We start from the raw sequence: 57,671 nt of genomic DNA, 5'->3' as shown, positions 1-57,671 counted from the left end.
GCGCTTGGCTCCGCTCTGGCTAGCGCCGGAACAGCTCGCGGGCTCGGTCGCGGAGGTCGGTAGCTCGGATGACGCCCTCGTAACGATTGATGCGCAGACGCGGGAAGGCGTTAAAGAAGCGTAGGTCGCGGCGGCTGAGTGACACGCTCGGCACCGGACGGCTCATGCGCTTGCCGGTACGGAGACGGGTGAGCGACGGACGGGGCACGCTCGGCGCGGCATCGGCCACGCGGCGGGCAGCGAGCGCCAGGCCGCGAGCACCATCCGAGATAAACGTCGGCATCGAAGCCTTCTCGCGCAGGGCATCGAGCGCCGCGTCGCCCAGCTCGGCCAGCCAAGCGTTAACGGCGCGACCGCGGATATGCGTCTGCGCCACTGAGTCGATCGCCGAATCGGGAATACGTTCGAGCATAGAGTCGGAGGCGTCGGCAAGCGACTCATTGATGCGGTCGGCAAGGTCGGCACGCACACGCTCAAGCTGATCGGACAGGCGGCGCCAGCTGGCCAACGAGCACACCACATCGACCATCATCGCGACCGCGACGATAAAGGCGGACAGCCGCACAATCAGCACCGGCAGATGGCCAAGCAGCCCCAGCAATGCCGGCTCCACTAAACGGCAAATACACAACGCACCCAAGCCAAACGCGCAGGCCCAGTACAGGCAGATGCGTCCGTGCAGGTTAAACGGCAGGTGCGAATAGTCCCAAAAGCGAGCGCCCTTTGTTTTTTCCAACAGCACGCCCACACTGTACTCGATTGCGCTGCATACAAGCGCCGCGGCGACAAACTGGCTCGAGGCATCCGGAATCCCGCGCAACAGCAGCCAGCAGGCAATGCCGCCCGCGCCATAGATTGGGCAGCACGGCCCCAGCAAAAAGCCACTGTTGGCAAATCGTCCGTGGTTGAGCATGGCGCAGACTGTCGATTCCCATGCCCAACCGCAAAAACCGTAGAAGGCAAACGAGAGTACCAGCGCCGAGGGCGGACAGGCGGCAAGCGTCGCGCCGTCAAATGCCATGTCGATCGCGGTCCCCACCGTCTACCCTCTCCTCTTCTCGCTCGAATCTTTGCTCGAGCCGTCGCTCGAGCCCTCGCTCAAATCGTTCGCGCCGTCTTTGCGCGGCAGGCGGCCTGCGACCGTCTCACGCAGAGCACACCATTTATCCGCCAGGCAAACAATCCACGCCTCGCGACACGTCGGCGGCACGGGCACCAGCGGAAACATATGCCGCACGATGATATTCCGCTCGCGCAACGTCAGCTCAAAATCTTCCTCGGCACGCGCCAGGGCAAAAAACGGATGCCGAAATCCGTGCAGGCGATGGCTCGGATCGGGATCGTGCCAGTCATAGAGAAAGTAATCGTGTAACAAGGCTCCGCGCAGCAGCGAGGCACGGTCGATCGAAATGCCAGCACGGCCCAAGTGCTCGGCAAAGGACAGACTTGCCCGTGCCACCGAGGTCACATGTGCATAGACCGTCACGTCGCCATGCTGGATAAACTCGCGCGTCAGGTCCAAGCGGCCCGCCTGGGCGAGCTGGCGGGCGGCATCGTCGACCTCGTGCGCGATTTTCTCGGCACGAACGGCATCGGACATGCTGCCTCCTTCCAGCGGCTCACGGCGGCAAGCCACGGCCTGTGCACAATCGATAAAAACATCATGGAACACATCAGTATGGCATCGGACAAAACGTTTTGCCCCACCAGTTGGCGAATTACCGCGCCGCCGTCACATATCAAACGCCAAAATGTGCGAGACTGTCTTGTGCAATTGTGTCGGCCGAGGGAGCGCCGACGCTCGATTCGCATGGAGTAACCCACAACGATGCTGCTTACGCAAACGACAACGCCCGAGGACGTCAAGGCTCTTAATCGTGCCGAGCTCCCGCAGCTCTGCGACGAGATTCGCCACGCCATCCTCGAAAGCTCCGCCGCCGTCGGCGGGCACGTTGCCCCCAACCTGGGCGTCGTTGAGCTTACGGTCGCGCTCCATCGCGTGTTTAACTCCCCTATCGACAAGATTGTCTTTGACGTTTCGCACCAGACCTACGCCCACAAGGCGCTGACTGGGCGCGCGTACACTTATATCGATCCTGAGCGCTTTGGCGAGGCCTCTGGCTTTGCCAATCCCGACGAGTCCGAGCATGACCTGTTCGCCATGGGCCACACCTCCACATCGGTGAGCCTGGGCTGCGGCCTGGCGCACGCTCGTGACCTGGCGGGCGATGCGTACAACGTCATTACCGTTATTGGCGACGGCTCGCTTTCGGGCGGCCTGGCGTTTGAGGGCTTTAACAATGCCGCCGAACTCGATAGCAACCTGATCATCATCGTCAACGATAACGACCAGTCCATTGCCGAGAACCATGGCGGCCTGTATCGCAATCTGGCCGAGCTGCGCGCCAGCAACGGCACCTGTGAGCGCAACATTTTCCGCGCGATGGGGCTCGATTACCGCTATCTGGACGCCGGTAACGATGTGTTGGCCCTCGTCGACGCGCTGCAGGAGCTGCGCGATATCGATCACCCCATCGTGCTGCACGTCTCGACCGCCAAGGGCAAGGGCTTTGAGCCAGCCCAGAGCGACCCCGAGCGCTGGCACCACGTGGGTCCGTTTGACATGGCGACCGGGCGCAAGCTTTGCCCGGGCCATCCGAGCGAGCCTGCGCCGCGCACCTATGCCGACATTACGGGCGAGGCGCTCAGCGCCGCCATCAAGCGCGATCCGCAGGTCGTGGGCATCACGGCCGCCACGCCCTACATCATGGGCTTTACACCCGAGCTTCGCGCTGCCGCCGGCAAACAGTTCGTCGATGTGGGCATTGCCGAGGAGCACGCCGTGACCTTTGCCACCGCGCTTGCACGCTCGGGCGCCAAGCCAGTCTTTGGTGTGTACGGCACGTTTTTGCAGCGCGCCTACGACGAACTGTGGCACGACCTGTGCCTCAACGACGCCCCGGCAACCATTTTGGTGTTTGGTGCGTCAATCTTTGGCACCACATCCGAGACGCACCTCTCGTTCTTTGATATTTCCATGCTGGGCGGTCTTCCCAACATGCACTACTTGGCGCCGGCCTGCATGGAGGAATATCTGTCCATGCTGAGCTGGTCGCTCGACCACCGCGAGCATCCCGTGGCAATCCGCGTACCGGGCATCGGCCTGGTAAGCCGCCCCGACCTTGCGCCCGCCGAAGACACCGACTACAGCGCCGTTCGCTATAACGTGGTGCGTCAGGGCCGCGACGTTGCCGTGCTCGCGCTCGGCGATTTCTTTGAGCTGGGTGAGCGCGTGGCAAACCGTTTGGCCGCCGAGTACGGTATCGAGGCCACGCTCGTCAACCCGCGCTTTGCAACCGAGCTCGACCGCGAGTTCCTCGACAGCCTTGCCGCCGAGCATCGCGTTGTCGTCACCCTCGAGGACGGCGTCTTGGACGGTGGCTGGGGCGAGCGCGTCGCGTGCTATCTGGCCTGCACGCCTGTGCGCACGCGCACCTTCGGCATCGCCAAGGGCTTCCCCGACCGCTACGACCCTAACGAGCTGCTCGCTCAGAACGGCATGACGGTCGAGAACATGGCCGCCGAAGCCGTAAGGCTACTCAACGAGTAAGAAAACCTCCGCAAGGGAAGCATCCCTGCGGAGGTTTTTGTTTTCACGACGCGATTATCTTAACCTGTAACATCTATGGCCCGAATTTCCGTCTAACTGTTACAGATTGAGACAAAACAGCAAGGCAGGCCGCCACATCTGCAAGAACCACCACAAAGGTGCCTGTCCCCTTTGTGGTGGATTTCAAAGCACTATCTCAGCTGCAATAATCGACGTTTGCCCAGATAAAACCTGCCAAAATAAACCTGTCCCTTTTTGGTAGGTAGAATTACCCATAAGGTAAGTATGTTTCTGAGTTATTTCGTGTTGACCCATTTGAGCGCGATAGGGTATAACTCTACTCAACCGCTAGGGATTTTATTAAGAAAGGTGTTCTACCATGAGCAAGAACCTCTCCCAGCAGGTCGTTCTCGACCGCCGCGGCTTCGTTGCCGCCACCTTCGCAACCGTCGCCGGCCTTGGTCTTGCCGGCTGCTCTGACACCAGCGCCGAGGCCGACAAGGGTTCCGCCGCCGGCTCCTCCAAGGGCTCCGAGGATACCGAGGTTTCCGCCACGCTCGATGCCAAGGCGTTCGACAAGCTCGTTAACGACGGCCCCAAGGCCGATGACGACGCCATCGCCGCCAGCACCTGGGCGACGGCCGTCAAGGACGCCGGCGTCTTTAAGATCGGTGGCGTTCAGACCTCCACGCTCTTCTCCCTCCTCAACGAGAAAGACGGTCAGACCCGCGGCTTCGATGCCGGTATCGCACAGCTCCTGTCCAACTACATTCTGGGCGAGAACAAGGTCGAGATCACCCAGGTGACCTCGGACACGCGCGAGTCCGTCCTGCAGAACGGCCAGGTCGACGCCGTCTTTGCCACCTACACCATCACCGACGAGCGCAAGAAGCTCGTCTCCTTTGCCGGTCCCTACTACTACACCCAGCAGGCTATCCTGGTGCTCGCCGATAACGACGACATCAAGAGCGTCGACGACCTGGCCGACAAGAACGTCGCCGTCCAGTCTGGCTCCAACGGCCCCGCCATCCTGGAGGAGTTCGCTCCCAAGGCCAGCCAGCAGGAGTTCAAGACCGACGAGGAGGCCCGCCAGGCACTCCAGCAGGGCCGCGTTGACGCCTATGTCATCGATAACAACATGCAGCAGAGCGCCCTGGTCCGCGAGCCCGGTAAGTACAAGATCGCCGGCAAGCCCTTCGGCAGCAAGGAGCCCTATGGCATCGGTCTGCCGCTCGATTCCGACGGCGTCGCCTTTGTCAACGACTTCCTTAAGAAGATCGAGGACGACGGCACCTGGACTGAGCTGTGGCAGATCTGCATCGGTGACCGTACAGGTGACACCAATGTTCCCGAGCTGCCCGAGATCGGCGCCTAGGCAGCGAGCCTGGTAACGGCCGCAACGAAACCATACGGAAACGCATGATGCGCTTTATTGCGGTAAACTGTTTCCTCACTGAGTTGTCGGGGCTTCCGTACACACGGGAGCCCCTTTCCTTACCGGCGGGAGGTCCGCATGAGTCTCTCCGAACTCTGGTCGCTCTATGGCCAGAACTATATCGACGCGCTTCTAGCGACCTGGGGCATGACGCTTGAGTCGTTTGCCATCGCCATGGTGCTGGCCGTCGCCGTCACCGTGATACGCGTGTCGCCACTCAAGCCACTGCGCGTCTTTGGCGACCTGTATGTCCAGGTCTTTCGTAACATCCCCGGCATCGCGCTGCTCATTATCGTCGTCTACGCGCTGCCGCCGCTCAAGGTCGTCCTGCCCTACCGCACCTGCGTTATCGTCGCTACGGTGCTCTTGGGTTCTGCCTTTGGTTCCGAGAACTTTATGAGCGGCATCAACACCGTCGGCGTCGGCCAGGTGGAAGCAGCACGTTCTCTCGGCATGAGCTTTAACCGTATCCTCGCCAAAATCGTGATTCCGCAGGCGCTGCGCTCGAGCGTGCTGCCCATGACCAACCTCTTTATCGCCGTCATGCTCACCACTGCGCTCGGCAGCCAGGTGCCGCTTAAGCCGCAGGAGCTCACCGGCGTGGTGAGCTATATCAACACGCGCTCACTTGGCGGCGTCGCCGCGTTCTTTATCTCGGCGCTCGGCTACCTGGGCACGGCCTTTGTGGTGAGCCACATTGGCAACTACATCGATAAGAAGGTGAGGATCCTCCGATGAGCAAGCACTCCTCCCCTGCGCTTACCATGCGCGATGCGCTCTACGAGGCTCCCGGCCCCAAGATGCGCACCAAGATTCGCATCGGCACCGCCATCTCGCTTGTTGCCGTCGCCGCGCTCGCCGTACTGGTACTGCAGCGCTTTTATGTGACCGGTCAGCTTTCGGTCCACTATTGGTATTTCTTTACGCACCTCACCACCTGGAAGTTCTTGCTTGCCGGCTTTGAGGGCACCGTTAAAGTCGCACTCACCGCCGGTGTCATTGCGCTGGTGCTGGGCCTGGCCCTTATGCTCGGCCGCACGAGCGACATTAAGCCGCTGCAGCTGGTCTGCCGCGTGCTCACCGATTTCTTCCGTGGCGTACCGAGCCTGCTGTTCATCTACTTCTTCTTTTTGGTGCTGCCCCAGTACAAGATCGCGCTGCCGTCGTTTTGGATGCTCACGCTTCCCGTCGCGCTCGCCGCAGCCGGCGTACTTGCCGAGATCTTCCGTGCCGGCGTTAACGCCGTGCCGCGCGGCCAGGTCGAAGCCGCCCAGGCGCTCGGTCTCTCCAAGGCTAAAATCACCTTTAAAATCGTGTTGCCGCAGGCCATTCGGTTTATCATTCCGTCGTTGATTTCGCAGCTTGTGGTCGTAGTCAAAGACACCACCGTCGCCTATGTGGTGAGCTACCCCGACCTCATGCAAAACGCCCGCGTGCTCATTACCAACTACGACGCCCTCGTGTCGGTCTACCTGGTTATCGCGGTCATCTACATCCTCATCAACGTCGCGATCAACAAGGCCGCTGTCTACGTTTCGCACAAGACCGGCGCGACCATCATCCGCTAACGCTTTACCATTTCGAGTCACAAGGAGCCGAGCACCATGGCACAGAGCACTTCTTCTACCGGCAATCAGCCGCTGATCGAGCTCAGGCACGTCGATAAGCACTATGGCGACCTGCACGTCCTCAACGACATCAATCTCTCGGTCGACCGCGGCGAGGTCGTCGTTGTGATCGGTCCCTCGGGCTCGGGCAAGTCGACCATGTGCCGCACCATCAACCGCCTGGAAACCATCGACTCGGGCGAGATCCTCATCGAGGGTGAGCCCCTGCCGCAGGAAGGCAAGGATCTTGCCCGCATGCGCGCCGAACTGGGCATGGTGTTTCAGCAGTTCAACCTGTTCGCACATATGACCGTACTGCAGAACGTCATGCTGGGGCCGGTCGATGTGCTGGGCGTCTCCAAGGACGAGGCCCGTGAGCGCGCCATGGACCTGCTGGGCCGCGTGGGCGTGGCCGAGCAGGCCGATAAGGTGCCCGCACAGCTCTCGGGCGGCCAGCAGCAGCGCGTGGCCATCGCCCGCTCGCTTGCCATGCAACCCAAGGCCATGCTCTTTGACGAGCCCACAAGCGCCCTCGATCCCGAAATGATCAACGAGGTGCTCGAGGTCATGGTGCGCTTGGCGCAGCAGGGCATGACGATGATCGTCATCACGCACGAGATGAACTTCGCCCGCCGCGTTGCCGATCGCGTCGTGTTTATGGCCGACGGCCAGATCGTGGAAACCGGCACACCCGACGAGTTCTTCGACCATCCCCAGACCAAGCGCGCCCAGGACTTCCTCAACTCCATCAAGGGCCACTAACCCAATTGCCACGCGGGCAAATTCATCAGTAACGTTTGTCCCGCGCCACCCCTGTGCCATGTCCACCCGGATTCGAAAGCCGCAACCATGATCGGAACCCGCACCTCATCGTCCTACAACCCGCATGTCGACGTCGACCCCGCCGACCGCCCACTCATCCTCGTCGCACCACGTTGGGAAGAGGCAAAGCCGTTTTTGAGCGAGACGCTCTCCCCCAACGAGGAAATCGCAAGTGTCTTTGTCGATGCCATTCTTGCCGCCGGCGGCCTGCCGCTGCAGATGTCCATCACCGAGGACATTGAGGTTATCCGTCATTACGTCGATATCGCCGACGGCATCGCTATTCCCGGCGGCCCGGACGTCAACCCCAAGCGCTGGGGCGACGAGCGCCCCTACGACCCCACACTGTGCTGCGAGATTCGCGACCGTTTTGAGTTTAAGCTGGTTAACGAGGTGCTCCGCGCCAAAAAGCCACTCTTTACCACCTGCCGCGGCACGCAGCTGCTCAACGTCGCCACCGGCGGCACCCTGTGCATGGACGTGCCGAGCCTGGGTGCGCGCGAGGGTCGCACGCAGTGGCGTCACACCCACGTGCTCAACGATCCCGTGCACCCCGTCGAGGTCGTGCCGGGCTCGCTGCTGGAACGCGCGGTTGGCGGGCACAGACTAATCCAGACCAACTCCGCACACCACTGCTGCGTCGACCGTCTGGGTAAAAGCACGCGCTTGGTCGCCAAAGCAACCGACGGCGTTCCCGAGTGCATCGAGGTCGAAGGCCAGCCATTCTGCCTGGGCGTGCAATGGCACCCTGAGTACACGTGGAAGACGCTCGAGACCGACTTTAACCTCTGGAAGTCGTTTGTCGAGGCAGCGGCCAAGGTTAAACAGGCCCGCTAGCCCGCGAACCACAAAACAGATAAGGGCGCCCCGCCGGCCACATGGTCCGGCGGGGCGCCCTTTCACCTATATGTGGCCGGCAAGCAGCCCAAGGCTCGCAAGCTCTTATTCAGCCGCCTCGCGCAAGGCCGACAACGTGGCCGCATATTGCTGCTGCAGCGCATGCATTCCCTCGCGAGCGCCGTCAACGGTATCGGCGCCGCGCAGCGCCTCGGTCACCACGACCGCCGGCTCGTACAGATTATCGAATCCCAGGTTCTGGCTCACGCCCTTGAGCGTGTGCGCTGCCATAAAGGCACCTTCGGCGTCGCCTGCCGCCATGGCGGCCTCCAGCTTGTCCATGCTCTCGTCATCCAAAAACTTGAGGGCAAAGCGGGCAAGCATTTCCTCTCCCATCAGCCGAGCGCACGCGTCATCATAATTAGCGCCGATCTTCTCATACGCCTCACGCATGGAAATCATGGATTAAAACTCCTTAGGTCAAACTAAATCGTGGGAAACGCGACAACGTCGGCGGGGCGTGCCAACGTCTCGGCAATACGGTCTTGCACCTCGAGCAGACAGTCGAGCAACAGCGGGTTAAAGGTGCCGCACTTACCGTCCAGGATCATCTGGATCGCCTCCTTGTGCGGAATAGCGTCCTTGTACACACGCACGCTCGTCAGGGCATCGTACACGTCGGCCACCGAGACCACCTGCGCGGCAATGGGAATATCGTCGCCCTTAAGGCCATCGGGATAGCCCTTGCCGTCCCAACGCTCGTGGTGCCAACGCGCAATCTGGTACGCATATTCCATAAGCGCATTGCCGACGTGATGGCGACCCAGCTCAAACAGCATGTTGGCGCCGATCGTGGTATGCGTCTTCATAATCTCGAACTCCTCGGACGTAAGGCGTCCGGGTTTGTTGAGAATTGCATCGTCAATCGCCATCTTGCCGATATCGTGCAGCGCCGAAGCCAGGGCAATCGTAGAGCGTTCCTCATTGTCGAGGGAGATGGTGTCGCTACGCTGGACCAGACAGCCAAGCAGCAGCTCGGTCAGCTTCTCGATGTTCGTAACGTGTCTGCCGCTCTCGCCGTTGCGAAGCTCCATGACGCCGGCCATGATGTCGATGAGCATGCGACTGTTCTTGACGCGCTCGTTGTACTGCTGGGACAGCAGGCTCGTCAGGCGGCGCTGTTTGGCGTATAGGCGGATGGTGTTGCTTACACGGCGGCACACGACACGGGAGTCAAACGGGCGGTTGATATAGTCCGAGGCGCCCAGCTCGTACGCGCGCAGAACCATATCATCGGAATCTTCGCTCGAAATCATGATAAAAGGCGATTGTCGATACCCGATCGGCGCGACAGATCAGCCAGCACCTCAAAGCCGCTTATGCCCGGCATGACAATATCCAGCAGCACGAGCGACAACTCATCGCCATAGCGGTCGACCATGTCGAGCGCCGTACGACCGTTGTCGGCCTCCAGGATGCAATACTCGTCCTTGAGCATCTCGTTGAGAATGGCTCGGTTCATCTCGGAGTCATCAACAATAAGCACCAAAGGCTTTTCGCTTTGGAAGGCCTCGATGGAATCGGCATCGGTCACGACCGTACCGGCTTTTGCCTTAGCGCGGCTCAATAACTGGACAGCGCGGCCAACGCCCTCATCGACCGTCTCGCCATGAATGCGAACGCCACCAACACATGCCGTCAAGCTCACGTACTCATGGCCCGGAACAATCGTGGAACGAACGGCATCGGACACCTGATGCAGGCGACGGGTGAAGTCATCGGAGGGAATATTGGGCATGACGACCACAAACTTGTCGCAGCCATAGCGTACGAGCTCGTCAGTCGAACGAATTCCGCTGCGTATGGCCGTCGCCACAGCACCGAGCGCAAGGTCGCCGGCATGACGGCCACACGTATCGTTGAAGACCCTAAAATCATCAAGGTCGATCACCGCAACGCCGGCATTCATGCGGGCGCTACGGAGCTTTTCCTCGTAATATCGGCGATTGCGCACGCTCGTCAGCACGTCGGTGTAGACAAGGTCCTCTTCTGCAGCCTCTTGCTCATCGATCGGACGCACCATCAGTAAGACATGAGGCTCGCCCTCGACCTTCAGAGGGCGCAGGCGGGCGCGGTACTCAACACCATCGTTGAGCAGTTGCTCCGACACCTCATCGGAATCTGCCAAGGCCTCAAGACTCGACTGACGCAAACAAGGGCACCGATTGCCGGCGAGCAGGCAGTTAGGCTCGCTCTTAATCTGATCGGCCGACAGCAAACGCACCACGGGGTAGGTCTTCGCGACGCGGGCGACCTCGGCGGCAGCCTCCTCGTCGGTTAGATTGACCTCGTGATTATTGAGCATATGGGGCCCTTTCTATCGTTACGCACGGCAACAGTGCATATCAATTGGTACAAGGGTAACATCTAACAGCTGAAGGCAAACGCGCGATTATCGTTACATTTTTATGACCTGGCAAGCGGCGATAATGGAGCCGCGGGCGCGCGCTTATGGGCGCATTCGTTAACAATGACGAAACGCTAACAGCCCCTCTCCCCGCAGGTCATCGAGCGTGCTAACGCTCCAAGACATCGCGAACGGCGTTTGCCGCCGTAACGGGGCGATCGCGCAGACCGTTATGCGCGCCCGGGATCGTCACAAGGGGGCAATCGAGATATTCGGCAGCCGCTCGCGTGCCAGCCTCGCGGGGCGTGCCAACCGAGAGCTCGCCCAAGAACACGGCCGACACCGCCTTTGACGCGCGGGCGCGCTCCCAGTCGGGAGCATATGTCATATTTGTTCCGTATTCATTGGCCATAAAGCAACGACCATTGCGCAGGGCATGTTTGACTTCCGCTTCGGTCGTCCCAGGAGCCTCGGGATCCAAGTCGCCGAGGGCTCCCAAGAAAAGCCGGAGCGCCCTTGAAACCTTTCCAGCCGCAATCATATCGAGCAAAACCGGAGCTGCGCCCATGCCGACGCCTTCGGCCGACACAGCCGGCTCATGCAGAATCGCACGGGCGACGAGATGGGGTTCGGTGCGAAGAAGCTCCAGCGCCACCAACGTACCGGCGCTGTGCGCAAGCACATTTGTCGGAGCGCCAACGTGTTCGATCACGGCCTGCAGGTCGGCGGCCTGAGTGGCAAGATCATAGCTGCCGTCTGCCGCTTCGCTGCTGCCACCACAGCCGCGGCGATCGTAGGCAATTACGCGGTAGTTGCGGCTGAGCTCACAAGCGATGCCGTCGAAAAATGTGCCGTCGACACAAGCACCGTGCACGCACACCAAGGCAGGAGTATCAGGCAACACATCCGGGCCGGCATATTCGCGACAGGCAATCGTGGTGCCCGCATTCTCGACCGTAAAATCCATGTTGTGCCCCCATCATCAACGCCCATCCAGTTGCACGTCAGTACGGCTGGATAGACCCGCGTTGCCATACGCCTTGTTAACAGATTAACTGTACCCGACCCGAGGCTTTTCATGACACGGCATCATGAGCGACGTGAAAAAACGAAACTTGTAAAGCAAGAGCCCGTGCCTTGCTTTGGAGCCGATGCTATGCTTAGGCACAATTGTCTTGAGGAGCATATGCCTATGTCTACGTTTTTGAATGCCAGCCCCATCTTTGGGCCCGTTCGCAGCCGTCGCCTTGGTCTCTCGCTCGGCGTCAACATGATGCCGGCCAGCGGCAAAATCTGCACGTTCGACTGCATTTACTGCGAAAACGGCCTCAACGCCGAGCGCCCCTGCCATGAGCCGTACAACACGGCCGCCGTGGTACTCGACGCGCTCGAGGCAAAGCTGCGCGAGATGGCAGCCGAGGGCGAGCTCCCCGATGTGATCACCTTCGCAGGCAACGGCGAGCCCACCGCCGCACCGGAGTTTCCGCAGGCCATCGCCGGCGCCGTCGCGCTGCGCGACGAGCTTGCCCCAAACTCTAAGATCGCCGTACTCTCCAACGGCACGCGCGCCGACCGCCCCGAGGTGCACGACGCGCTCATGATGGTCGACGACAACATCCTCAAGCTCGATACCGTCGACCCGGCGTTTATCCAGCTGCTTGACCAGCCTGTTGGCCCCTACGACGTCGAGCACCAGATCGAGACGTTCGCAAGCTTTGACGGTCACGTTATTATCCAGACGATCTTTTTGACCGGCGAGTACCGGGGCAAGTCTATCGATAACACCGGCGAGGAGTACGTCGGCCCCTGGCTCGCGGCGCTTGAGCGCATTCGCCCACAAGAAGCGACCATCTACACGGTGGCGCGCGAGACACCGATCGCCGGCCTTACCAAAGCAGCGCCCGAGGTGCTCGACGCCATTGCCGCGCGCGTCCAAGCCCTCGGCATCCCCTGCCAGGTGAGCTACTAGCAAAACCACGCAGCAGCTAGTGCCCGCCATCCCGCCCCATCAGTTGCGGTGATATAGTTCCTATTTAAGCGTTTTAACAGCACAAATAGGAACTATATCACCGCAACTTTTATGGATGCGTGGGTGGGCTATACTAGCTGCGAATGAAAGGAAGTTAGCCATGTTTGACAATGGACCCGTGCCCGGCCGCAACGACGCCTGCTGGTGCGGCAGCGGCAAAAAATATAAGAAATGCCATAGCGCCTTTGATGAGCGCCTTGAGCGCCTGTGGGAAGAGGGCTGGGAGGTCCTGCCCCGCACGCTCTACAAGACGCCCGCCGATATCGAGGGCATCAAGCGCTCGGCAGCCATCAACGTGGGCGTGCTCGATTATGTGGGCGAGCATATCGCCGCAGGCATGACCACCAACCAGATCGACCAGATGATCTATGACTACACCGTCGAGCACGGCGGCACACCGGCAGACCTCAACTACGAGGGCTACCCCAAAAGCGTGTGCACCTCGATCAACGACGTCGTCTGCCACGGTATCCCCTGCGATACGGACGTGCTGCACGAGGGCGACATCATCAACGTGGACTGTTCCACGATCCTGGACGGTTACTTTAGTGATTCGAGCCGCATGTTCTGCATCGGCGAGGTCTCTGCCGAGCGCCAGCGCCTGGTCGACGTCACCCGCGCCAGCGTGGAGGCGGGCTTGGCAGCCGTCAAGCCATGGCTGCCGCTGTCCGTTATGGCCGAGGCCGTGCAAAAGACGGTCGAGGACGCCGGCTTTAGCGTGGTGCGCGAGTACGGCGGACACGGCATCGGTAAGGAGTTCCACGAGGACCCGTTTGTGGGCTTTACCACCGAGGCACCCGATGTGGACACCATCATGGCCCCGGGTATGGTCTTTACCATCGAGCCCATGGTCAACGCCGGAGCGCCCGACATCAAGATCAGCAAGGGCGATGGCTGGTGCGTGCGCACCAAGGACGGCAGCGATTCGGCCCAGTGCGAGGTACAGCTCGTGGTGACCGAGGACGGTTACGAGCTGCTCAGCTGGTAGCCCGGCGTTTTATTTGAACGTTTTGCCTGATACAGCCTGCCAATAATAAACCTGTCCCTTTTTGGCAGGCTGAGCGGAGAGGACTGCTTGTGAACATTCTGGTTTTGCTGCCCGTCAACGACCGCCATCGCGCAATTCTTGAGTCGAGCGCTCCGGGCGAGGACTTTATCTACACGAGCGCCGACGCCGCCACACGTGAACAGGTCGCCGATGCCGACGTGATCTTGGGCAACATCGACCCTGACATGCTCACGGCATGCGAGCATCTCCAGCTGTTGCAATTGCAGACCGCCGGCTATGACGACTACCTTGCCGCCGGCACCGTGCCGGCCAACGCCAAACTGTCTTGCTCGGTGGGCGCCTACGGCCAGGCCGTGAGCGAGCACATGTTTGCCATGGTGTTGTCTATGATGAAGCGCCTGCCCGGCTACCAGGATCTGCAGCGCGAACATCGCTGGGAGGACTTGGGCCCGGTCACCTCGCTCAGAAACGCCAACGTGCTGGTGCTGGGCGCAGGCGATATCGGCGGCCACTTTGCCACGCTCTGCCGCAGCATGGGCGCGCACGTCCGCGGCATCAAGCGCCATCCGCTCGTCTACCCTATTGTGTTTGAGGACATGGACGGTATGGACGCCCTCCCCGAGCGCCTGGCGGAGGCAGACGTCGTCGCATCCTTTATGCCGAGCACACCCGAGACCCGCGGCCTGGCAAACGCCGAGTTCTTCGCCGCGATGAGGCCGGGCGCTTTCTTTGCCAACGGCGGCCGCGGTGACCTTGTTGTTGCCGACGACTTGGTTGCTGCCTTGGAGTCGGGACATCTCGCCGGCGCGGCGGTCGACGTCACCGATCCCGAGCCGCTGCCTGCGACAAGCCCCCTGTGGGATGCGCCCAACATGCTCATCACGCCGCATATCTCGGGCTGGTTCCACTTGGAGGCTACGCTCAACAATGTGGTCGACATTGCCGCAGAGAATCTGCGTCACCTGCAGGCCGGCGAAACTTTACGTTGTTGGATCGAACACTAGAAGGACGTCAGGTAGTTTCTTGCGTCTACTACACTCATTGCTGCGACGGGTGCGTGTGAACAGAGTTTGGCATCGTTGGTGACCAGAAGGTCTGCCTTTGCGCGCATTGCTGCCGCAATGATTAAATCGTCTTCGTAATCGCTATGGAGCTTACGCTGCTTGCTCGCCATCCATATGTCACTCAGGTCGCAGGGTACCGGCGTGGCAAGTTGCGACAACACGTCGAGGCAATCCCATGCAAGTGATGTCGCCGCCACGGCGGCATCTTGGGATAGCGAGCCATGCTCGCGCCGATACCACGCCTTATGTTCGCTCGAAATCAAATAGAACAGATCTTTGGACGATGTCGCCGCATACAGCAAATCCACCTGCGCCGTGCATGCATCGCGTAAAAACTCAATCGCCACCGAACGACCACGTCGTGAGGGAATGAAGTAATCGAGCCACACGTTGGTGTCAACCAAGATGCGCCTTGGAGCCTCACTCATAGAGCCAGCTCATCTCCTCGCCGTAGCGATCCGCGTAGGCGTTCCGTTTGAGTTCTTCATCGCCCGAGGGCTGAGCCTTGACCATATCGATTCCCGACTCACGGCAAGCGGCAGCGAACAGCTTCGACCCCTGATCCATGAGCTCGAGCTTACGTTTAGCGGCCTTTTCGCGCTCGCGCTGTTCCGCCCGGACACGACTGGGCAGCAGGATATCCTCGAGCGCACCGGGGCGATCGGTCAGCGACGCTGCAAGCTGCCAGAGCGCTCGCACCGCTTGGCTCGGCGTCATACCGGCCCTGGAGAGAGCGGCGTCCCCACTCCTTTTAAGATCGGCATCGAGACGTACGTTGATCTGAGCGGCTGTTGTGGTCATGACCCCTCCTTAATACTTTAAAATCATCATAAAACTCTATGGTAGATACGTAAAGCACGTATAGCATTTATTAGCATTAGCCGCACTCTGTGCACAAAAAGCCGCCGAGGTGCACTGCACCTCGGCGGCCACGTACCACCGATCTAGCTCGGTTTCACCCTTTGCATTTGCCCAGATAAAACCTGCAAAATAAACCTGTCCCTTTTAGCAGGTTTTAGAGCTCCACGCTTTCGGCGCCGTTGATGGTTAGGTTTCGCTCGTAGAAAGCCGTGAGGGCGCGGATGGCGTACATCACGTCGCGCACGCCGCCGGTCTCGTAACTCGAGTGCATGGCAAGCTGCGGCAGGCCCACGTCCACGGCATGCATGCTCGCCTGCATATTGGACAGATTGCCAAGCGTGGAGCCGCCGGCCATGTCGCTCTTGTTGGCGAAGGCCTGCGTGGGCACGTCGGCGTCATCGCAAATAGCCTGGAACACTGCACGGCTAAAGGCATCGGTGCAGTAGTGCTGGTTGGCGGCTTCCTTGATGACGATGCCGCCGTTGAGCACAACCTGGTTGCGCGCATCGCACTTCTCGGCGTGGTTGGGGTGCACGGCATGCGCGTTGTCACAGCTCACGAGCATCGATGCGGCAAGGGCGCGATGATACGACTCGTCGTCAAAGCCCAGCGAGCCGTTAATGCGGCGCAGCGCGTCGGCCAAGAACGTCGACATGGCGCCCTGCTTGGTCTCGGAGCCAACCTCCTCGTTATCGAAGCAGCAGAAGACCGAGACGTCGTGCGCGTTCTCGGCACCCAAAAATGCCTGCAGCGAGGTGTAGGCGCAGGCTAGGTCGTCGAGCTTGGGCGTCGAGATAAACTCGTCGGCCCAGCCCCAAATGCGCGCATCCTGGCGGTTGACCAGGAACAGATCGCGGCCCAGAATTTGCTCGGGCTCAACATCCAGCTCGTCGGCGATCAGGGCGTCAAAGTCGCCCTGCTTAAGGTCACCAGCGCTGATGAGCGGGCACAGGTCGACAGAACGATTAGGCGCAAAACCCTCGTTAACGCCACGGTTCATATGGATGGCAAGGCTCGGAATAATGGCAACCTCGCGCTCGGTGGCAAGCAGGCGGCTCTCAATACGGTCGCCCTCGCGCACCAGCACGCGGCCCGCGAGCGCCAGCGGGCGATCGAACCAGGTGTAGTCGATCATGCCGCCGTAGGCCTCGGTGTTCAGGCGCAACGTCTCGCCTGCGCCGTCAAGCTCGGGCACGGCCTTGACCTTAAACGTCGGCGAATCGCTGTGCGACGCCGTGAGCTGAAAATGATAGTCACCGGCAACGCCGTCCTCGCCCCACGTCGCAGCCAAGTCCTCGCCCACCTTAAAGGCGATAACGCTCGAAGTATTGCGCTGCGTGTAGTAACGACCGCCCGGTTCGATATCCCATGCCGCGTTCTCGGGCAGATAGGTAAAGCCTGCCTCGTCGAGCTCGGCCATAATGGTCGCCGCCGTATGGAACATGCTGGGGCATGCCTCGATAAAGTCGATAAGGTCGTTGGCGGCCTCGATATCGTCGGCCGTCACGTGCGCGCGCTCGGGCGTTTCCTGATCCGTCATGCTCTCCCCTTTCGCTGGGTTGATGGTCCCTTCCAGCATACCCCGCCGCGCCAGCGCCGCACTCTTCATTCCGTGCTTAATTCCGCGCCGCTCACCAAGTTGAGTCATCATGCCCGCACTCCTTTTGCGACAATTACGCTAACAGGACGAGAGGAGTCGTCATGAAGCCACGTAACATTGCCATCGCCTACGGTGTCGCGGGAGCCGCCGTCGGCCTTGCCGCTGCCGCCGGCATCGTTTACCGCAAGCAAATCAAGTCCGCCGCGTCGCTCAAACGCTTGACCGGCTACGCGGATGGCTATGACCTGTACGCAATCGACATCGCCTACGACTACAATCTTGATCGCATCATCGCCGCTGGCGTGCGCGACGACCAGGCCTACATCGATGCCGTGGTGGCGCAGGTGCTGCCCGGTGTGCCGGCACATGTCCAGGCGCCCCAGTTTGCCTGCAGCGCTTTTGTCGCCGTAGATGCCGAAGGCCGCGTGCGCACCGGTCGCAATTACGACTTTAAGGACGACACCTCGGCGCTGCTGGTGCGCAATCACCCGCGCGACGGCTATGCCTCCATCGGGTTTGCCGCCCTTAACAACCTGGGCGATAACACTCCGCTTGACTCCGTCGCCGGACGCGCCGCCGCACTCATGGGCCCGTTTGCCCAGCTCGATGGTGTTAACGAATGTGGCGTCTCCATTGCCGTACTCACCCTGGATTCCAAGCCCTGTGACCAGGACACGCAACGCCCCGTCATCAATACCTCGCTCGCCATCCGTCTGGTGCTCGACCGTGCCGCCACCACGCAAGAAGCTGTCGACCTGCTTTCCGCCTACGACATGCACGCCATGGCAGGACGCGATTACCACTTCTTTATAAACGACGCCGCCGGTGACGCGCGCGTAGTAGAGTGGGATCCGCACGATCCGGACCGCGCTTTCAAAGCGACTCCTGTAACCCAGGTTACGAACTTCTACGCCTGCTATGGCGACGAAGTGCTGCCCAACCAAAAGAATGGCGAGCTAGGCCATGGTAAAGAGCGCGCCGCCGCAATCGCCGATGTCCTCGACGCCCATACCGGCGCCCAAGACGAGGCAGTCGCTTGGAAGGCCCTACGCGCTGCAGCGCAAGAGCCCAATCCGGAAGACATCACCAGCAACACGCAGTGGTCGGTCGTCTTTGACAACACCGAGCCTGCTGCCGCCATCACGCTGCGCCGCCACTGGGGCGACATCGACGCATTCGCGCTTTAATGAGCCAGGCCCATCGACCTTACGCTCGCCTGACGTTGTTTACATTTCTATACGCTTGAGCTAACACGTTTTACCCCCGTATCAACAGTGTGCGGGGGTAAACTTATGCGCATGTTATAACTTGCCCGGAAGGATTCATCATGCTCAGGATCGGTCTTCTTACCAGTGGCGGCGACTGCCAGGCGCTCAACGCCACCATGCGCGGCATTGTCAAAACGCTTATGACCAATAGCAAAGAGCCTATCGAGATCTACGGTTTTGAGGACGGCTACCAGGGCCTTATCTACAGCAGGTTCCGCGTCATGTCGCCCGCCGATTTTAGCGGCATCCTCACCCGCGGCGGCACCATCCTGGGCACGAGCCGTACGCCGTTCAAGCGCCTGGATGTTCCCGAGGCCGATGGCGTCGAGAAGGTGCCCGCTATGGTCCACACCTATCATAAGCTGCAGCTCGACTGCCTGTTTATGCTGGGCGGCAACGGCTCCACCAAGACCGCGAACCGCCTGCGCGAAGAGGGCCTCAACGTTATCGCCCTGCCCAAGACCATCGATAACGACACCTGGGGCACCGAGCTGACGTTTGGCTTTACGAGCGCCATCGACGTCGCTACCAAGTGCATCGACGACATCCACACCACCGCCTCGAGTCACGGCCGCGTGTTCGTTATCGAGATCATGGGCCACAAGGTTGGCTGGATCCCGCTGTACGCCGGCGTCGCGGGCGGCGCGGATGTCATCTTGATTCCCGAGATCCCTTACGACATGGATAACGTCATCAAGACCATCGAGCATCGCATGGAAACCGGCAGCCGCTTTACGATCGTAGCCGTCGCCGAGGGCGCCATCTCCAAGGATGACGCGGCGCTGTCCAAGAAGGAGTACAAGAAGAAGCTCGCCGAACGCACGAGCCCGTCAATCGTGTACGACATCGCCAAGGAGATCGAGGCCAAGACCGGCCGCGAGACCCGCGTCGCCATTCCCGGTCACACGCAGCGCGGCGGTCAGCCCGATGCCCAGGACCGCATCTTTGCGACCCAGTGCGGCGTCGAGGCAGCGCTCGGCTGCCTACGCGGCGAGTTTGGCTACATGATTGCCCTGCGTGACGGCAAGATGTGCCACATGCCACTCGAGGAGGTCGCCGGCAAGCTCAAATATGTCGACCCCCAGAGCGATCTGGTGCGCGAGGCCAAGGCGTTGGGCATCAGCTTCGGCGACGAATAGCCTCGGCCGAAATCCATCCCATCGGGCCCTCCGACCCCGCCCGACGTATTTCGATTTGGCTCCTCCCTTGACTCCGTCAAAGGTCGCCAATCGAAATCGTCGGGCGGGGTCGGAGGGCGCTGCGTTTACATACTCGCCGAGGCTATTCGCCTTCTTGCTGCGGGTGCCTGGTCTGAAATTCAGTTGCGGTGAAATAGTTCCTGCTTAGCCCGCAAATGGCTGAATCTAGGAACTATTCCACCGCAACTCTTGACCCGGGCTCTTGGTTGTTGCGCGCACTGACATTTGTCACATAATTGCTGGTCATGATGGTTGCTACCGGTAGTTGCGGTAGGGTTGGGGCAGATTCTAACTAGAAATGGTGGTCGCTACCGGTTGTTCTCGGCATACTCGCCTCATTCGATTCGACCATCAAACGAAAGGAACCACCATGGATCTTGAGATGGCGCAGCGCCTCGTCGATCGCCGCAAAGCTGCCGGTCTTTCTCAGGAGGCCCTTGCCGCCCAGCTGGGTGTAAGCCGCCAGGCCGTGAGCAAATGGGAGCGCAGCGAATCCTCGCCCGACACCGATAACCTCATTGCGCTCGCCGCGCTATATGGTGTGTCACTGGATGAGCTGTTGTATGGGGAAGCGGATAGCGATGCCGATGGCACAGAGGACGGCAGCACCGGAGCCGAGGCTTCGGATGAGGCTGAAGAGGCCGAGGCTTCTGCTGAGTTCACTGATTGCAGCGATAAGCCACTTGTCGATATTTCTCTTACTCGCGGCATCCACGTTATCGACCCCAACAAAGGCGAAGAGGTTCATGTTGGCTGGAGCGGCATCCATGTGACCAACGAGCGCAAGGGCGAAGAGATACATGTGGGGCCGAGCGGCGTACATATTGACACGCTTGAGGACGACGGGCACAGCGTGCACGCCAACGCCGATGGCACCGTGGTTATCGACGGCGAGCAATTCTCCAGCTGGAAAGAAGCGCACGACAAGCTCGACCATCATGGCAAGCATTTCCACACCAAGCTCGGTCGCGCGTGGAATAAGCTCCCCTTTCCCGCGCTTGTCGCCCTCGCCTATATGGCGCTCGGCATTATCTACGGCGCGTGGCCCATGGGGCTCTTCCTCGTCTTTTTGATTCCCATCTACTATGCGCTTGGCGACTTTATCGATCGACGCCGCCTGTCCAAGCTGATTGACGGCGTTTACCCAGCAGCTGCCATTACCTGGTTTCTCTACATGTGGCTTTGCTTGGAACAGCCCCATCCCGCATGGGTCATCCTCATCACGATTCCCATCGTAAAAGCACTTATGCGCTGGTGCCGCAAACAATGGAAACACCGCAAGCAAGCCTAGTCCGCCCCGTTCCGCCGGCAAGCCCCAGCCGATACCCCTCTCCTAGGTTGCGGTGATATAGTTCCTGTTTTCGCCTTTACTGAAGCTATTCAGGAACTATTCCACCGCAACTCACGAAAGACAGGGTAGTCGCGACACGGAAATTGGCATTGAATCAATGGCCCGCCAAGAAAAGGGCCTATTTACTACGTTTAACTCGAAGGGGCCAACCATAGCCGTCTTTTTCGAAAATCGACAAGCATTCTACCTGCGGTTATTTTATTCGTTTTCCCGGCATGGTTGAGGGTATCCAATTAAACGTAGTAGATAGGCCCGTTTTGTGGCATACGACCCATTCAAGCCCAATCTCGAAGGCTAAAGAGGGCCTCTCACCCACGCCTGCGGGCGAAAACCAAATAGAATGAAAGGCAAATGGAAAGCCCGTTTGACGAGCGGAGGACATATGCGCGACGTAGCCGAAAGCGACTGGAAACTGTTTAAGAAAATGCTTCCTCAATGGCAAGAACGTTATATGGAAAAGCTCATCAGCCAGTACGTTGAGATGCTGAACGGCGACAGTGAAGCGTCCAGTAGATTTTGGGCACTAGAAGAGCGCCTCAATCGAGACAAGCTGTCCTCAGGAGTGCTTGCAAACGACATTCGCCGCAGCACAATGCACCGAGAGATAGCCAATTTGCTTATCGACAGCGTGATCACCCTTGACGACCTTGACGGTTTTACCGAGAACATTAAGAGTTATGCGCAACACTGGATTGGCCAGTAAGAGCACCGAACGACAAACATCCCCAGCAAAACGGGGCAAACGCCGGGCCACCTAATGGTTGTCCGGCGTTTGCCCAGATAAAACCTACCAAAATAAACCTGTCCCTTTTTAGCAGGTTACTCGGCACTCTTGAGGGCGCCGACCATGTCGATCTTGTTGAGGGTACGATTGGTGGCGAGGTTGACGATGATCGTAAAGCCGAAGGAAAGCACCACGGCAAGCACGTAGCTCAGCGGCTCGACTTCGACGTCAAAGTACAGCGACGGCATCTGCAGGATGTACGTAAAGCTCTCGGCAAGCAGGCCACCCAGCGGCACGCCCAGTGCGGTGCCAATCGCCGTGAGGATCAACGTCTCCTTGTTGACGTAGTGGTGCACCTCGCCACGGCGGAAGCCCAGCACCTTGATGGTCGCCAGCTCGCGTTCGCGTTCGGAGATATTCGTGTTGGACAGCGTAAACACCACCACAAACGATAGGCACGCCGCCATAAAGGTCACGAGCACCACGACGGAATTGATAATCGCAAAGTTCGCCTCGTAGTTCTGCCAATGTTCGGCCGTGCTCGAGATGGTGAGCCAACCGTCGCTCTTAAGCTTCTTGCTAAACGCAATCTGGTCAGAAGATGAGCCCTTGAGCAGCGCAAAGATGCCATTGAGGCGAACGCTGCGCCCAAACGCGCGCTCATAGGTGCTCTGCGTCATGTAAAGCGTGTTGCCCAGATAGTTGAGCGAAATGTCGCTAACCTTGACCTTGGCGACGTTGAGCGACGAATCCTGGACGTGAGCCGTATCGCCCGGCTGAATCCCCAGCACCAGCTGTGAACTCTTGCTCAGATACACATCTCCGTCGCGCAAAGATAGAGGCTCTTTGGACTCATCCTCGAGACGCACGTAGTCGTCCAGGTCGTTCGTGCGGTCATCGGGCACCACGATCAGCTGCACGGTCTCGCTCTTGCCGCCAAATGTAAAGGTGACGTTGTCGGTCATAATCGGCAGCGTCGAAGTCACGGTCACGTCGGAATCCTTGGCTGCGCTTCGCTCGTCGAGCGCCGCGCACGTCTGCGAAAAATCGTCGGGATTGGCAACCGCCAGCAGGTCATAGCGCGTGATATGCCCGTACTGCTTGGGCGAAAGCGCGACCGACGTATCACGAATGCCCATGCCGCAAATCACAAGCGCCGTACAGCCCGCGATGCCAAAGATGGTCATAAAGGCGCGCTTTTTGTAGCGGAACAGGTTACGTGCTGCCACCTTGTTCAAAAAGCCCATGCGGCGCCAGATAAAGCCGATGCGCTCGAGCAAGATACGCGAGCCGGCGCGCGGGGCCTTGGGGCGCATGAGCGAGGCCGGGGTCTCGGCCATCTCGTGGCGGCAGGCGATAATCGTGGCGCCCACCACGCCCACGGCAAACAGCGCCACCGAAACGATCGAGGACACGATGTCGTACGAAAGCAACATCTGGGGCAGCGAGTACATGTCGTCGAACACCGTAAACAGGAACAGCGGCAGGCCCACAAATCCGATGATGTTGCCGAGCACGCCGCCGATCAGACACGCCCACAGCGAGTAGTCCACGTATTTGGACAGAATACGCCCGCGCGAATAGCCGAGCGCTTTGTACAGGCCAATAAGCGTGCGCTCCTCCTCGACCATACGCGTGGCGGTGGTGAGGCTGATGAGCACGGCGACGATAAAGAAGATGAACGGGAACACCGTGGCGATGGCCTCAATTGACGAGCTATCGCTCTCCACGCTCGAGTAGCTTGCGATATTGCCGCGGTCCTGGATGTACCAGGTGCATTCTCCCAGATCGGAAAGCTCGGCGCGGGCATCGGCAAACTGCTGGTCGGCGGCGGCACGGCGCTGATCCAGGTCGGCCTGCGCTTGCGCACGCTCGTCGCTGCCCTCGGCCATGCGGTTGATGTTGTCCTGCTCGATCCCAAAGACCATATTCGCCTGACGCTCAGCCGCGTCCAAGTTCGCCGGCGTATCGGCCGTCAGCTCCTGAGCACGCGCTTTCTCGCGCTCCTCGCGGATCTTCTCTATATTGCCCTTGACCTCATTGATCTTTGCCGCGTAGGCATCCGAATAGGAGTTGAGATCCTTGGCTCCCTCGACGATCACGTGGATCGCGGAGTAGGAAGAAGATGTCGCGGCGTCCTCGCTCACATAGAACTTATAGTCCGCCGCCGAAGCAGCGCGAAAGGCGTTGACTGTCGAGTCGGAGCTCACGTCGGTGGGATCGAGAACCTCGGCCGTGATGGTGTAATCGCTATCGGCAAACTGGTCCTTGGCGCTTTGGTTCGACGAGCTCGCATCGTTGGCGGCAAAACTCACCGTATCGCCGAGCTTTTTGCCCGAAGCCTTCAGGAACTTCGAAGTCACCGCGACCTCATCGGCGCTCTCAGGCAAATCGCCGTTCACGAGCACCGGCTGATCGATGTTCTCCTTGGAGAGACTTTGCACGACCACGCGCTCGCGCGTTGTGCCCACGGCGGTGTAGGCGGTCTCGGTGTAGATGCCCTCGGCCGTTTCGACGCCATCGACCTCTTGGATGGCGTCGAGATCATCGTCAGTCAGGCCATAGGTCGACTGCACGTTGATGTCGTAAACATTCTGTTGGTCAAAGTAAGCGTCGACCGAATCGCACAGATCCTCGCAACCCGCCTTGAGGCCGCACATCACGCTCACGCCGAGCGCGGTGATCACGACGATGGACAAGAAGCGTTTGAGGCTGCCGCGAATCGTGCGGTAGACACCGCGGCGAAACACCGTCGGCACCATGTCGTTTGAGCTTTGGGCAGTGCGGTAGGTCGTAAAATCCTGCTCGCGCTCCGTGTTCCGCGCGTCGCGGCGTTGGCTGTTTTGGCGGTCCTGATCCATGGGCGCTACCACTCGATCGTCTCGATAGACACGGGATTTTGCTGGACCGTCTCGCTCTCCACGCGACCGCTCTTAAAGCGAATCAGGCGATCGGCCATGGGCGCGAGCGCGGAGTTGTGCGTGATGATGATGACCGTAATGCCCTGCTTGCGGCAGGTATCCTGCAGCAGCTGCAAGATCTGCTTGCCGGTTTTATAGTCGAGCGCGCCCGTGGGCTCGTCGCACAGAAGCAGCTTGGGGTTCTTTGCCAGTGCGCGGGCGATGGACACGCGCTGCTGCTCGCCGCCCGAAAGCTGTGCCGGAAAGTTACCCAGGCGCTCGCCCAGGCCAACCTGGCGAAGCGTCTGTTCGGCTTCGAGCGAATCGGGGCAAATCTGAGCTGCGAGCTCAACGTTTTCGAGGGCCGTCAGGTTGGGAACCAGATTGTAGAACTGGAAGACAAAACCGACATCGGCGCGGCGGTATTCCACGAGCTGCGCCTCGTTAGCGGAGCTCACATCGCGCCCGTCCACCGTCACGGTACCGGAGGTTACCGTGTCCATACCGCCCAGAATGTTGAGCGCCGTGGTCTTGCCGGCACCCGAAGCACCCAAAATGATGGCGAGCTCGCCACGCTCGACCGTAAAGCTCGCGCCGTCGAGTGCGTGAATGCGGGCGTCGCCCTCGCCGTATGCCTTGATGACGTCTTTGAATTCGATATAAGCCATCGATCGGTTCCCATCTGGTCGGATAACTCTTTAGTATTACCCATTTCGCACCGACTAAAAAGGGACGGGTTTATTTTGGCAGGTTCTATATGGGGAAACGGCAGCTATAGATGAGGCGCCGGGGAGGCAGAGAAATCATCGATGGGGTCAGGCCGACCGCCAAACACAACGCACGCATCTCAATCTGTCAGCCAAATCATTCGAACAGCTGTTCGTTTCTATGATATGATTCCGCTATCTAAGCAGGCCAATACGCAGAAAGGCGGCCAACATGGCGTTCGACTTTAAGAAGGAATGCAAGGAGCTCTACAAACCTGCAAGCAAGCCGAGCATCGTAACTGTCCCGCCTATGAGCTACGTTGCCGTTCGCGGAAAGGGCGACCCAAATACCGAAGGTGGCGAGTATCAAAACGCCCTGCCGCTGCTTTACGGCATCGCCTATACCGTCAAGATGTCGAAGAAAGGCTCAAGGAGTATCAAGGGCTATTTCGACTTTGTGGTACCGCCGCTCGAGGGTTTCTGGTGGCAAGACTCCCCGAGCGGCGACATCGATTATGTACGCAAGGACGATTTCAACTTTATCTCGTGCATTCGCCTGCCCGATTTCGTCACCCGAGATGACTTTGACTGGGCAGTCGCGGAAGCCACGACCAAAAAGAAACTTGACTTTTCTGCCGTCGAGCTGCTTAAAGTTGACGAGGGCCTCTGCGTTCAATGCATGCACACCGGGCCCTACGACAACGAACCGGCGACCGTAGGCGCTATGAATGAATACACGACCGAGCAGGGCTATGTCCCCGACTTCTCAGACACCCGTTTCCATCACGAAATCTATCTCTCCGATCCACGCAAATGTGCACCGGAGAAACTTAAGACTGTGGTTCGTCATCCTATCAAGCGCGCTGAATAGCGTGGAGCGTCATCTCACGCGCTAGGTTTTAAGCCAGCCAACCAGCCGCCTCCTAGGCCGTCCGGTAATTATCTTGACGCGGCCCGTCGCATCTTATAAGTTTGTTTTGCTAAAGCTGGAAAGCCTCTCAACGATGCGCAACTCCAGCTCTTTTTCTATCAAGAGGCTTAAATGAAATACCGGAAGTCGCGGATATCCATCAACGAACAAATAGCACTATTGACAGAATACAGGGGTCTTAAGTGCTCTGATCAAAGCGAACTCGAGCGAGCTTTGGTCGAAGTCGGCCACTACAGACTGTCGGCCTACTGGTTTCCCTACAAAACCAAATGCAAGTCCGGGATTACCATCTTTCGCGAAGGCACAACATTCGAAACCATCATCTACACGTATGAATTTGACCGAGCCCTCCGGCAGTTAATGTTTGATGCGGTCGGCAGAATTGAGATCTACCTCAAAAGCAGAATTGCCTATCTTGCCTCTGAGGAACGCGGGCCTTTCTGTTACCCAGATGTCGCCATAACGAGGCTCAACTCGGCATGTCCATCGCGCTTTGCGCCGCGCTGGGCTACGCAGCCGTCTTTGGCAGCGCCACCAATACGCTGCTCGCACCCATCCTGATTGGCTGCGAAGTCTTCGGTTTCGGTAATCTGCCGGCATTCTTCATCGTCTGCGTCGCGGCTTACCTGTTCAACATGGATAAGTCGATCTATGCCCTGCAGAAGCGGGCGTAGAAAGATGTCCAAGCAAGTGGTCTCAACCGGAAACGGCATCCCACTCTAAGGCTGTATTCCGGGACACGGTTTCCGTTTGGGACGCCATTCGGAAAGCGCATCCCGTTCTTTCACGGCGTCTTGGCTATGCAAAGTGCTCGAACGTTATTCCTCGTACGCGCCCTCGAGCCGAAGCAGCCACTCCTTGCGGTCAAGCCCGCCGGCATATCCGTTAAGCGAGCCGTCGGCGGCAACCACGCGATGGCACGGCACGATAATCGAAACAGGATTGCGAGCGACCGCGGCCCCCACGGCACGGGGAGACACAACGGGCGCCTCGTTTCCCGGTACACGATGTCGAGCCGCAACACGCTGGGAGATCTCACCATACGTAGCGACCTCGCCACGCGGAATAGAAAGCAGCTCGTACCAAACTTCACGCTGAAACGCCGTGCCAATCATATGCAACGGCGGCGTAAACCGAGGCTCCTGCCCCGCAAAATAAGCATTCAGCCAAGCCCAAGAACGCTCAAGCACCGAAGAAGCCACGCCATTTGCCGGACTCACCGAAGACATCCCACCGGTACCAGAAACCGCATCGGCGCCTTCAACATGTTCGGGATCTTCTTTGAGAAGCGTGGAGCCAAAGTGTTCCTGCCCCTCAAACCAAAGCCCCGTCAAACCGCGGCCATCAGCGGCAAGCAGGATTTCGCCCAAAGGCGAAGCAAACGTCGTCGTGACCACCAGCGGCTCCTTTCAAAACTCCGCAACATAATACCGCGAATTGTGCAGACAACCCCAATCGACCCCAAAGTCCCCGCAGGCAGCAGGCGCAACGCGCCGCAGCTGCCGGCCGCACCCCGCAGTCCCCCAAGGCGGCAGGCGCGAAGCGCCGAGGCCGCCGCCGGGACCAGGGCCCGCAACAGCCACGTGCTCCCATCAGCCCAGCGGCCCCAACCAACAACGGCCCCATCGCAGGTCGCTTGCAGCAGCGTCACCGAAGGCGGGGCCGGGCTTAGCTTTCAGAACACTCCGCAGACCAGTGTGGCGCCTTGTCCGCGGCTCCGAAGGAGCAGGACAAGGCGCCACACATGGTCGAGGACGTTCTGAAAACTAAGCCCGGCCCCGCCGGACAGGCCACACTACTCGCAGAGCAGCTTAGCGATCTGGACGGCGTTGGTCGCCGCGCCCTTACGGATTTGGTCGCCGCAGCACCAGAAGGTGATACCGCGCGCGGCCTCGGGGTTCGAGATGTCGCGGCGCACGCGACCGACCCAAATCAGGTCCTGGTCAGACGTGTCCATCGGCATGGGGAAGCGGTCGTGTGCATCCTCGGCAGCCATATCGTCAACCAGCTTGACGCCGGGAGCGGCAGCCAGCGCAGCACGGGCCTCGTCAACCGTAATATCGCGCTCAAACTCGAGCGTAATGCTCTCGGAGTGCGAGCGCAGCACAGGCACGCGCACGCAGGTGCAGTTCACGCGCAGCTCGGGCAGATGCGTGATCTTACGGCCCTCGTTCTGCAGTTTCATCTCCTCGGAGGTAAAGCCCTCCTCCTTGACGCCGCCAATCTGCGGAATCAGGTTGCTCGCCAGCTGGGCGGCAAATGCGCGCGGCTCGGGAATCTCCTCGCCACGGCCCAGGGCGGCCAGCTGAGCCTCGAGCTCGGCCATACCGGGCGCGCCAGCGCCCGAAGCTGCCTGATACGTGGACACGATCATACGCTTCACGCCGGCAAGCTGATGCAGCGGCCACGTGGGAACCAGGCCGATGATGGTCGCGCAGTTGGGATTGGCGATAAGGCCGTGATGCCATTTGATATCGTCGGCATTGATCTCGGGCACGACCAGCGGCACCTCGGGATCCATGCGGAAGGCGTGGCTGTTGTCGACCACGACGGCTCCGCGCTTGACGGCCTCGGGCAGCAGCTCCTTAGCGATATCGTCGCCGGCAGCGCCGAGCACGATGTCGCAGCCCTCAAAGGCCTCGGGGCAAGCCTCTTCGATCACGATTTGCTCGCCGCGGAACTCAACGGTCTTGCCCGCGGAGCGTGCGCTTGCCAACAGCTTGAGCTTGCCGACCGGGAACTCCTGCTCGTTGAGGCACTCGAGCATCTGGGTGCCCACGGCTCCCGTCGCGCCCAAAATAGCAACCGTGTACTGTTTCATGCTTCCCCCTTTAAAGGTTGTGGCTTTTGCCCGCACGCCGAGCAGGCCGATTATTGTTGCCAGTTTATACAAGAACAGGGCGGGCACGAAACCCGCCCCGTCGAAACGAAACCGAAACGAAACGCCCCGCCGTAGTTTTTTGAGACATGACCCAAAAATCTACCGAGCAGTCGCTACTTTTTGAGCGCGGCCAGAGCGGGATCGACCGGCGCGGGAGCCTCCAGGTCGGAGACCTTCACGATGCCGTTCTCGTCGGAGAAGGCACGGTAGATGGTCTGAATCGCCAGGTCAAAGTCCTTCTCCTCGACGCCGATAATGATGTTGATCTCGTCGCAGCTCTGCGAAATCATGCGCACGCTCACGCCAGCTTGACCAAGCATGCCAAACAGGTGGCCCGAGATGCCGGCACGACCACGCAGGTTGCGGCCGACGGTAGCGATAAGCGCCAGGCCCTCGACGACCTCGATCTCGAGCGGCTCGACCTCCTGCTGAATGTCGCCCACGAGCGAGTACAGCGAGTCGTGCACGTCCTGCTCCTGCACCACGGCGCCAAAGCGGTCGACGCCGGTGGGCATATGCTCGACGGAAACGTCATAGCGCTCGAAGACCGAAAGCGCACGGCGCATAAAGCCGACGCGGGGCTTGGTGCGGTCGCGGGCCACGTTGATGGCGACAAAGCCGCGCTTTCCGGTCACGCCGGTAATAATGGGCTCCGCCTCGCCCTCATCGGCCGTCTCGCTAATGATAGTGCCGGGGTCCTGCGGCGCATTGGTGTTCTTGATGACCAGCGGAATACCGGCCTCGCGCACGGGGAACACAGCCTCCTCGTGCAGGACGCTCGCGCCCATGTACGAAAGCTCGCGCAGCTCCTCGTAGGTAACGCGGGCGATGGGCTGAGCCTCGGGCACGATGCGCGGGTCGGCAGAGTAGAAGCCCGAGACGTCGGTCCAGTTCTCGTACAGATCGGCTCCCAAGCACTTGGCCAGGATCGAGCCCGAGATATCGCCGCCGCCACGATCCAGCAGCTTAATCTGGCCCTCGCGCGTCGCGCCGTAGAAGCCAGGCATAACGAAGCCGCCCTGCTGACCGTACTCTTGCACCAGCTCGGAGGTGCGGTTCATGCTGAGCGTACCGTCGTGATGGAACGCCACAACCGTCGCGGCGTCCAGGAACGGCAGACCCAGGTACTCAGCCATCAGGCGAGCGGTGAAGTACTCGCCGCGGCTCACGAGCTCCTCGGTGGAGTAACCGCCCGAGCGGGCGCGCTCAGCAAAAGCCGCGAACTCCTCACGGATGGGATAGGTGAGCTCCAGCTCGTCAGCGATATCAAAATAGCGCTGGCCGATGTCCTCGAGCAGTTCCTCGCACGACACGTGGTACTTGACGTGCGCGTTAACCAGGTAGAGCAGGTCGGTCACCTTGGTGTCGCCCTTAAAACGGCGGCCGCAGGCAGAAACCACCACAAAACGGCGGGCCGGGTCGGCGTCGACAATGGCCTTGATCTTCTTGAAGTGTTCGGCGTCGGCGACCGACGAGCCGCCAAACTTGGCAATCTTAATCATGGACTGGAGGTTACCTTTCTAAAAAGCCTCTGCGAACCTATTTTGCGCGCTCTGATACCATGGTTTCACCGATTGGGTCCAAGGCATCCGAGGAGCAGTGTTATATGGGAACTTATCATAGTACACGAGGACGCACTTTATCGTGCTCAAGTAAGGTGGCAATCCGCACCGGCATCGCTCCCGACGGGGGTTTGTTTGTCTCGGACGAGCTCGGCACCCAGCAGGTCGATATCAGCTCGCTTGCAGATAAATCGTACTTTGAAATCGCTCAAGATGTGTTGGGAATGTTACTGAATGATTACACGGCCGAAGAAATTTCGGCGTGTGTCGACGAGGCATACCGCGGCACGTTTGCGAGTGAAGAGGTCACGCCGCTCGTCAAACTCGACGCCGCGCCGGGCGCCGACGCCCCTCAGACCTATGTGATGGAGCTCTTTGGCGGCCCCACGAGCGCCTTCAAGGACGTCGCTCTGCAGATGCTCCCCCGTCTGATGGCCCGCACTTCCGCCAAGGACGGCGGCGCCGAGCGCATCATGATCGTCACCGCCACGTCGGGCGACACCGGCAAGGCCGCGCTCGCCGGTTTTGCCGACGCTCCGGGCACGGGCATCACCGTCTTTTATCCCGAGGGCAAGGTCAGCCGCGTCCAGAACCTGCAGATGTCCACGCAGGAGGGCGACAACGTCGCCGTCTGCGGCATCCGCGGCAACTTTGACGACGCCCAGAGCGCCGTCAAACGCATCTTTGCCGATAAGGAGCTTGCCGAGCGTCTGGAGGCCGCAGGCACGGTGCTTTCGAGTGCCAACTCCATCAACGTCGGCCGTCTGGTACCGCAGGTCGTCTACTACTTTGCCGCCTATGCGCAGCTGTTGCGCGCCGGCGCCATCGAGGCCGGCGACGCCGTGGAGTTCTGCGTACCGACCGGCAACTTTGGCGATATCCTGGCCGGCTACTATGCCAAGCGCATGGGTCTGCCCGTCGCCAAGCTCGTCGTGGCGAGCGACAAGAACAACGTGCTGGCTGACTTCCTGACTACCGGCGTCTACGACCGCAACCGCCCGTTCTTCACGACCATCTCGCCGTCGATGGACATCCTCATCAGCTCCAACCTGGAGCGCATGCTCTACTTCCTGTCCGATGGCGACTGCGAGCTCGTTGCCGGCCTTATGGAGCAGCTGGCGCAGACGGGTCGCTACGAGGTGCCCGCCGAGCTGCTGGCCAAGATTCAGAGCGTCTTTGGCTGCGGCTGGGCCAGCGAGGACGAGGTCCGTACTGCCATCAAGAGCTGCTGGGATGCGAACGGCTACGTAATCGACCCGCACACCGCTTGTGGTTATCACGTCTTTGAGCAGGTCGCTCCCGCCGAGGGCGCCAAGGCCCGCGTGCTGCTTTCGACCGCCAGCCCCTACAAGTTCCCGCGCGCCTGCTGCGACGCCCTGGGCCTCGACGTTCCCGAGGATGATTTTGAGGCTATGCGTGTACTCGAGCAGGCCACCAACACGGTCGCCCCGGCCCAGCTCGCCGAACTCGAATCCAAACCCGTCCGTTTCGAAGACGTCTGCGACGTCGACGAGATGGCAAGCTACGTCGAGTCTGCAGCAAAAAAGATGGCAACCAACTAAACCCCTTATAAGGCGCCGGCGAAAGCCGGCGCACCTTCTTTTTATTTAGCTTTCGGGATGATGACGAGCATGCGAGCGGGTCTGGCCGTTTAGTTCGTCGCGAGTTCCGCACGAGCCGGAAAGCACTTAATGTGCTTTCCGAGCGAGCCAGGACTGCCCGAGCAGCGAACTAAACGGCCAGACCCGCCCAGGAGGACCCACATGATCAAAATCACCGTCCCAGCAACCAGCGCCAACCTAGGCATCGGCTACGACACCCTCGGCATGGCCGTCAGCCTCTACTCACACTTCACCTTCGAACGCGCCGACAAGCTCACCATCACGGGCTGCCCCAAGGAGTTCCAAAACGAGAACAACCTAGTCTACGTGAGCTTTGTGGACGCACTGGCCGCATGGGGCGAGCCGGCCTTCCCCGTCGCCATCGACATTCAGACCGACGTGCCCGTCGCCCGTGGCCTGGGTTCCAGCTCCACCTGCGTCGTCGCCGGCATCATGGCTGCCGCCGCGCTGACGGGCCACACCGTCGACCGCGCCGAGCTCGTTCGCATCGCCACCGAAGTCGAGGGCCATCCCGATAACGTTGCCCCCGCCATCCTGGGTGGCGCCGTCTGCTCCTTTACGCCGACCGACTCGCTGCCCCAGTGCCTGCGCTACGAGGTGAGCGACAAGCTGCGCTTTATTACCGTGATTCCGCCCTACGAGGTGCACACGAGCGAGGCGCGCAAGGTCGTGCCGCAGGAGATTCCGCTCTCCACCGCCGTATGGCAGATGGGCCGCATCGCCGGCATGACGCGCGGCTTGGAGACCGGCGACCTGGACCTGATTGCCGCCGCCAATGACGACCGCATTCAGGAGCCCTATCGTCGCCGGCTGATCCCCGACTACAACGCCGTGCGCGACACCTGCCTCAACGGCGGCGCCAAGACCATCTGGATCAGTGGCTCCGGCTCGACCCTCATGGCCGTGACCGATGACACCATCGTAGCCAAGTTCCTGCAGGTCAAGCTGCGCGAGCAGTTCCCCAAGTGCGATACGCATATTCTGACGTGCGACACCGAGGGCGCCCAGATCGAATACCTGTAGCCGCCGCAGCGTATACCCACCGGGGAGGCCAGGGGCTTTGCCCCCAAATCGTCCTCGGACATGGCAGGACCCCCGCTGCGCACTTCGTGCGGCGGGGGTCCTGCCGTCCTGCGGAAAGATTTGGGAGTAAAGCCTCTGGCCTCCCCTACGTCAACTTCGCCGGCGGCGGCTACAGGGACCTACACTCTGGAAAGTCGCCGGGCTGGTATTTTGGCTTATTTTTGAGAGGGGCGCACTACCCAACATCTTATTCGCCCTATAGCTCTGTTCTACTTTCTAATTGACAATCGATGCGTGACATTATCTATTTATCTTCACTACTCAAAACAGCCCCAAGTTTATGCACTAGCGTTTCAACAGTAATTCCGAGTGCATCCGCATAGGTAAACTGTTCATAAACCCTAAGACTGCGTTCCCCAGTCTCAACTTTTGAGATAAACGACTGAGGTACCCCCAGCTTCTTTGCAAGCTCAACCTGGGTAACCCCTTGCTCCCGACGAATCTGGGAGAGGCATTTTCCGCATGTCCTGTTAGCATCAACGTTCATGCCGCTAACGCTATATTCCATTTTGATATATCCTAAACTGGGATATATTTATGTCACCAGCCATTTCACTTGCCACAGTTGTTCGCATCGCAAATTAAAACGAGAAAGGAGCCTCGATAAACATGAATAACGAGATGACGTCGCGCGCAAAAAAGAAGGAAACGACTCGCTTCTAACGCAGGCCATTCATAAATTCGGCAGTAAAAAACGCACGGTCATCGCAGCCGCTGTGGCAGCTGTCATCATCTTCAGTTTGCCCATGCTGTTTCCTCAATTGTTTTGTAGTCACAAACTATGGGCCAATGCAACCTGCACTAGCCCTCGTATATGCAAAAGTTGCGGCAAAACCGAGGGAGAACCTCTCGGGCACGAATGGGAAGAAGCAACCTGCACGACTCCGAAGACCTGCCAGCGTTGCGGCGAAACGAAAGGGAAGCCACTCGGACACCAACCGGGCTCGTGGACTAAAGAAGTCGACTACGTAGATGCCACCTCGAAGGAGATACAAGAGTGCGACAGATGCGGTGAGATCGTTGACACCCGCAACGAAAAGGAAATCACATCCTTTTTAGGCGACGGAATGTTTTCAATTTCACCTAAAGGCTTTATTGAACGACTTAACGAGGAATTCTCAGATCTCCCCAATTGCAGCAGCATGAAGGCGAGTTACGAGCTAGACAATAGTGGCATAGGGCTCGAACTTCAGATCAAAAACGGCTCAAAGATTGCCGGTATTGGAGGCTTCTACTCGGACTCGAGCAGCCAACTACTATTCAGCTATCTTGGATCCGAAAACTGCTTTAATAACATAGTCATGTACTTCGAAAGCTCCGACTATGCCGCGGCGACAGCATTAGCAACCATACAAGCGATCGATCCAACACTTTCGTTTTCAGACGCTAAGGAAATTGGTGCCGCCTGCGTAGATTCGCCAACTGTCAAAAATGGAATTACGTACGCAATCGTAGCTTCGGATGGAGAGTACTGGCTGAGCGCCCGAATTGAATAGTTTCTCTTAATCGCCAAATGCTGACGCCTCTTACTCGCGGCACATTTTGTTCAATCCCTGCTAACATCGTCAACCGAAAAATGCCCCGCCGAGCACTTTAGCTTGGCGTGGCATCTCAATACGTAAGCGGATTTAGATGTCTACAAGGCCTGCACGCCCCAACAAGACAGCCGGCTTCACTGCTCAAGGTGCTCTTGGTGAACCGCAACTTGAGCAATCGGCGGTTAGAATCCCCTTTAGGCGGCGTTGGGTTCTTTGTATTCGAAGGCTGGCTCTAGGAGGTCTTCGATGTTGCAGTGTAGGGCTTTTGCCATATCCCTTACGGTTGTTACCGAGGCTTCGTTGATGTTTCGCTGGCGCTGCTCGTACATTTGGATTGATCGGAGCGATACACCCGATTCGTAAGCCAGGTCTTGTTGCGTTTTCTTGAGCCTCTTTCTTGCTTGCGAAAGTTTGGTTTGACGAGGCGTCTTCTTTGCCATATCGCAGACAAGGCGAGCCACACGCTCTTCCGATGCCTCGTGCCAGGGATAGTACAGATTGCACAGCGCATCAAACGGAACGACGTGCAGAAGATCTTCGAACGATTCTCCTAGGCGCCACTGCAAATATGCCAGTATCCAGCCCGTCCAGTATTCCGGCGTCTTCTCAAATCGGTAGGTCCGATCTGGCATCGACACTGCCTGGTAACCAGATCTTTCGGCAATGAGTGCAAATAACTCGACGCCCGATTTTCCCGACACGACCCATGCGTTGCCACGCTCAAACTCGCGAGCTACGCCGCTCAGGCAAAAGAGTTCAGCGACTTCGGACCCCTCCGCTCCATAATCGTTCACGGCGTAGTCGAAGCAGTCACCAAGGTTGTTCATTGCGTCCTCAAGATAGTAGAGGGGGTACGTCCTACTCGGTCCACAATCCGTTAACTCTTGGATCATTTAAATCAACCCTCCCCGACATTAAATCCCTAATGTCGATGCCCTCGGAATCGAACCCATTAACCGTGTCCAAATACTTACGTCGTGCATTCTGTTCTCGCTCAAAACGCTTGGGATAAAACTCAGATCCCGAAGCTTGCTTCCACTCGCAAAAATGAATTGCCGAGAATGCGCGTTCGCTCATAAGAGCGTACTGAATACCTAAATCGCCTAAGCGCATAATGCGCTGAAGCTGTCGAAGCGAGATCATGCCATTAACAAACTGCCTCGCAAACGAAAAATAGGAGTCATCGGCACGATAGCCTCGAATAATGTCGTATGGCGCGATATCAATCAAGCAGCTATCAAGCAGAAACCGAAGCCCTTCACGCGCCAACGGCGTCGAAACGTTGAATTCCCTGTTGTCCGCCAAAATTGCAAGCCAATTGAGAATTGAAAACTCCCCGGACTCTAAATCGAGAACCGTGAGCCCATCTATATCAAGCTCATATCGATTCGCGATGCCATCAGACTCGGTCCGACACGCCCACTCCATCGCCATTTCCTCATGTGGTGTGCAATAAAACCCGCGCCCATAGTCATTGAATTGCCTGCATTTATCCAACGATGGACGCTCGACAACAACCTCCGACCCGTGCCAAAGCTCCATATCGACCTCCAAACATAAATATCACCCCAGTGATAGTTTATCAACAACTATCACTGGGGTGATATAGATAAGCAGAAGTTGTTTGGCAGTGCGAACGCGTCCTAGAGGCAAGCCTCGGCGATGCGTTTCTTGAGCTCGTCGATGCCCACGCCCGTCTGGGAGCTTGTGATGATCACGTTTTCGGCAGGAACGTTGAGCTGCTTTTTGATGGCTGCTGCCTGGCGGGCCTGCTGGGTGCGGCTGAGCTTGTCGGCCTTGGTGAGGCAGACGATAAAGTTGAATTCGTTGCCCTGCAGGTAGTCGATCATGTCATGGTCGAGCTTGCTGGGGTCGTGACGAATATCCACCAGCGACACGACCAGGTTAAAGCTGCGCTCCGAGTCGAAGAAGTCGCCGATGAGCTCGGCCCAGCGGTCGCGCTCGGCCTTGGAACGACGGGCGAAACCATAACCCGGCAGGTCGACAAAGTGCACGTCGTCAGCCTCAAAGAAGTTGATGTTGCTCGTCTTGCCCGGTGTGCTCGAGACCTTGACGAGGTTCTTGCGGCCAAAAAGCTTGTTCATGATCGACGACTTGCCCACGTTGGAGCGGCCGACGAAGCTCACCTCGGGGCAGGTGGACTCGGGAATCTGCGAAACCTTGCCATAGCTGGCAACGAACTTGGCAAGCTGGTAGTTAATGGAATCGGCCATGGACACTCCTTGGTCGTAGGTTCTTACAAAAGAGCGCGCTATTGCGCAGCGGCAATGCGGCGGACGATATCGAGCGTGATGTCACTTGCGACACGCGCGTACTCGAACAGATCGAACTCTCGATCGCAAATTGCATCGTACGCCTCGTCACAATTATCGCTGATAGCGCGCAACACCAGGCAATCGACACCATTTTTGGTTGCGACATGGGCAATTGCCGCGCCCTCCATGCCGACACAATCGGCATGCGTCGCCTCGATAGCGTCGTTGCGCATGGTGGCGCCCGTCACAAAGCGGTTACCCGTGGCAATCGTGCCGACCAGGAACTGCTTGGTGCCCTCGTTCGAAGCGACTGCATTTTTCGAAGCGTCAACAAACCCACGCTCAGCAAGCACTTCGGCGGCAATATCGACCAGCGCGGGCGTCGAGCCAAACTCCTCGAGCCCCGGTGCGGACTCGGCGATAAGCGCGGTATCGGTATCCAGATAGCGTAGGCGTTTGCCAATGACCACGTCGTCGATATGGAGCCTGGGGTTCAAACCGCCCGCAATGCCCGAAAACACAACAGCCTGCGGAGCATACTTGCTAATGAGGTGCTGTGTTGCAGCGGCGGCGTTCACCGTGCCCATGCCCGCCGTTGTGGCGACAACTGTCAGGCCGTCGAGCTCACCGCTCACAACGGTCAAGCCTGCCTCCCGTGCCTCGCAAACGTCGCTCAGCTCTTCCTTAATCTGCATGATCTCTTTTTCGAGCGCACCGATAATCGCGATGGTAGCCATACCATTCCCCAAACCTATACGAAATTCTCAACCAAGGTATGGTACCAGCATTTTGTTTGACCTCGCCAAACGAACACGCTAAGCCAGTGCAGCTCGCGTATCAAACAGAGCCTTTGCAATCGCAGCCGTAACCTCGCTCGAACGGTCACTCCATGGCATCGATGTCATGACGCTCATGACATAGGTACGGCCATCGATGTCGATGAGGCCTGCATCGCATGTCGAATAGTAGCCGTCCTCGCTGATCCAACCCGCTTTGTTGCGCACCAAGACCTGATCGTCCGCAATGCCATCGCGAATAAACGAGCGCGATGTTGATGCCAAAAGGCCTGACAACCACTGTGAAGTCTCGGTATCCATGCTCAGATACTCGCTCATCTCGCGCCATAACCTCGCAGAAGTGCGCGGGCAGTAGGTCGGAAAATCACTCATCGGATTCAGTGCCGTTTCGTCATCAACACCCAGATTGGCAATCCAATCCTCATAGCCATCATGGTCAAACGCCGCGCGTAACGCGATAAACGAATCGTTGTCTGAGTTGGCGACGGCATTCTCGATAAGGTCGCGCACCGTCTGCCAGCCCATGCTGCAACCACCATACGTGGCTAAAGGCCCATCGAGCGACACCCGCCCCGATTCGACCAACGTCTCGCAAATATAGAGCGCATACAGCGCTTTGTAGCTGCTCGCTCCATACACCTCGACATCGGCGTTATACGTCACGCCCCTACCGCTCGATAGGTCGTAGAACACTACACCCACGTCGCCCAGCTCCTGCGCCCGACACAGGGCATCCTGGAGCGAGGCAAGGCTCTCATCCTCCAAGGCAGGAGTCTTGTTATCCACCAACGAGAAGGTCCGAACGGTATCACCCGAAGGGATATCGTTGAAGTCCGCCTTCGAAAGTCTCGTCTTGAGATCTGCCGTCGACAGAGCTTGATCTGCCGACGCTTTGGACTTTGAAACCTTCTCGTTTTGCAGCTGTACCGTTGACGCATCTGGGCGCACCGTTCGCTCCGAGGCGTAGGTTTTAACGGTAATTCCGAGGATAATAACCGCCGACGTTAGCATCCCAATGGCGGCAATCTTCCTCACGCGGATGCGAGCGCCGGCAAGGCCACGCGAAGACGTGCCCTTCGTCTTATATCTGCTGCCATGCTGCGGCACATACTCGTCCCGCGATGCGATGTTTCGCACGTGGTCTCCTGACTGCCACCGTTTATATACGAGCAGTATGATACCGAGCAGGCATTTCTTTCCAAATATATTCAGCGGCGTTTAAGGTGTCTTTAAAGAAACCACAAGCGTATTTATCCAAATGGCACGATTCTGTTGCGCATCTCACCGCAACCCAGAGAGCAGTCTTTTAAGGACGGGGCTCTTTGGCAATCAACTTGGTGCCCAGGGGCACTCATTTAAGTCTGTCCCCAATGAGTGAAGCCAGTGCAGCTCGGATATCATAAAGGGGCAAAAATGGCACGCTAGCCGATGGCGTTTTTGAGTTCGGCGCGGCGCTTTTTCATGCCCGTCATGACGGCATTGCGCAACTCGGGCATGCGCGCGGTATCCATCTGGGGCACGCCCTCAAGCTTATAGGGAATGCCCAGTTGCTCGTACTTGACGACACCCATCGTGTGATACGGCAGCATCTCCAAACCCACCACGTTGTGCCATGGAGCGATCAGGCAACCAAGCTTCTCGCATTCCTCCACCGTGTCGGTAATGCCCGGCACCACCACGTGGCGGATAACGACCTTAATCTTGCGACGTGCAAGCTCATCGCCAAACGCCAGGATGCGTGCGGGATCACAACCGGTCAGCTTTTTATGCTCGACGGGATCGGCGTGCTTAATGTCGAGCAGCACCATATCGGTCTCGTTGAGTACGGCATCGAACTTCTCGGGATGCGCGGGATCGAACGCATAGCCACAGCTATCCAAGCAGGTATGCACGCGACCATCGGGGTTGTTGTGCATGGCACAGAACAGGTCGGCCAAAAACTCAGGCTGTAGGAGCGGCTCGCCGCCGGACACCGTAATGCCACCGCTGCGATAGAACTCGTGGTTACTCTGGAACTCATCCATCAGGTGTTCGACGGTCACCATGGTGCCGCCGTTAACAGACCAGGTATCGGGATTGTGACAATACGCGCAGCGCATGGGACAGCCCTGGACAAACACCACAAAGCGAATGCCGGGTCCGTCGACCGTTCCCATCGTCTCGATTGAATGCACGCGGCCAAGGGCAAACGCAGAGTCCTCGGGACGAGCGTCCACACCCTCAAGCGTCATTTCTGCCATTCGCGCTACCTTGCCTCTCCTTGGGTGCAACCAATTAAAATGCCAGAGCCATTCTAGCCCATACGCATGATGGTGAAATGGTTTAGCGGTCAATTGGATTGTTCTATTTGACCCCACGCAAGAGCGGCGGGAGGGTTATCGCAACCCGCCCGCCGCCGTGGCAATAGAAATCGATAGACGCCAGGCCTTTACGCCTTAAGCGTGAGCACCACACCGAAGGCGGTCGGGCCGCAATGGCTCGAGATGACACCGCCGACCTGAGTCCAGGTAACGTCTTTAAAGCCCAGGTCGTGCGCATAGACTTCCATGTCGTCGCGCAGCTCCTGGGAAAGGCCTACCGAATACGCCAGGCCAATGTGCGAGTAGTCAATCTCGCCCTTCGCAACCATGTGGTCAATAAAGGCGCGGGCGCACTTGAGCATAGAGCCGCGGAACTTCTTGGTCGCCACAAACTTACCGCCCGTTACTTCAATGCAGGGCTTAATCTTGAGCAGGTGGGCGCCAAGGAACGCGACGTTGGACAGACGACCGCCCGCCTTAAGAAAGGCCAGGTCGGTAGGAACAAAGCCCAGCAGCACGCGGTCCATGACGGAGTTCGTAAATGCAAAGATCTCGTCGACGGTGGCGTCGGGGTGAGCCTCGATGTATTTGGCGGTCTCGACGGCAACGAGCGACTGGCCCACCGAGACAAAACGCGTATCCATGGAGAATACGTAGTCGCGGCCCTTAGCCGCAATCTTGGAGGACTGATGCGAGCAAGTCGTGACTTCGGAGTACGCAAGATGCAGAATGGTCGCATCGGGCTGCTCGGCATGGATACGGTCATATACGTGCGCAAAATCTGCAGGCGCGCAGCCGCTGGTCTTGGGCATTACGCCAAACTCGTTGCAGCGCGAGTAAATCTCGAGTGGATCGATGGAGCCGTCCTCGACGGTCTCGTCACCAATCGTGACATGCATGGGCACGCGCACGATGCCGTAGCGCTCGCAGAGCTCCGGCGTCACATCCGACCCAGACTCAACCACGATTACGTACTTGCCCATTATTATCACGACCCATCTCGACATTGGCTTTTCAATACATGGCACGCGCCGCCGCACTGTTGCACAACGGCGTCCAAGCGCCAAAGAGACGCCGCCCCTTGCGCACAACAAAGGACAGCGTCTCCCTGGAAAACTCCGTGCTAACCTGGGATTCTACACGGTTTATTACTAAGTGTTACTTACTCCGCAAACGGTCGCTATACGCGATAAACGGTAGTTGGCCGCGGCAACTGCGATTCATTTCGCCCAGCAAGTCCAATCGTGCCCCATGCACGGTTAATGCACGAGGCGGTAGAAATTCATCGATGCCGCACCCTCGGCATGCAACCCCATCGCCGAAACCGCCGGCGAATAGGTACGGCTCGTAAGTGCCGCCTCGCCGCCATTTGCAAAAATCTCGACAATCGTAGTGTCCGAAAGCACGCGCAGGTCGCGAAGCTCGCTGAGCTCGATCGACCTCTGGTCGCGCCCATAGCCTTCGTCACCCATGTCGAGGGTAAGCATCCCGCCTGCATAGCGCACAAAGACACCCTTGCGGATTTCGAGCTCGACCATCTTGGTGCCCTCACAGGAAACCACAAGATCAAACAGGCGGCCCGGCTCCTCAACGGTTTCACCGCCTGTCGTGCGAACGCAGTCGCCGCGCATCCTCTCAATCTCGTGCGCCGGCTGCTGGCAGAGCTTACCATCGCGCATGCTCAGCTCTCGCGGCACCGTCAACGCGCACTGCCACCCGCGCGCCACCGTCGGGTTTTCCGCCGTCGCATCGGGGCAACCCGACCATCCGATCATCAATCGCCGGCCTGCAGCATCCTCAAAGGACTGCGGAGCATAGAAATCAAAACCGGCATCGACCATCGGGGGCATGCCCTTCCCGACGATTTTAAAGCTCGGCGCCTCCCAATCGGCCTCGATGGGGAACCACACGCACTGATGCGGATTGCGGTAACGCCAACCATCGGCAGGCACACCCTGCGGACAGCAAACGAGAATAAGCTCGCCATCAAGCTCAAACAGATCAGGGCACTCCCACATAAAGCCAAACTTCTCGCCCAGCTCAATGCGCGTCGCATAGCTCCAGACCCCTAAATCAAGCGAAGTATAGACAAGCACGCAGCCACGGTCGTCTTTCGTACGAGCGCCCAGAACCATGTAGTAGATACCATCGTGCTCAAGGATCTTGGGGTCGCGCACGTGCGTACCGATATCGTCGGGGTAATCGACTGGTCCAACAGCCATGCGCTTCTCGCCCAATTCGTCGGGATTCTCGGCAACCATATGAATCTGGTTTTGCTCACGGCCCGTCAACACGTAGTCGTAATCATCGCGGTCAAAATGCTTGACGTTGCCGGTATAGAAGTAGTGAATCTTGCCATCACGTACAAAGGCAGAACCAGAATACGCTCCGCTCGAATCCAAATCGGAATCGGGGAACAGCACGGGGCCGTGATTCTCGTACGTCACAAAATCCTTTGTCGTCAGATGGTTCCAAAGCACTGGACCGCCATGCGCAGCATCGAACGGATCGTATTGATGATAGATGTGATACGTATCACCAATCTGAACCAAACCGTTGGGGTCGTTGAGCCAGCCAAGCTCAGGCTCCACATGGAACAGAAGCCTATCGGGGTCGGACGCGATGCGAGCCGCCGTCTCATCCTGTCCGACACGCCACTGCTCATAGTCCGCGCGTGTCACCTTGTTTTTTTGATTTAACATCGCCGTTGACTTTCTCGTCTATGGGGAAGGACGCTCGACTCACACGAGTCGAACGCCCTTCCTCAAATGGACTTATCCTCAGATTACACTGAACGGCTCAACTAGAAGCTAACGTCGAAGCCAGCGCCAGCGCCCTCTTCATCGGTGGTCGGCACGCCCTTTGCCTTGTTGTAGGCAAAGATCAAGACGATCGGCACGATAAAGGCGATGAGATTGCCAGCCACATACCACACGAGGGTCTCGGGCGTGACGATGAGCAGGCCAAGCACGCCGGTCAGACCCTGACCGATAGCGCGCACCTCAAAGAGCTTGACGAAGGCACCGCCGCAGCCTGCACCGATGCATGCGCAGATGAACGGAATGATCGAATAGCGCATGTTTGCAGCAAAGATAGCGGGCTCGGAGATTCCGACCAGCGTCGGGATAAAGGACGACATGCAGATGTTGCGCTCTTTGGAGTGCTTCTTGTGAATGAGGTACATACCGATGGCGCCGCCGCCCTGGGCGATGATGGAAACCGACCAGATGGCCTGGATGTAGTTGAAGCCAGTCGTGGCAACAAGGTTTGCCTCGATACCCTGGATGAACTGATGCGTACCGGTAACGACGAGCGGCTGCAGGAACGCGGCGAAGACAAAGGCACCAAAGACGCCCATCCTGTTGTACAGGATATCGATTACGCCGGCGAGGACGTCACCGATCAGGTTGCCGAGCGGGCCGAACACGGTGAACAGGGCAACGTTAGCAAGAATCAGGGTAACGGTCGGGACAAAGACGAACGAAACGACCTCGGGGATGTACTTCTGGGCAATCTTCTCGACCTTGGCCATAAACCAGGCAGTCAGGATTGCGGGGAACACACCGCCCTGGAAAGCAACCATGGGAATGGATAGCGGACCGAAGTTCCAGTACTCAGCACCCGTCGGGTCCATAACGAACGTGTTACGGTTCATAAGACTCGGGTGAACCATGACGATACCGACGAGGATGCCCAGAATCGGGTTACCGCCAAAACGCTTGACCGCGCTGTACATAACCAGGACAGGCAGGTAGTCAAACGTGGTGGCGATAATGGCAAAGAAGCTTGCGAGGTTCTTGAGGAACTCGCTGTGATCGGCAAGGCTGCCCTCCATGCCAAAGAGGCCGTTGGCAACGATCAGCGACTTAAGGCCGATGATGATTGCAGCGCCGACGAAGGCGGGAATGATGGGGATAAAGATGTCCGAGAATACCTTGAGGACCGAGAAGAACTTGCCCTTCTTGTCCGCCTCGGCGCCCTTGACCTCGGAAGCACTGATCTCCTTAACGCCCGTCAGAGCCATAAACTCATCGTAAACCTTGTTGACGGTACCGGTACCGAAGATGATCATGAGCTGGCCGCTGTTGTACAGCACGCCCTTGACGCCATCGATGTTCTCGAGCTCGGCCTTGTTGTATTTGCTCGTATCCTTGAGCACCAGACGCAGACGGGTCACGCAATGCGTGGCGCCCTCGATGTTCTCCAGTCCGCCGACGTTGTCGACGACTTGCTGGGACACTGCCTTGTAGTCCATGTTCCTCTCCATTCCTTTTCTAAATCATAAAACGGTTCGTTGCCGCTACAGAGACGCGATCGTTGCGTTTGCGCACTTGAGCGCACCGTCGGTGACGGTAAGCGCCACACCCTGGCCCTGCTTGTTGCAGAAGCGAGCGTTGAGCGCAACATCATCGACAAAGATGGTCGCGATGTCGTCGTCGACGACCAGACGCACATGGTGAGTGCCCTCGCCCTTAAAGAACAACGGACGCTCGAGGCCCATGTTGTTGACCTGGAACCACGGGTACTGGGGAGCCGGCGTGAACTCGAGCTTGCCCTCGCGCAGGTTGGCGCGGAACTCATAGGCAAGACCAGTCTCGGCGTCCTCGGCAAGCTTCACCGAGAAGCCGGCAGCGTCACCGGCGAGCTCGATGTCGGCATCGAGCATATAGGTGGAACCGGCATCCGCGGCGAGCACCTGCTCGACCTTGCCCGACTCGCAGGAAAGCTCAAAGGCCTCGACTGCCTTAGCCTCGCCAAAGGCGCCAAGCATGCTGTCGGGGAGCTTGGTGCCGAGCGTTCCGTCAGCACGCTGAACGATCTCGAGAGGCATAAAGGTGCCACCCCACAGGTAAGAGCTGGGGTCACCGCCCTCGTCACGCGTAGGAACCCAACCAAAGAGAACGCGGCGCTCGCCATCAAATGCGGTACGCGCGGCATAGTACGCGCGGCCATCGAAGGAATCGTCCGCAGGAGTGATCCAAGGACCGTTGATAGAGCGAGACATGCGGTAACGGGTCTTGTTGCCATCACTGTACTCGGAGAACACCAGATACCACCAGTCGCCCATCTTAAAGAGATCAGGCATCTCGAACATGGTGTACAGGCCCGGATTCCACCAGTCGCCCTGGAACTCCCAGGTATCCAGGTCCTTGGAGGTGAACTTGACCAGACGACCGGTCATCAGACGCTTGTCCTCGCCCACACGCGTGCCGAGGATGAGCATGTACTCTTCGTTCTCCTCATCCCAAAGCACAAAGGGATCGCGCCAGTTGCGGTCATCGTAACCCTCCTGGGGCGGAAGCAGCGTCTCGGCGATGTTCTTCTCCCACTTGACGGCGTCGTCACTCGTTGCGTGAAGAAGAACCTGCTTCATCAAGCGTGCCTTGACCTTATCGCGATTGCAACCAGTGTAGAGCGCATGGTACTTGTCGCCCACCTTAAACACCGTGCCGGCATAAACATACTGGTCGACTTCCTCGTCGCCGCCACGCTCAAGGCTCTCGCCAAAGTCTTTGTAATTGACGAAGTCCTTGGTTGTCGCGAGTGCCCAGCCAAACGGCTCTCCGAAAGGTCCGGGGTTTCGCGTGTCACGCTGATGATAGAGATAGAACGTGCCGTCCTCGCCGTACGGCATGATGTCGCCTACCCAAATTCCCTCAGGCTGGTAATACACCTTGTGCATCCGAGACTTCCTTTCTCACGAGATACTAACTCGGTACAACTGCAAGATATGTCAATCGTTTTCATATGTCAAACGTTTTCACACCAATACGTCTTTTCGCAGTTCCAGTCGTCGGCAAACGGTTGACATATGCCGGCGAACGGTCATCAGAGGTGTTTGAGGAATTCTTTTGGCACGGGATGAACTACGCGGTTTTACCCTCAATGAGTTCAACGGGGAGCTTGATATTCGATTCGGGCTTTTCGCCGTTAATAAGAGCAATGATGGATTGCGCCGCGAGCTCTCCGATGCGATCGATATCTTGGCGTACGGTTGTTAAGTCAGGCATAAACGTCATAGTGCGGCGGGCACCATCCGCGCCCACGACCTTAATATCGCCCGGAGCGCTCAAGCCGCGCTGCTTCATCACGTTAAGACAGATAGCCGCCATCGTGTCGTCTCCCGCAAAGATGCCGTCAATATCGGGGTTCTCATCGAGGATCTTCGCAACGACCGCGCTCTTTTCGTCGTCGGGCTTAACGAACTCAACCTCACGGACAAGCGCGGGCAAACCGGCCTGCTCAACAACATCGAGGTAGGCATCGGTACGCTTATTGGCAGGCATGCGCATGCGGCTATTGCTGCGCAGGCACAGGATGCGTGAACATCCGTCATCGATCAGGCGACGCGTGGCAAGTTCGCCGATGCTATAGCTGTCGCTCGCAATCTGAACAGAGGCTTCGCCAAGGTCGCAGTCGATACCAACCAGACTCAAGCCCATCTCGGCATACGCCTCGGCACCGATATTAAGCGAGTTGACGATGACGCCATCAACCATATTGCGTCGAAGCATGTCGATATAAGAGCGCTCAAGCTCGGGTCGATTGGCGCTATTGCACAGCAGCATCTTAAAACCGTTTTCGGCCAGGGTATGCTCAATGACTTGAACCACTTGGGCATGAAACGGACTGCTGACATAGGGGACGATCATACCGATAAGATTCAGGCGACCGTTGAGCATGGCACGGGCGATATCGTTGGGCGTATAGTTGATGCGCTTCATCGCGGCATGGACCTTATCGCGGGTCTCTTGGCTAATATAGCCGCGATTATTAAGCACGCGAGATACCGTAGTAGGCGAAACCCCCGCCACCGCCGCAACTTCCTTGATGCCAGGCTTAGCCGTATCCTTAGAACGAGCACTCTCGCGAGCCATAGCACCCTCCCCCATCAACATGTCATACGTTTACATACGAACAAAGCATACCCCAACAAGAGCGGGAAGACGGTAACAGTACAAGTAAGTAAACGACTCATCCAAATAATTAGGAGAGTTCCGCCTAAAGGGTGACTCCAAAGGACCCCACATGGCCGGTTTTGGGTTATTTTCCAAAACATCCCGCAGGACGCAAAGGGCTCCGCCGCGCGAAGCGCGCAGCGGAGCCCTTTGCATGTCCGAGGACGTTTTGGAAAGTAACCCAAGACGGCCCGGCGATCCTGCGGGAGTTAAACCCCTTTAGAACTTGTTGTGGAAGGTACGCGCAATGACCTCGTCCTGCTGCTCCTTGGTGAGCGTGTGGAAGTTCACGGCATAGCCGGAAACGCGGATGGTCAGCTGCGGGTACTTCTCGGGGTGAGCCTGAGCGTCGAGCAGCGTCTCACGGTTGAAGACGTTGATGTTCAGGTGGTGGCCACCCTTCTCGGCGTAAGCGTCGAGCATGTGGACCAGGTTATCGGCCTGAGTCTCGGAAACTTCAGAAACCTTCATAATGTGTCTCCTTCGATTGATAGGCGCCGGCCGAAACCGGCGCGCTAATCAGTAATCGTTATTGTTAGTATAGCACTAACAATAGTTACTCGCCCAGCTGATCAAGGTCGATATCGCCAAAGAACACCTGGTCCTCCTTGCCGAGCGCACTCGGGATGATGGAGAAGGTGTTGGAAATGCCGTCCTGAGCATCGCGGAACGGGAGCTTGGAAACCGAAGACAGCGAAGCGATGGCGCCGTGGCTATCGCGCTTGTGCATGGGGTTAGCACCCGGGGCGAACGGCTGGCCAGCCTTGCGGCCGTCGGGGGTGGAGCCGGTCTTCTTGCCGTACACGACGTTGGAGGTAATGGTCAGAACCGAGGTCGTGGGCACGGAGTTGCGGTAGGTGTCGTTCATGCGGATGTACTCCATGAACTGGTGCACAACGTCGTGAGCGATCTGGTCGACGCGGTCGTCGTCGTTACCGTACTTGGGGAACTCGCCCTCGGTCTCGAAGTCGACGATGATGCCGTTCTCATCACGGACAGGGTGGACCTTGGCGTACTTGATGGCGGACAGGGAGTCAGCCACGACGGAAAGGCCAGCGATGCCCGTAGCGAACCAGCGGTGCACGTGCTTGTCATGCAGAGCCATCTGGATGCGCTCGTAGCAATACTTGTCGTGCATGTAGTGAATGATGTTCAGCGAGTTGACGTACACGCCGGCGAGCCACTTCATCATGTCGTTGTACTTGGCCACAACGTCGTCGTAATCGAGGGTATCGCCCTCGACGGCGCGATACTTGGGGCCGACCTGCTTCTTGGAGACCTCGTCGACGCCGCCGTTGAGTGCGTACAGCAGGCACTTGGCCAGGTTGGCACGGGCGCCGAAGAACTGCATCTCCTTGCCGATGCGCATGGAGGACACGCAGCAGGCAATACCGTAGTCGTCGCCATGATAGACGCGCATGAGGTCGTCGTTCTCGTACTGGATCGAGGAGCTGGCGACAGAAGTCTTGGCGCAGAACTTCTTGAAGTTCTCGGGCAGACGGGTCGACCACAGAACGGTCATGTTGGGCTCGGGGCTGGTGCCCATGTTCTCGAGCGTGTGCAGGTAGCGATAGCTCATCTTGGTAACGAGCGTACGGCCGTCGACACCCATGCCGCCGATGGACTCGGTGACCCACTGCGGGTCGCCGGTAAACAGGGCCTGGTACTCGGGGGTACGGGCAAACTTGACCATGCGGAGCTTCATGATGAAGTGATCCACGAACTCCTGGATCTGCTCCTCGGTGAAGGTACCGTTGGCAAGGTCGCGCTCAGCGTAGATGTCGATGAACGTAGAGGTACGGCCGATGGACATAGCGGCGCCGTTCTGCTCCTTAACGGCAGCGAGGTAGGCGAAGTACATCCACTGGATGGCCTCCTGCGTGTTGGTAGCAGGGTTAGAAATGTCGAAACCATAGGTCTCGGCCATCATCTTGAGCTCGCCGAGGGCGCGGATCTGCTCCTGCAGCTCCTCGCGATCGCGGATGTTGTCGGCGGTCATGACCGTCGGGGTAGAAGCCTTCTGGGCCTCCTTGTCCTTGATCAGGTAGTCGACGCCGTACAGGGCAACACGACGGTAGTCGCCGATGATGCGGCCGCGGCCATAGCCATCGGGCAGACCGGTGATGATGTGAGCCGAGCGGCAAGCGCGCATCTCGGGGGTGTAGACATCGAAGACGCCAGCGTTGTGGGTCTTGCGCTCGAAGGTGTAGCGCTCGACAACGTTCTCATCGACCTTATAGCCGTGCTGGCTGGCAGCCTGGCAAGCGATGCGGATACCGCCGTTGACGTGCAGCGCGCGCTTGAGCGGCTTGTCGGTCTGGAGGCCGACGATGGTCTCCTTCTCGCGGTGGGCGTTATCGATGTAGCCAGCGGGGTGGCTCACGATACCCGTGACGGTCTTGGTGTCCATATCGAGGACACCGCCCTGCTCGCGCTCCTTAAGCAGCAGGTCGAGAACCTCGCCCCACAGCTCCTTGGTACGCTCAGTCGGGCCGGCGAGGAACGACTCGTCGCCCTCGTAGGGGGTGTAGTTCTTCTGGATGAAGTCTCGGACGTCAACCTCTCCCGTCCAAATGCCTTCCTTGAAGCCTTCCCATGCCTCCTGCATTGTGTAACCACGCTCCTAGTTACGTGTAATGCGGCGCTCTCTCACACCGCTGCTTATTGAATTCTTGAATGTTCGGCTTGCACTACCGGCTTCTTCCGTTCTTCACCACACGTTGGTGCAGGGAAAACGTCTGTCCACCTTGGAACTACAACCCAAAACCCAAGATTTCACCCGTCTGAGAAGGATAACATAGCGGCCCTCTCCATCTGGGCTATTATATGTTTCTTTTTTTATATCATAATGGCGTTTTTTACAAACCCGCAGGAAATGCGAGCACGAACAACTACCGTTCACCGATTTGTTTGATATTTTTCCTTGCCTTTATACGACGTTCACTCTAGCTGTTATGCCAGTTTTAGCAGGGTAAAGTGCCCCAGAGACCCCACAGAAACTGCAGGGCGGCCACGGGATCCCCCCATGGCCGCCCTGTGGCGTGGCGAGTTATTTAGCTTTGATTGCCGCTTGGCATTAGGCGGCTGCGGCGGCCTTGTCGGTCGTTGCTTTGCTGTCGCCGTGGCCCTGGCCCTCAAAATGCTTGTGGCACCAGCTGGTGACCAGCGGGGTCAAAATAGCCGTTACGATTGCGCAGGCAGCAACCTGTGCCGTAGCCGTCGCGAGCACCGCACCGCCGTACATGGCCTCGTTGACGCTTGCCATGGCAGCAGGCGTGGCCACATTGGCTCCGGCGCAGCTCGAAATGGCCGCACCTGCGACACCCGTACCGCCCGTGAGCTTATCGACCGCGATGACGGGAATTGCAAAGATCACCGAGCAGATCACGCCGAGCAGAATGCCGGGAAGACCACCGTTGATGAGCTGGCCAAAGGTCATGGTCGAGCCCATGGCAAAGAAGACGAGCACAATGATGGCGGAAAGTGCCGGTGCCATCATCTTCTTAAAGCTGGGGAAGAGGTTGCCTAGAATAATGCCGACGACGATCGGCAGGATGGCACCCACGAGCGACCAGCCGATCGGAGCCTGGCCGGCAGCGCCGAGCACGATCATCGTGACCGGAGGGCCGACAACGAGCGTGGTGATTGCGACAGCGCCACGCTCGGCCTCGTTGCCCATGGTGCCCATCAGACCAGCGTACATAGCGTTGTTGGCGCCGGTGCAAGCCGCCAGCATCACCATGGCAGAGATGCCAAACAGGTTGTCGTTGAACACATAAAGGATGAGCAGCGACACGGCAACGACCACGATTTGCTTGATGGCGATGATGATGGCACCGCGGGCAGCGGCGGCAGGAGCACTCTTAAACGAAATCGTCGTACCGACGATAAGCAAAAAAGCGCCCACGAGCGGGCCTGCACCCTGCTGGGTCATGCCAAGCGTAAAGCTGCCGAGCGTTTTGAACAGGTCAGGGAACAGCGTGTTGAGCAGGCAACCCAGCAAAAGCGGCACCAAAATATTGGCACCCGGGATGGAGGACATCTTAAAGAACGGCTCCTTTGCCGCCGGCGCCTCCACCGCAGTCGATTCACTCATATATATCTCCTTTGGATGCATGCGAATCGTAGCCGCACGCGCCTATATCAGAAAGAAGGCGACGGTCCCGAGTCGCAGGGGCCGTCGCCGAATAATCGTCGTGGGGTATTACCCGTCCAGGACGATGCCGCCGTCGCAGTCGCCGATCTCGCCGTTCACGAAGCTGGCAAGGTCGGAAGCGAAGAACAGCACCATCTGCGCAGGCTCGCTGGCCTGGGCGGCGCGGCCCAGAGGAATACCGTTGATGATGCGCTGAGAGTTCTCGTCAGAGAGAATCGAGGTCATGTCGGTAAGGGTGAGCGACGGGCATACGGCGTTGCAGCGGATGCCAAACTTGCCGCCCTCCTTGGCGACCGCCTTGGTCAGGCCGTTGACGCCCGCCTTGGAGCTGGCGTAGGCCGCCGTGCCGAGCAGGCCGCCGCCGATCTTACCGGCAACAGAGCTCACGTTGACGATGGTGCCGGCATGGGCCGCCTTAAAGTGCGGGTATACGGCGTTCATCATGGTAAAGGTGCCGTTGAGGTTGATGTCGATGGTGCGGCGCCACTCGGTGTCATCGATCTCGTCGAACTTCTTGGTGCTGATGACACCGGCGCAATTGATGAGGATGTTGGTCTGGGGTAAATCGGCGAAAATCTGCTCGACCGTCTCGCGCGCCTTGGGCGCATCGGCAACGTCGAGCTGGTAGAACTTGTTTCCCTCGCCAAGCTCGGCTACAGCAGCCTCGCCCTTTGCGGCGTTCCTTGCGATGAGCGCGACGCGTCCGCCGCCCGCGACGATGCCCTTGGCGATCTCGAGGCCAATGCCCTGAGTGCCGCCCGTGACAATCGCGGTCTTGCCCGTGAAGTCAAATGCCATGACTCCATCCTCTCTATATAAGGTGCCTCCTTGCGGGAAGTTGGAGCATCGCGCGTGGCGATATTATGAGTCCCTGTCGTCATGGTGGTGACAACCCCTCGCCTAACCGCGTGCATAATAGTTCTTTGAAGCGCTATAAAAATTGATAATATTAATTCCTTTATACGGTCTTTATTTACCCAGCTGTTCGGTAGATTTTGGGACATGCCTAGAAATCTGCCTTTAAGCCGCGAGCGGTTCAGCGGCTCCGCATCGTCACGAATAGTAGAAATCTAGGCATGTCCCAAAATCTACGGTATGGGGCGCGCGGACGGGGGTATCATCTTCCATCGAAAATAGTTTCTAGTGTTAGGAGTTTTTGGTGGAAGGTACCGATTTCCACGCGCTTGGGCGTCAGCTCTTTACCGAGTTTGGCAGCCTACACCAGCGCGTTTCGCGCTTTACCGACCAGGCTCTGAGCGGTGAGATGGCCGTCATGCGCGCGCTGATGCTCGCCGGCGGTTCGCTCACGCCTGGCGAACTTGCCGATCGCGCTTGGGTGTCGAGTGCCCGCATCGCCAATATCCTGCGCGCTCTTGAGACAAAGGGTTGGATTGAGCGCGAGCACTCAAAAACCGACCGACGCCGCGTCCATGTAACCGTTACCGACAAGGGCCGTCAGGATCTTGAAATCAAGCGTCGAGAATTTGAGGACCGCGCCGCGGCATTCCTCGAGCAGCTCGGCGAAGAAGATACCCACGAGTTGGTGCGTCTCCTAAGACGTACCAATCAGATAATCGACCACAACCAGGAAAGGAGAGATGCCAAGTGAGGATTCTTAAGCTCTTTAAGAAGCATATCCTGGCCCTGCTTGCGGCCGTCACGCTCATTGTAATGAGCTGTAACGCCGATCTGGCGCTGCCCACCTATATGAGCGATATCGTCGATGTGGGTGTGCAGCAAGGCGGCATCGCCTCGCCCGTACCCGACACCATCCGCGCCGAATCGCTCGACGACCTCGAACTCTTTATGAGCGCCAAGGACGCCAAGGCTGTGGAGGCCGTGTTTAGCAAGGCTGACAAAAACGGCATTCGAACGTACAAGGGCACCGAGGAGGAGCGCGCCGACGGCGGCAAGATTGCCGACATCATGAGCCTGCCTGAGACCGTCGTCCTTTCGTTCAACCAGGGCATCGATGCCGACTCCATGGGCGACATGATGGGCACGTCCGGTGAGAAAGACAACAGCGGCGCTCAGGCCATGCCCACCCCCGAGCAGATGGCGGCAATGACGCCCGAGCAGCTCGCCGAGATGCAGCAGAAGGCCGCAGCGGCGCAGAGCATGCAAAAGCAGATCGACGCCGACGGCGGCAAGATCACCATGAAGAGCCTGCGCCTAGGCGTTGAAGGCGGTCTTATCGATCAGGGCAAGCTCGTCGAGGGCGCCAACGATATGGCGGACAAAATGGGTTCCATGTCGGGCTCCATCGTGACCCAACGCGCCGTGAGCTATGTACAGGACGAGTACAAGGCACAGGGCATCGACCCCGCCGATGTGCAGAACGCCTACCTGAGCCGCATGGCGACCACTATGTTTGGGCTGTGCCTGGTGTCGCTCGTCGCCACCATCCTGACCGGTGCCGTGGCTTCGCGCACCGCCTGCTCCATCGCCCGCGACCTGCGTCGCGAGACCTTCAACAAGGTTATGCACTTCTCGCCGGCCGAAGTGGGCAAGTTTAGCCAGGCCTCGCTCATTACCCGCTGCACCAACGACATTCAGCAGATCCAGATGGCCGCAACCCTGTTTATCCGCATGTGCCTGATGGCCCCCGTCATGGGCATCGTCGCCGTCATGCGCGTCCTGGCCAACCACACCGGCCTGGAGTGGACCATCGCCGTGGCCATCATCGCCGTCTCGGCCGTCGTCGGCGTGCTTATGGGCCTCACCATGCCCAAGTTCAAAAAGATGCAGAGCTTTGTGGACCGCGTGAACCTTACCGCCCGCGAGCTGCTCGACGGCCTTATGCCCATCCGCTCATTCAACCGCGAGGAGCACGAGCTCGAGCGTTTTGACAAGGCTTCGCTCGACCTGATGACCACGCAGCTCTACACCAACCGCGCTATGAGCTTTATGATGCCACTCATGATGCTCGTCATGAACTGCATCACCGTGCTCATCGTGTGGTTTGGCGCGCAGGGCGTGTCCGACGGCGTGATGCAGGTCGGCAACATGATGGCGTTTATCTCCTACACCATGCAGATCGTCATGGCGTTTATGATCCTCACCATGGTTTCGGTCATCCTGCCCCGTGCCGAGGTCGCAGCCGAGCGCGTGGAAGAGGTCATCACCTGCCCCACGAGCATCAACGACCCTGCCTCGCCCAAACTGCCCGCAGCCAGCGCGCCGCGCGGTGAGCTCACCTTCCGCGACGTGAGCTTCCAGTACCCCGATGCCCGCGCCGATGTCATCAGCGGCGTGAACTTCACCACACATGCCGGTCAGATGCTCGGCATCATCGGCTCCACGGGCTCGGGCAAGTCCACGCTCGTGCAGCTGATTCCGCGCCTGTACGACGTCACAGGCGGCAGCATTTCGCTTGACGGCGTCGACGTGCGTGACATGACTCTCTCCGAGCTGCGTCGCCGCATTGGTTACATCCCGCAGCAGGGGCGCCTGTTCTCGGGCACTGTCGAGAGCAACCTCAAGTTTGCCGGCGACATGGTGAGCGATGATGACATGCACCAAGCAGCGCGCATCGCACAAGCCGAGGACTTTATCGCCGAGCGCGAGGGCGGCTACGACTCCCCCATCAGCCAGGGCGGCTCCAATGTTTCGGGTGGTCAGCGCCAGCGTCTGGCCATCGCCCGCGCATTGGCCAAAAAGCCCGAGGTCGTGGTGTTCGATGATTCGTTTAGCGCCCTCGACTACAAGACCGACGCGCGCCTGCGCGAAGAGCTGGCCAAAAACGTTACCGACGCCGCACTCGTGGTCGTGGCCCAGCGCATCGCGACCATCATGCACGCCGACCAGATCATCGTGCTCGACGACGGCCACGTAGTGGGCACCGGCACGCACGAGGAGCTGCTGCGCAGCTGCCCGGCGTACCTGGAGATCGCACAGTCGCAGCTTTCCGCCGAGGAGCTGGGGCTTACCCAAGAAGAAATTGCAGCCGTCATGGAAGGAGGCGAGCGCTAATGGCAGACGAGACCAAGACTCAGATTCCCAAGCCCACCCGCCAGCGTGGTCCCATGGGCCGCATGGGTGGCATGCGTCGTGGCGAAAAGGCCAAGGACTTTAAGGGCACCATGAGGCAGCTGCTCGGCTATATCGGCCAGCACAAGATTGCCGTGTTTGCCGCCGTCGCCTTTGCCGTGTGCTCGGTCATCTTTAACATTGTGGGACCCAAGGTGCTCGGCCAGGTTACGACCAAGCTGTTCGAAGGCCTGGTCGCCAAGGTCAACGGCACCGGCGACGTTGACTTTGACTGGATCGCCAAGACGCTCGGCTTTTTACTCTGCCTGTATCTGGCGAGCTCTGTCTGCAGCCTGGTCCAGGGCTGGCTCATGACCGGCGTCACGCAAAAGATCTGCTACCGCATGCGCAAGGAAATCGCCGCCAAGATTGCCGTCGTGCCGATGAGTTACTTCAACGGCCACAGCAAGGGAGACGTACTCAGCCGCATCACCAACGACGTCGATACGCTGGGTCAGTCGCTCAACCAGAGCGTGACGCAGCTCATCACGTCGGTGACGCAGATTATCGGCGTGCTCGTCATGATGCTTTCGATCAGCCTGCCGCTTACCGGCGTCACCGTGCTCACGCTGCCGGCCGCCGCGATTATCTTGACCGTAATGATTCACTTCTCGCAGCCGTACTTCCGCGAGCAGCAGCAGGTTCTGGGCGCCGTCAACGGCATTATCGAGGAGGACTTTGCCGGCCAGAACGTCATTCAGGTGTTCGACCGCGCCGAGGCCTCGATCGAAGAGTTCGACCGTCAAAACGACCGCCTCTTTATTAGTGGCTGGCGCTCGCAGTTCCTGTCGGGCCTGATGATGCCGCTTATGAGCCTGGTGGGTAACATGGGCTACGTGGGCGTTGTCGTGGTGGGCGCACAGCTCGCACTGACCGGCAACGCCACGCCCGGCGACATCCAGAGCTTTATCCAGTACGTTCGCAACTTTACGCAGCCCGTGCAGCAACTGGGCAACGTGAGCAACACGATGCAGTCGATGGCAGCCGCCACCGAGCGCGTCTTTGAGTTCCTGGCCGCGCCCGAGGAGGAGCAGAAAGCCGACGCGCAGATTCCCGAAAAGCGCCCCGGCCATGTGGAGTTTGATCACGTCAAGTTTGGCTATACGCCCGACAAGACCATCATCCACGACTTTAGCTGCGAGGCGCAGCCCGGCCAGACCATCGCCATCGTCGGCCCCACCGGCGCCGGCAAGACCACGCTCATCAAGCTGCTGCAGCGCTTCTACGATGTGGACGGCGGTTCGCTGCGCGTCGAGGGCGTCGACGTGCGCGACTGGGACCGCGCGGCGCTGCGCGGCGAGTTTGCCATGGTGCTGCAGGATACCTGGCTGTTTAACGGCACCATCCGCGAGAACATCCGCTACGGACGCCCCGATGCGAGCGATGCCGAGGTCGAAGCCGCCGCGCGCGCCGCACGTTGCGACCACTTTATCCATACGCTTGCCGGCGGTTATGACTTTATGATTAACGAGGAGGGCACTAACCTGTCGCAGGGTCAGCGCCAGCTCGTGACCATCGCCCGTGCCATTTTGGCCGACCGCCCGGCGCTGATTCTGGACGAGGCGACTTCCAACGTCGACACCCGCACCGAAGAGCTTATTCAGCGCGCCATGGATGCGCTGATGCAGGGCCGTACCAGCTTTGTCATCGCGCACCGCCTGTCCACGATCCGCAACGCCGACGTAATCTTGGTAATTCGCGACGGCGACATCGTCGAGAAGGGCACACACGACGAGCTACTCGCCCAGGGTGGCTTCTACGCCGACCTGTATAACTCGCAGTTCGACGAGGCGGCGTAACAACCGGCGGCAAACAACCGCAATGCCCAGAAAACGGGGGCGCAGGACAACCTGCGCCCCCGTTTTTTCGTCCACGGCACTCGAATTAGCTCTCTTGGGGCCCGATTGACAGCCCCTTCCGGACCCTGTGGCCAAAAAAGGTCAAATATGAGTACTGTTACATTTTTAGTAGCAGCCAAAACCGCCTCAAATGACCTCTTTGCGGCTTCTATACGGGTAGCGCGCAGAGATGTGGTGTAAGAGGCGGGGCATGCCCCGCCCCCTCCCTTTCTTGAAAGGGAGGGGACACCGCCTAGAATTCGTCGTTG

At 58.8% G+C, this 57,671-nt stretch carries 52 protein-coding genes; 22 read left to right on the top strand and 30 right to left on the bottom strand.

All coding sequences use genetic code 11. The annotated features are described in order from the left end of the window. Positions 1–19: 19 nt before the first annotated feature. On the bottom strand, positions 20–1,039 hold the full coding sequence (locus I2H19_RS01265; RefSeq protein WP_271745388.1) for a putative ABC transporter permease: 1,020 nt from the start codon (positions 1,037–1,039) through the stop codon (positions 20–22). Positions 1,040–1,042: 3 nt separating this feature from the next. After that, positions 1,043–1,600 carry an HD domain-containing protein gene (locus I2H19_RS01260; protein ID WP_195620829.1) on the bottom strand — a complete coding sequence of 186 codons (558 nt, stop codon included), beginning with the start codon at positions 1,598–1,600 and terminating at the stop codon, positions 1,043–1,045. A 228-nt stretch (positions 1,601–1,828) separates the two neighbouring features. Here I2H19_RS01260 and I2H19_RS01255 point away from each other — a divergent pair, with 228 nt between their 5' ends. The 6 genes from I2H19_RS01255 (at position 1,829) to I2H19_RS01230 (ending at position 8,311) form a co-directional block, all read left to right on the top strand. Beyond that, complete coding sequence (locus I2H19_RS01255; RefSeq protein ID WP_195620827.1) at positions 1,829–3,610, top strand: 1-deoxy-D-xylulose-5-phosphate synthase; 1,782 nt, start codon at positions 1,829–1,831, stop codon at positions 3,608–3,610. A 379-nt stretch (positions 3,611–3,989) separates the two neighbouring features. After that, positions 3,990–4,985: a glutamate ABC transporter substrate-binding protein gene (locus tag I2H19_RS01250; RefSeq protein WP_022094656.1), complete on the top strand. Its 996-nt coding sequence runs from the start codon at positions 3,990–3,992 to the stop codon at positions 4,983–4,985. A gap of 138 nt (positions 4,986–5,123) precedes the next feature. Next, positions 5,124–5,783 carry an amino acid ABC transporter permease gene (locus I2H19_RS01245; protein WP_195620825.1) on the top strand — a complete coding sequence of 220 codons (660 nt, stop codon included), beginning with the start codon at positions 5,124–5,126 and terminating at the stop codon, positions 5,781–5,783. After that, positions 5,780–6,613, top strand: coding sequence for an amino acid ABC transporter permease (locus tag I2H19_RS01240; protein ID WP_195620823.1), 834 nt, complete (start codon positions 5,780–5,782; stop codon positions 6,611–6,613). Before I2H19_RS01245 ends, I2H19_RS01240 begins: the two co-directional genes overlap by 4 nt. A gap of 36 nt (positions 6,614–6,649) precedes the next feature. Continuing rightward, the gene (locus I2H19_RS01235; RefSeq protein WP_022094659.1) at positions 6,650–7,414 is read left to right on the top strand and encodes an amino acid ABC transporter ATP-binding protein; all 765 of its coding nucleotides are present in this window, start codon (positions 6,650–6,652) and stop codon (positions 7,412–7,414) included. 87 nt (positions 7,415–7,501) lie between these two features. Continuing rightward, positions 7,502–8,311 carry a gamma-glutamyl-gamma-aminobutyrate hydrolase family protein gene (locus I2H19_RS01230; protein WP_195620822.1) on the top strand — a complete coding sequence of 270 codons (810 nt, stop codon included), beginning with the start codon at positions 7,502–7,504 and terminating at the stop codon, positions 8,309–8,311. Between the two features lie 105 nt (positions 8,312–8,416). On the opposite strand, the gene I2H19_RS01225 is transcribed toward I2H19_RS01230, so the two are convergent. From I2H19_RS01225 to I2H19_RS01210, 4 genes are all read right to left on the bottom strand, one after another. Then, positions 8,417–8,773, bottom strand: coding sequence for an Hpt domain-containing protein (locus I2H19_RS01225; RefSeq protein WP_229089719.1), 357 nt, complete (start codon positions 8,771–8,773; stop codon positions 8,417–8,419). A 23-nt stretch (positions 8,774–8,796) separates the two neighbouring features. Next, entirely contained in the window at positions 8,797–9,627 is an 831-nt protein-coding gene (locus I2H19_RS01220) for an HD-GYP domain-containing protein (RefSeq protein ID WP_195620821.1), read from the bottom strand. Beyond that, positions 9,624–10,676 carry a diguanylate cyclase gene (locus tag I2H19_RS01215; RefSeq protein ID WP_195620820.1) on the bottom strand — a complete coding sequence of 351 codons (1,053 nt, stop codon included), beginning with the start codon at positions 10,674–10,676 and terminating at the stop codon, positions 9,624–9,626. The genes I2H19_RS01220 and I2H19_RS01215 overlap by 4 nt, the downstream gene beginning before the upstream one ends. 211 nt (positions 10,677–10,887) lie before the next feature. Continuing rightward, the gene (locus tag I2H19_RS01210; protein ID WP_195620814.1) at positions 10,888–11,685 is read right to left on the bottom strand and encodes an alpha/beta fold hydrolase; all 798 of its coding nucleotides are present in this window, start codon (positions 11,683–11,685) and stop codon (positions 10,888–10,890) included. Between the two features lie 225 nt (positions 11,686–11,910). Here I2H19_RS01210 and I2H19_RS01205 point away from each other — a divergent pair, with 225 nt between their 5' ends. The 3 genes from I2H19_RS01205 (at position 11,911) to I2H19_RS01195 (ending at position 14,760) form a co-directional block, all read left to right on the top strand. Next, on the top strand, positions 11,911–12,687 hold the full coding sequence (locus I2H19_RS01205) for a radical SAM protein (protein WP_195620812.1): 777 nt from the start codon (positions 11,911–11,913) through the stop codon (positions 12,685–12,687). Positions 12,688–12,847: 160 nt separating this feature from the next. Beyond that, entirely contained in the window at positions 12,848–13,735 is an 888-nt protein-coding gene (map, locus tag I2H19_RS01200; protein ID WP_117816942.1) for a type I methionyl aminopeptidase, read from the top strand. Positions 13,736–13,824: 89 nt separating this feature from the next. After that, positions 13,825–14,760, top strand: coding sequence for a D-2-hydroxyacid dehydrogenase (locus tag I2H19_RS01195; protein ID WP_195620811.1), 936 nt, complete (start codon positions 13,825–13,827; stop codon positions 14,758–14,760). On the opposite strand, the gene I2H19_RS01190 is transcribed toward I2H19_RS01195, so the two are convergent. From I2H19_RS01190 to I2H19_RS01180, 3 genes are all read right to left on the bottom strand, one after another. Further along, on the bottom strand, positions 14,757–15,224 hold the full coding sequence (locus tag I2H19_RS01190; protein ID WP_195620809.1) for a type II toxin-antitoxin system VapC family toxin: 468 nt from the start codon (positions 15,222–15,224) through the stop codon (positions 14,757–14,759). The two genes, I2H19_RS01195 and I2H19_RS01190, sit on opposite strands and share 4 nt — an antisense overlap. Positions 15,225–15,240: 16 nt before the next feature. After that, positions 15,241–15,621 (bottom strand): translation repressor RelB, encoded by a 381-nt coding sequence (locus I2H19_RS01185; protein WP_195620807.1) that lies wholly within the window; start codon positions 15,619–15,621, stop codon positions 15,241–15,243. A gap of 214 nt (positions 15,622–15,835) precedes the next feature. After that, complete coding sequence (locus I2H19_RS01180; protein WP_195620806.1) at positions 15,836–17,221, bottom strand: M18 family aminopeptidase; 1,386 nt, start codon at positions 17,219–17,221, stop codon at positions 15,836–15,838. Between the two features lie 161 nt (positions 17,222–17,382). On the opposite strand from I2H19_RS01180, the gene I2H19_RS01175 reads away from it, so the two are divergent. The 4 genes from I2H19_RS01175 (at position 17,383) to I2H19_RS01160 (ending at position 21,802) form a co-directional block, all read left to right on the top strand. After that, positions 17,383–18,468, top strand: coding sequence for a carcinine hydrolase/isopenicillin-N N-acyltransferase family protein (locus I2H19_RS01175; RefSeq protein ID WP_195620805.1), 1,086 nt, complete (start codon positions 17,383–17,385; stop codon positions 18,466–18,468). Positions 18,469–18,608: 140 nt separating this feature from the next. After that, positions 18,609–19,688, top strand: a complete 1,080-nt coding sequence (locus I2H19_RS01170) for a 6-phosphofructokinase (RefSeq protein WP_195620804.1) — start codon at positions 18,609–18,611, stop codon at positions 19,686–19,688. Positions 19,689–20,118: 430 nt separating this feature from the next. Next, positions 20,119–21,039 (top strand): helix-turn-helix domain-containing protein, encoded by a 921-nt coding sequence (locus tag I2H19_RS01165; RefSeq protein ID WP_195620803.1) that lies wholly within the window; start codon positions 20,119–20,121, stop codon positions 21,037–21,039. Positions 21,040–21,481: 442 nt separating this feature from the next. Next, positions 21,482–21,802, top strand: coding sequence for a multidrug transporter (locus I2H19_RS01160; RefSeq protein WP_195620802.1), 321 nt, complete (start codon positions 21,482–21,484; stop codon positions 21,800–21,802). 116 nt (positions 21,803–21,918) lie between these two features. On the opposite strand, the gene I2H19_RS01155 is transcribed toward I2H19_RS01160, so the two are convergent. Both I2H19_RS01155 and I2H19_RS01150 read right to left on the bottom strand, forming a co-directional pair. Next, positions 21,919–24,684, bottom strand: a complete 2,766-nt coding sequence (locus I2H19_RS01155) for an FtsX-like permease family protein (RefSeq protein WP_229089717.1) — start codon at positions 24,682–24,684, stop codon at positions 21,919–21,921. Positions 24,685–24,689: 5 nt separating this feature from the next. Then, positions 24,690–25,391 (bottom strand): ABC transporter ATP-binding protein, encoded by a 702-nt coding sequence (locus I2H19_RS01150; RefSeq protein WP_195620801.1) that lies wholly within the window; start codon positions 25,389–25,391, stop codon positions 24,690–24,692. Positions 25,392–25,662: 271 nt separating this feature from the next. On the opposite strand from I2H19_RS01150, the gene I2H19_RS01145 reads away from it, so the two are divergent. The 3 genes from I2H19_RS01145 (at position 25,663) to I2H19_RS01135 (ending at position 27,035) form a co-directional block, all read left to right on the top strand. Further along, the gene (locus tag I2H19_RS01145) at positions 25,663–26,301 is read left to right on the top strand and encodes a GyrI-like domain-containing protein (RefSeq protein ID WP_195620798.1); all 639 of its coding nucleotides are present in this window, start codon (positions 25,663–25,665) and stop codon (positions 26,299–26,301) included. A 171-nt stretch (positions 26,302–26,472) separates the two neighbouring features. Further along, positions 26,473–26,922, top strand: coding sequence for an Abi family protein (locus I2H19_RS10095; protein WP_195620789.1), 450 nt, complete (start codon positions 26,473–26,475; stop codon positions 26,920–26,922). Then, a complete protein-coding gene (locus tag I2H19_RS01135) occupies positions 26,841–27,035 on the top strand; it encodes a chloride channel protein (RefSeq protein WP_195520693.1) in 195 nt (64 codons plus the stop codon). The genes I2H19_RS10095 and I2H19_RS01135 overlap by 82 nt, the downstream gene beginning before the upstream one ends. Before the next feature lie 144 nt (positions 27,036–27,179). On the opposite strand, the gene I2H19_RS01130 is transcribed toward I2H19_RS01135, so the two are convergent. The 3 genes from I2H19_RS01130 to I2H19_RS01120 form a co-directional block, all read right to left on the bottom strand. Next, the gene (locus I2H19_RS01130) at positions 27,180–27,758 is read right to left on the bottom strand and encodes a methylated-DNA--[protein]-cysteine S-methyltransferase (RefSeq protein WP_271745379.1); all 579 of its coding nucleotides are present in this window, start codon (positions 27,756–27,758) and stop codon (positions 27,180–27,182) included. 398 nt (positions 27,759–28,156) lie between these two features. Beyond that, on the bottom strand, positions 28,157–29,182 hold the full coding sequence (locus I2H19_RS01125) for an aspartate-semialdehyde dehydrogenase (RefSeq protein ID WP_195620787.1): 1,026 nt from the start codon (positions 29,180–29,182) through the stop codon (positions 28,157–28,159). A 173-nt stretch (positions 29,183–29,355) separates the two neighbouring features. Next, the gene (locus I2H19_RS01120) at positions 29,356–30,744 is read right to left on the bottom strand and encodes an aspartate kinase (RefSeq protein ID WP_055252594.1); all 1,389 of its coding nucleotides are present in this window, start codon (positions 30,742–30,744) and stop codon (positions 29,356–29,358) included. 104 nt (positions 30,745–30,848) lie between these two features. On the opposite strand from I2H19_RS01120, the gene thrC reads away from it, so the two are divergent. Both thrC and thrB read left to right on the top strand, forming a co-directional pair. Beyond that, on the top strand, positions 30,849–32,366 hold the full coding sequence (gene thrC / locus I2H19_RS01115) for a threonine synthase (RefSeq protein WP_195620780.1): 1,518 nt from the start codon (positions 30,849–30,851) through the stop codon (positions 32,364–32,366). Positions 32,367–32,567: 201 nt separating this feature from the next. Then, positions 32,568–33,449 carry a homoserine kinase gene (thrB, locus tag I2H19_RS01110; RefSeq protein WP_195620779.1) on the top strand — a complete coding sequence of 294 codons (882 nt, stop codon included), beginning with the start codon at positions 32,568–32,570 and terminating at the stop codon, positions 33,447–33,449. Positions 33,450–33,753: 304 nt separating this feature from the next. On the opposite strand, the gene I2H19_RS01105 is transcribed toward thrB, so the two are convergent. Beyond that, positions 33,754–34,017 carry a helix-turn-helix domain-containing protein gene (locus tag I2H19_RS01105; RefSeq protein WP_229089715.1) on the bottom strand — a complete coding sequence of 88 codons (264 nt, stop codon included), beginning with the start codon at positions 34,015–34,017 and terminating at the stop codon, positions 33,754–33,756. Positions 34,018–34,225: 208 nt separating this feature from the next. Here I2H19_RS01105 and I2H19_RS01100 point away from each other — a divergent pair, with 208 nt between their 5' ends. Next, the gene (locus I2H19_RS01100; RefSeq protein ID WP_195620777.1) at positions 34,226–35,005 is read left to right on the top strand and encodes a hypothetical protein; all 780 of its coding nucleotides are present in this window, start codon (positions 34,226–34,228) and stop codon (positions 35,003–35,005) included. 236 nt (positions 35,006–35,241) lie between these two features. Here I2H19_RS01100 and I2H19_RS01095 read toward each other — a convergent pair whose 3' ends face one another. From I2H19_RS01095 to I2H19_RS01025, 15 genes are all read right to left on the bottom strand, one after another. Then, complete coding sequence (locus I2H19_RS01095) at positions 35,242–35,874, bottom strand: helix-turn-helix transcriptional regulator (RefSeq protein WP_195620776.1); 633 nt, start codon at positions 35,872–35,874, stop codon at positions 35,242–35,244. Between the two features lie 31 nt (positions 35,875–35,905). Continuing rightward, complete coding sequence (locus I2H19_RS01090) at positions 35,906–36,589, bottom strand: DUF3990 domain-containing protein (RefSeq protein ID WP_195620775.1); 684 nt, start codon at positions 36,587–36,589, stop codon at positions 35,906–35,908. A gap of 101 nt (positions 36,590–36,690) precedes the next feature. Then, positions 36,691–37,281, bottom strand: a complete 591-nt coding sequence (gene yihA / locus I2H19_RS01085; RefSeq protein ID WP_195362208.1) for a ribosome biogenesis GTP-binding protein YihA/YsxC — start codon at positions 37,279–37,281, stop codon at positions 36,691–36,693. A 38-nt stretch (positions 37,282–37,319) separates the two neighbouring features. Beyond that, positions 37,320–38,060, bottom strand: coding sequence for a 5'-methylthioadenosine/S-adenosylhomocysteine nucleosidase (gene mtnN, locus I2H19_RS01080; protein WP_195620773.1), 741 nt, complete (start codon positions 38,058–38,060; stop codon positions 37,320–37,322). A gap of 78 nt (positions 38,061–38,138) precedes the next feature. Beyond that, positions 38,139–39,257, bottom strand: coding sequence for a serine hydrolase (locus I2H19_RS01075; RefSeq protein ID WP_195620766.1), 1,119 nt, complete (start codon positions 39,255–39,257; stop codon positions 38,139–38,141). Positions 39,258–39,541: 284 nt separating this feature from the next. Then, a complete protein-coding gene (pflA, locus tag I2H19_RS01070; protein WP_006234868.1) occupies positions 39,542–40,360 on the bottom strand; it encodes a pyruvate formate-lyase-activating protein in 819 nt (272 codons plus the stop codon). A gap of 188 nt (positions 40,361–40,548) precedes the next feature. Then, positions 40,549–41,403 carry a DegV family protein gene (locus I2H19_RS01065; protein ID WP_229089713.1) on the bottom strand — a complete coding sequence of 285 codons (855 nt, stop codon included), beginning with the start codon at positions 41,401–41,403 and terminating at the stop codon, positions 40,549–40,551. A 276-nt stretch (positions 41,404–41,679) separates the two neighbouring features. Next, positions 41,680–43,122 (bottom strand): glycoside hydrolase family 32 protein, encoded by a 1,443-nt coding sequence (locus I2H19_RS01060; protein WP_195620764.1) that lies wholly within the window; start codon positions 43,120–43,122, stop codon positions 41,680–41,682. A gap of 101 nt (positions 43,123–43,223) precedes the next feature. After that, positions 43,224–44,675 (bottom strand): PTS transporter subunit EIIC, encoded by a 1,452-nt coding sequence (locus I2H19_RS01055; protein ID WP_052044095.1) that lies wholly within the window; start codon positions 44,673–44,675, stop codon positions 43,224–43,226. A 45-nt stretch (positions 44,676–44,720) separates the two neighbouring features. After that, the gene (locus I2H19_RS01050) at positions 44,721–46,103 is read right to left on the bottom strand and encodes a family 43 glycosylhydrolase (protein ID WP_195620763.1); all 1,383 of its coding nucleotides are present in this window, start codon (positions 46,101–46,103) and stop codon (positions 44,721–44,723) included. Positions 46,104–46,287: 184 nt separating this feature from the next. Further along, entirely contained in the window at positions 46,288–47,298 is a 1,011-nt protein-coding gene (locus I2H19_RS01045; RefSeq protein ID WP_225093894.1) for a LacI family DNA-binding transcriptional regulator, read from the bottom strand. A gap of 300 nt (positions 47,299–47,598) precedes the next feature. After that, positions 47,599–47,850 (bottom strand): autonomous glycyl radical cofactor GrcA3, encoded by a 252-nt coding sequence (grcA3, locus tag I2H19_RS01040; protein WP_117746636.1) that lies wholly within the window; start codon positions 47,848–47,850, stop codon positions 47,599–47,601. Positions 47,851–47,935: 85 nt separating this feature from the next. Beyond that, positions 47,936–49,987 (bottom strand): formate C-acetyltransferase, encoded by a 2,052-nt coding sequence (pflB, locus tag I2H19_RS01035; protein ID WP_055310750.1) that lies wholly within the window; start codon positions 49,985–49,987, stop codon positions 47,936–47,938. Between the two features lie 468 nt (positions 49,988–50,455). Continuing rightward, on the bottom strand, positions 50,456–51,475 hold the full coding sequence (locus I2H19_RS01030; protein WP_229089711.1) for a 2-keto-3-deoxygluconate permease: 1,020 nt from the start codon (positions 51,473–51,475) through the stop codon (positions 50,456–50,458). 108 nt (positions 51,476–51,583) lie between these two features. After that, positions 51,584–52,333 (bottom strand): SDR family NAD(P)-dependent oxidoreductase, encoded by a 750-nt coding sequence (locus tag I2H19_RS01025; RefSeq protein WP_195620761.1) that lies wholly within the window; start codon positions 52,331–52,333, stop codon positions 51,584–51,586. A 361-nt stretch (positions 52,334–52,694) separates the two neighbouring features. Between I2H19_RS01025 and I2H19_RS01020 the strand changes: the two genes are divergently transcribed. The 3 genes from I2H19_RS01020 to I2H19_RS01010 are packed head-to-tail and all read left to right on the top strand — an operon-like array spanning position 52,695 to position 57,363. After that, positions 52,695–53,144: a MarR family winged helix-turn-helix transcriptional regulator gene (locus tag I2H19_RS01020; RefSeq protein ID WP_195620759.1), complete on the top strand. Its 450-nt coding sequence runs from the start codon at positions 52,695–52,697 to the stop codon at positions 53,142–53,144. Then, the gene (locus I2H19_RS01015) at positions 53,141–55,507 is read left to right on the top strand and encodes an ABC transporter ATP-binding protein (RefSeq protein ID WP_195620758.1); all 2,367 of its coding nucleotides are present in this window, start codon (positions 53,141–53,143) and stop codon (positions 55,505–55,507) included. Before I2H19_RS01020 ends, I2H19_RS01015 begins: the two co-directional genes overlap by 4 nt. After that, on the top strand, positions 55,507–57,363 hold the full coding sequence (locus I2H19_RS01010; protein ID WP_195620757.1) for an ABC transporter ATP-binding protein: 1,857 nt from the start codon (positions 55,507–55,509) through the stop codon (positions 57,361–57,363). The genes I2H19_RS01015 and I2H19_RS01010 overlap by 1 nt, the downstream gene beginning before the upstream one ends. The last annotated feature ends 308 nt before the right edge of the window (positions 57,364–57,671 follow it).

The organism is Collinsella aerofaciens (assembly GCF_015560135.1).
Lineage (GTDB): Bacteria > Actinomycetota > Coriobacteriia > Coriobacteriales > Coriobacteriaceae > Collinsella > Collinsella aerofaciens_AN.
Note: the sequence above shows the minus strand (reverse complement) of the source record. Positions and strands in the feature narration are given on the sequence as shown.

Bases quoted from the DNA above. Each gene is read 5' to 3' on its own strand.
- I2H19_RS10095 (WP_195620789.1), top strand. From the start codon at position 26,473: ATGAAATACCGGAAGTCGCGGATATCCATCAACGAACAAATAGCACTA.
- I2H19_RS01175 (WP_195620805.1), top strand. From the start codon at position 17,383: ATGAAGCCACGTAACATTGCCATCGCCTACGGTGTCGCGGGAGCCGCC.
- I2H19_RS01095 (WP_195620776.1), bottom strand. From the start codon at position 35,874: ATGAACAACCTTGGTGACTGCTTCGACTACGCCGTGAACGATTATGGA.
- I2H19_RS01180 (WP_195620806.1), bottom strand. From the start codon at position 17,221: ATGACGGATCAGGAAACGCCCGAGCGCGCGCACGTGACGGCCGACGAT.
- I2H19_RS01240 (WP_195620823.1), top strand. From the start codon at position 5,780: ATGAGCAAGCACTCCTCCCCTGCGCTTACCATGCGCGATGCGCTCTAC.
- I2H19_RS01235 (WP_022094659.1), top strand. From the start codon at position 6,650: ATGGCACAGAGCACTTCTTCTACCGGCAATCAGCCGCTGATCGAGCTC.
- I2H19_RS01065 (WP_229089713.1), bottom strand. From the start codon at position 41,403: ATGGGCAAGTACGTAATCGTGGTTGAGTCTGGGTCGGATGTGACGCCG.
- I2H19_RS01260 (WP_195620829.1), bottom strand. From the start codon at position 1,600: ATGTCCGATGCCGTTCGTGCCGAGAAAATCGCGCACGAGGTCGACGAT.
- I2H19_RS01220 (WP_195620821.1), bottom strand. From the start codon at position 9,627: ATGATTTCGAGCGAAGATTCCGATGATATGGTTCTGCGCGCGTACGAG.
- I2H19_RS01055 (WP_052044095.1), bottom strand. From the start codon at position 44,675: ATGGACTACAAGGCAGTGTCCCAGCAAGTCGTCGACAACGTCGGCGGA.
- I2H19_RS01050 (WP_195620763.1), bottom strand. From the start codon at position 46,103: ATGCACAAGGTGTATTACCAGCCTGAGGGAATTTGGGTAGGCGACATC.
- I2H19_RS01205 (WP_195620812.1), top strand. From the start codon at position 11,911: ATGTCTACGTTTTTGAATGCCAGCCCCATCTTTGGGCCCGTTCGCAGC.
- I2H19_RS01125 (WP_195620787.1), bottom strand. From the start codon at position 29,182: ATGAAACAGTACACGGTTGCTATTTTGGGCGCGACGGGAGCCGTGGGC.
- I2H19_RS01010 (WP_195620757.1), top strand. From the start codon at position 55,507: ATGGCAGACGAGACCAAGACTCAGATTCCCAAGCCCACCCGCCAGCGT.
- pflA (WP_006234868.1), bottom strand. From the start codon at position 40,360: ATGGCAGAAATGACGCTTGAGGGTGTGGACGCTCGTCCCGAGGACTCT.
- I2H19_RS01215 (WP_195620820.1), bottom strand. From the start codon at position 10,676: ATGCTCAATAATCACGAGGTCAATCTAACCGACGAGGAGGCTGCCGCC.
- I2H19_RS01230 (WP_195620822.1), top strand. From the start codon at position 7,502: ATGATCGGAACCCGCACCTCATCGTCCTACAACCCGCATGTCGACGTC.
- I2H19_RS01105 (WP_229089715.1), bottom strand. From the start codon at position 34,017: ATGGAATATAGCGTTAGCGGCATGAACGTTGATGCTAACAGGACATGC.
- thrC (WP_195620780.1), top strand. From the start codon at position 30,849: ATGGGAACTTATCATAGTACACGAGGACGCACTTTATCGTGCTCAAGT.
- I2H19_RS01255 (WP_195620827.1), top strand. From the start codon at position 1,829: ATGCTGCTTACGCAAACGACAACGCCCGAGGACGTCAAGGCTCTTAAT.
- I2H19_RS01120 (WP_055252594.1), bottom strand. From the start codon at position 30,744: ATGATTAAGATTGCCAAGTTTGGCGGCTCGTCGGTCGCCGACGCCGAA.
- I2H19_RS01150 (WP_195620801.1), bottom strand. From the start codon at position 25,391: ATGGCTTATATCGAATTCAAAGACGTCATCAAGGCATACGGCGAGGGC.
- I2H19_RS01060 (WP_195620764.1), bottom strand. From the start codon at position 43,122: ATGTTAAATCAAAAAAACAAGGTGACACGCGCGGACTATGAGCAGTGG.
- I2H19_RS01090 (WP_195620775.1), bottom strand. From the start codon at position 36,589: ATGGAGCTTTGGCACGGGTCGGAGGTTGTTGTCGAGCGTCCATCGTTG.
- I2H19_RS01135 (WP_195520693.1), top strand. From the start codon at position 26,841: ATGTCCATCGCGCTTTGCGCCGCGCTGGGCTACGCAGCCGTCTTTGGC.
- I2H19_RS01025 (WP_195620761.1), bottom strand. From the start codon at position 52,333: ATGGCATTTGACTTCACGGGCAAGACCGCGATTGTCACGGGCGGCACT.
- I2H19_RS01145 (WP_195620798.1), top strand. From the start codon at position 25,663: ATGGCGTTCGACTTTAAGAAGGAATGCAAGGAGCTCTACAAACCTGCA.
- I2H19_RS01245 (WP_195620825.1), top strand. From the start codon at position 5,124: ATGAGTCTCTCCGAACTCTGGTCGCTCTATGGCCAGAACTATATCGAC.
- mtnN (WP_195620773.1), bottom strand. From the start codon at position 38,060: ATGGCTACCATCGCGATTATCGGTGCGCTCGAAAAAGAGATCATGCAG.
- I2H19_RS01165 (WP_195620803.1), top strand. From the start codon at position 20,119: ATGGATCTTGAGATGGCGCAGCGCCTCGTCGATCGCCGCAAAGCTGCC.
- I2H19_RS01250 (WP_022094656.1), top strand. From the start codon at position 3,990: ATGAGCAAGAACCTCTCCCAGCAGGTCGTTCTCGACCGCCGCGGCTTC.
- I2H19_RS01185 (WP_195620807.1), bottom strand. From the start codon at position 15,621: ATGACCACAACAGCCGCTCAGATCAACGTACGTCTCGATGCCGATCTT.
- thrB (WP_195620779.1), top strand. From the start codon at position 32,568: ATGATCAAAATCACCGTCCCAGCAACCAGCGCCAACCTAGGCATCGGC.
- yihA (WP_195362208.1), bottom strand. From the start codon at position 37,281: ATGGCCGATTCCATTAACTACCAGCTTGCCAAGTTCGTTGCCAGCTAT.
- I2H19_RS01030 (WP_229089711.1), bottom strand. From the start codon at position 51,475: ATGAGTGAATCGACTGCGGTGGAGGCGCCGGCGGCAAAGGAGCCGTTC.
- I2H19_RS01210 (WP_195620814.1), bottom strand. From the start codon at position 11,685: ATGGATTTTACGGTCGAGAATGCGGGCACCACGATTGCCTGTCGCGAA.
- I2H19_RS01045 (WP_225093894.1), bottom strand. From the start codon at position 47,298: ATGGCTCGCGAGAGTGCTCGTTCTAAGGATACGGCTAAGCCTGGCATC.
- I2H19_RS01170 (WP_195620804.1), top strand. From the start codon at position 18,609: ATGCTCAGGATCGGTCTTCTTACCAGTGGCGGCGACTGCCAGGCGCTC.
- pflB (WP_055310750.1), bottom strand. From the start codon at position 49,987: ATGCAGGAGGCATGGGAAGGCTTCAAGGAAGGCATTTGGACGGGAGAG.
- grcA3 (WP_117746636.1), bottom strand. From the start codon at position 47,850: ATGAAGGTTTCTGAAGTTTCCGAGACTCAGGCCGATAACCTGGTCCAC.
- I2H19_RS01225 (WP_229089719.1), bottom strand. From the start codon at position 8,773: ATGATTTCCATGCGTGAGGCGTATGAGAAGATCGGCGCTAATTATGAT.
- I2H19_RS01160 (WP_195620802.1), top strand. From the start codon at position 21,482: ATGCGCGACGTAGCCGAAAGCGACTGGAAACTGTTTAAGAAAATGCTT.
- I2H19_RS01155 (WP_229089717.1), bottom strand. From the start codon at position 24,684: ATGGATCAGGACCGCCAAAACAGCCAACGCCGCGACGCGCGGAACACG.
- map (WP_117816942.1), top strand. From the start codon at position 12,848: ATGTTTGACAATGGACCCGTGCCCGGCCGCAACGACGCCTGCTGGTGC.